The 57,671-nt window shown below is 67.2% G+C and carries 42 protein-coding genes and 3 pseudogenes (2 of these 45 running past the window's edge); 16 read left to right on the forward strand and 29 right to left on the reverse strand.

Annotation, left to right across the window (positions count from 1 at the left end):
* The 3 genes in view from ACQ86G_RS08320 to ACQ86G_RS08330 are tightly spaced (at most 4 nt apart) and all read right to left on the reverse strand, a layout consistent with a single transcriptional unit that may run on beyond the window.
* Window positions 1-450, reverse strand: the start of a protein-coding gene (locus ACQ86G_RS08320) for an ABC transporter ATP-binding protein (protein WP_431260144.1). The gene continues 1,245 nt to the left of window position 1, outside the view; 450 of the gene's 1,695 nt are visible here — the first part of the coding sequence; its start codon is at window positions 448-450; its stop codon lies off the left edge, out of view.
* 4 nt (window positions 451-454) lie between these two features.
* Window positions 455-1,507 carry an ABC transporter permease gene (locus ACQ86G_RS08325; RefSeq protein ID WP_431260145.1) on the reverse strand — a complete coding sequence of 351 codons (1,053 nt, stop codon included), beginning with the start codon at window positions 1,505-1,507 and terminating at the stop codon, window positions 455-457.
* Window positions 1,504-2,442, reverse strand: a complete 939-nt coding sequence (locus ACQ86G_RS08330) for an ABC transporter permease (protein WP_088408590.1) — start codon at window positions 2,440-2,442, stop codon at window positions 1,504-1,506. The genes ACQ86G_RS08325 and ACQ86G_RS08330 overlap by 4 nt, the downstream gene beginning before the upstream one ends.
* 334 nt (window positions 2,443-2,776) lie before the next feature.
* On the opposite strand from ACQ86G_RS08330, the gene ACQ86G_RS08335 reads away from it, so the two are divergent.
* The 4 genes and pseudogenes from ACQ86G_RS08335 to ACQ86G_RS08350 all read left to right on the forward strand — a co-directional run bounded on the left by ACQ86G_RS08335 (window position 2,777) and on the right by ACQ86G_RS08350 (window position 10,754).
* The gene (locus tag ACQ86G_RS08335) at window positions 2,777-4,648 is read left to right on the forward strand and encodes an ABC transporter substrate-binding protein (RefSeq protein ID WP_431260146.1); all 1,872 of its coding nucleotides are present in this window, start codon (window positions 2,777-2,779) and stop codon (window positions 4,646-4,648) included.
* 15 nt (window positions 4,649-4,663) lie between these two features.
* Window positions 4,664-6,574 carry an ABC transporter substrate-binding protein gene (locus ACQ86G_RS08340; protein ID WP_431261363.1) on the forward strand — a complete coding sequence of 637 codons (1,911 nt, stop codon included), beginning with the start codon at window positions 4,664-4,666 and terminating at the stop codon, window positions 6,572-6,574.
* Between the two features lie 29 nt (window positions 6,575-6,603).
* Complete coding sequence (locus tag ACQ86G_RS08345; protein ID WP_431260147.1) at window positions 6,604-8,505, forward strand: ABC transporter substrate-binding protein; 1,902 nt, start codon at window positions 6,604-6,606, stop codon at window positions 8,503-8,505.
* Window positions 8,506-8,665: 160 nt separating this feature from the next.
* A pseudogene (locus ACQ86G_RS08350) lies at window positions 8,666-10,754 on the forward strand (acetoacetate--CoA ligase).
* A 21-nt stretch (window positions 10,755-10,775) separates the two neighbouring features.
* On the opposite strand, the gene ACQ86G_RS08355 reads toward ACQ86G_RS08350, so the two are convergent.
* Window positions 10,776-11,198, reverse strand: a complete 423-nt coding sequence (locus ACQ86G_RS08355) for a hypothetical protein (RefSeq protein ID WP_431260148.1) — start codon at window positions 11,196-11,198, stop codon at window positions 10,776-10,778.
* A gap of 32 nt (window positions 11,199-11,230) precedes the next feature.
* On the reverse strand, window positions 11,231-11,719 hold the full coding sequence (locus ACQ86G_RS08360) for a hypothetical protein (RefSeq protein WP_431260149.1): 489 nt from the start codon (window positions 11,717-11,719) through the stop codon (window positions 11,231-11,233).
* 388 nt (window positions 11,720-12,107) lie between these two features.
* On the opposite strand from ACQ86G_RS08360, the gene ACQ86G_RS08365 reads away from it, so the two are divergent.
* The 3 genes from ACQ86G_RS08365 (at window position 12,108) to ACQ86G_RS08375 (ending at window position 15,992) form a co-directional block, all read left to right on the forward strand.
* Window positions 12,108-12,743, forward strand: coding sequence for a PEP-CTERM sorting domain-containing protein (locus tag ACQ86G_RS08365; protein ID WP_431260150.1), 636 nt, complete (start codon window positions 12,108-12,110; stop codon window positions 12,741-12,743).
* A gap of 10 nt (window positions 12,744-12,753) precedes the next feature.
* Window positions 12,754-14,946 carry a phosphocholine-specific phospholipase C gene (locus ACQ86G_RS08370; RefSeq protein ID WP_431260151.1) on the forward strand — a complete coding sequence of 731 codons (2,193 nt, stop codon included), beginning with the start codon at window positions 12,754-12,756 and terminating at the stop codon, window positions 14,944-14,946.
* 209 nt (window positions 14,947-15,155) lie between these two features.
* Complete coding sequence (locus ACQ86G_RS08375) at window positions 15,156-15,992, forward strand: hypothetical protein (protein WP_431260152.1); 837 nt, start codon at window positions 15,156-15,158, stop codon at window positions 15,990-15,992.
* A gap of 35 nt (window positions 15,993-16,027) precedes the next feature.
* Here the strand turns inward: ACQ86G_RS08375 and ACQ86G_RS08380 are convergent, their stop codons facing one another.
* From ACQ86G_RS08380 to ACQ86G_RS08400, 5 genes and pseudogenes are all read right to left on the reverse strand, one after another.
* Window positions 16,028-17,824, reverse strand: a complete 1,797-nt coding sequence (locus tag ACQ86G_RS08380; RefSeq protein ID WP_431260153.1) for a hypothetical protein — start codon at window positions 17,822-17,824, stop codon at window positions 16,028-16,030.
* On the reverse strand, window positions 17,821-19,407 hold the full coding sequence (locus ACQ86G_RS08385; RefSeq protein WP_431260154.1) for a hypothetical protein: 1,587 nt from the start codon (window positions 19,405-19,407) through the stop codon (window positions 17,821-17,823). The genes ACQ86G_RS08380 and ACQ86G_RS08385 overlap by 4 nt, the downstream gene beginning before the upstream one ends.
* Window positions 19,408-19,589: 182 nt before the next feature.
* Window positions 19,590-21,292 (reverse strand): annotated as a pseudogene (locus tag ACQ86G_RS08390) (Hsp70 family protein).
* Window positions 21,293-21,447: 155 nt separating this feature from the next.
* Window positions 21,448-22,377 carry an SDR family NAD(P)-dependent oxidoreductase gene (locus ACQ86G_RS08395; protein WP_431260155.1) on the reverse strand — a complete coding sequence of 310 codons (930 nt, stop codon included), beginning with the start codon at window positions 22,375-22,377 and terminating at the stop codon, window positions 21,448-21,450.
* A 65-nt stretch (window positions 22,378-22,442) separates the two neighbouring features.
* Window positions 22,443-23,231 (reverse strand): SDR family oxidoreductase, encoded by a 789-nt coding sequence (locus ACQ86G_RS08400; RefSeq protein ID WP_431260156.1) that lies wholly within the window; start codon window positions 23,229-23,231, stop codon window positions 22,443-22,445.
* 146 nt (window positions 23,232-23,377) lie between these two features.
* On the opposite strand from ACQ86G_RS08400, the gene ACQ86G_RS08405 reads away from it, so the two are divergent.
* Window positions 23,378-24,295, forward strand: coding sequence for a LysR family transcriptional regulator (locus ACQ86G_RS08405; RefSeq protein ID WP_431260157.1), 918 nt, complete (start codon window positions 23,378-23,380; stop codon window positions 24,293-24,295).
* Window positions 24,296-24,310: 15 nt separating this feature from the next.
* On the opposite strand, the gene ACQ86G_RS08410 is transcribed toward ACQ86G_RS08405, so the two are convergent.
* Entirely contained in the window at window positions 24,311-24,889 is a 579-nt protein-coding gene (locus tag ACQ86G_RS08410; RefSeq protein WP_431260158.1) for a flavodoxin family protein, read from the reverse strand.
* A gap of 94 nt (window positions 24,890-24,983) precedes the next feature.
* Between ACQ86G_RS08410 and ACQ86G_RS08415 the strand changes: the two genes are divergently transcribed.
* The 4 genes from ACQ86G_RS08415 (at window position 24,984) to ACQ86G_RS08430 (ending at window position 28,822) form a co-directional block, all read left to right on the forward strand.
* Window positions 24,984-25,892 carry a LysR family transcriptional regulator gene (locus ACQ86G_RS08415; RefSeq protein ID WP_431260159.1) on the forward strand — a complete coding sequence of 303 codons (909 nt, stop codon included), beginning with the start codon at window positions 24,984-24,986 and terminating at the stop codon, window positions 25,890-25,892.
* Between the two features lie 91 nt (window positions 25,893-25,983).
* The gene (locus ACQ86G_RS08420; protein ID WP_431260160.1) at window positions 25,984-26,385 is read left to right on the forward strand and encodes a GntR family transcriptional regulator; all 402 of its coding nucleotides are present in this window, start codon (window positions 25,984-25,986) and stop codon (window positions 26,383-26,385) included.
* Window positions 26,382-27,344, forward strand: a complete 963-nt coding sequence (locus tag ACQ86G_RS08425; protein ID WP_431260161.1) for an ABC transporter ATP-binding protein — start codon at window positions 26,382-26,384, stop codon at window positions 27,342-27,344. The genes ACQ86G_RS08420 and ACQ86G_RS08425 overlap by 4 nt, the downstream gene beginning before the upstream one ends.
* Window positions 27,341-28,822 (forward strand): hypothetical protein, encoded by a 1,482-nt coding sequence (locus ACQ86G_RS08430; protein ID WP_431260162.1) that lies wholly within the window; start codon window positions 27,341-27,343, stop codon window positions 28,820-28,822. Before ACQ86G_RS08425 ends, ACQ86G_RS08430 begins: the two co-directional genes overlap by 4 nt.
* Window positions 28,823-28,839: 17 nt before the next feature.
* Here the strand turns inward: ACQ86G_RS08430 and ACQ86G_RS08435 are convergent, their stop codons facing one another.
* Window positions 28,840-29,367 carry a flavin reductase family protein gene (locus tag ACQ86G_RS08435; RefSeq protein ID WP_431260163.1) on the reverse strand — a complete coding sequence of 176 codons (528 nt, stop codon included), beginning with the start codon at window positions 29,365-29,367 and terminating at the stop codon, window positions 28,840-28,842.
* Window positions 29,368-29,402: 35 nt separating this feature from the next.
* Here ACQ86G_RS08435 and ACQ86G_RS08440 point away from each other — a divergent pair, with 35 nt between their 5' ends.
* Both ACQ86G_RS08440 and ACQ86G_RS08445 read left to right on the forward strand, forming a co-directional pair.
* On the forward strand, window positions 29,403-30,356 hold the full coding sequence (locus ACQ86G_RS08440; protein ID WP_431260164.1) for a M48 family metallopeptidase: 954 nt from the start codon (window positions 29,403-29,405) through the stop codon (window positions 30,354-30,356).
* Window positions 30,357-30,528: 172 nt separating this feature from the next.
* Window positions 30,529-32,130 (forward strand): hybrid sensor histidine kinase/response regulator, encoded by a 1,602-nt coding sequence (locus ACQ86G_RS08445; protein WP_431260165.1) that lies wholly within the window; start codon window positions 30,529-30,531, stop codon window positions 32,128-32,130.
* A gap of 66 nt (window positions 32,131-32,196) precedes the next feature.
* On the opposite strand, the gene ACQ86G_RS08450 is transcribed toward ACQ86G_RS08445, so the two are convergent.
* From ACQ86G_RS08450 to ACQ86G_RS08480, 7 genes are all read right to left on the reverse strand, one after another.
* Entirely contained in the window at window positions 32,197-32,844 is a 648-nt protein-coding gene (locus tag ACQ86G_RS08450) for an MBL fold metallo-hydrolase (RefSeq protein ID WP_431260166.1), read from the reverse strand.
* Between the two features lie 340 nt (window positions 32,845-33,184).
* Window positions 33,185-33,523, reverse strand: a complete 339-nt coding sequence (locus ACQ86G_RS08455; protein WP_431260167.1) for a hypothetical protein — start codon at window positions 33,521-33,523, stop codon at window positions 33,185-33,187.
* 20 nt (window positions 33,524-33,543) lie between these two features.
* On the reverse strand, window positions 33,544-38,340 hold the full coding sequence (locus ACQ86G_RS08460; RefSeq protein ID WP_431260168.1) for a hypothetical protein: 4,797 nt from the start codon (window positions 38,338-38,340) through the stop codon (window positions 33,544-33,546).
* Window positions 38,328-39,770, reverse strand: coding sequence for a hypothetical protein (locus ACQ86G_RS08465; protein ID WP_431260169.1), 1,443 nt, complete (start codon window positions 39,768-39,770; stop codon window positions 38,328-38,330). The genes ACQ86G_RS08460 and ACQ86G_RS08465 overlap by 13 nt, the downstream gene beginning before the upstream one ends.
* A 34-nt stretch (window positions 39,771-39,804) precedes the next feature.
* A complete protein-coding gene (locus ACQ86G_RS08470; protein ID WP_431260170.1) occupies window positions 39,805-40,770 on the reverse strand; it encodes a hypothetical protein in 966 nt (321 codons plus the stop codon).
* Window positions 40,713-43,148 carry a hypothetical protein gene (locus ACQ86G_RS08475; RefSeq protein WP_431260171.1) on the reverse strand — a complete coding sequence of 812 codons (2,436 nt, stop codon included), beginning with the start codon at window positions 43,146-43,148 and terminating at the stop codon, window positions 40,713-40,715. The genes ACQ86G_RS08470 and ACQ86G_RS08475 overlap by 58 nt, the downstream gene beginning before the upstream one ends.
* Entirely contained in the window at window positions 43,097-45,169 is a 2,073-nt protein-coding gene (locus tag ACQ86G_RS08480; RefSeq protein ID WP_431260172.1) for an NACHT domain-containing protein, read from the reverse strand. Before ACQ86G_RS08480 ends, ACQ86G_RS08475 begins: the two co-directional genes overlap by 52 nt.
* 724 nt (window positions 45,170-45,893) lie before the next feature.
* On the opposite strand from ACQ86G_RS08480, the gene ACQ86G_RS08485 reads away from it, so the two are divergent.
* On the forward strand, window positions 45,894-46,676 hold the full coding sequence (locus ACQ86G_RS08485) for a TniQ family protein (RefSeq protein ID WP_431260173.1): 783 nt from the start codon (window positions 45,894-45,896) through the stop codon (window positions 46,674-46,676).
* A 285-nt stretch (window positions 46,677-46,961) separates the two neighbouring features.
* Here ACQ86G_RS08485 and ACQ86G_RS08490 read toward each other — a convergent pair.
* The 3 genes and pseudogenes from ACQ86G_RS08490 to msuE form a co-directional block, all read right to left on the reverse strand.
* A pseudogene (locus ACQ86G_RS08490) lies at window positions 46,962-47,986 on the reverse strand (methionine synthase).
* A 101-nt stretch (window positions 47,987-48,087) separates the two neighbouring features.
* The gene (locus ACQ86G_RS08495; protein ID WP_431260174.1) at window positions 48,088-49,083 is read right to left on the reverse strand and encodes a DUF1852 domain-containing protein; all 996 of its coding nucleotides are present in this window, start codon (window positions 49,081-49,083) and stop codon (window positions 48,088-48,090) included.
* 45 nt (window positions 49,084-49,128) lie between these two features.
* Window positions 49,129-49,710, reverse strand: coding sequence for an FMN reductase (gene msuE / locus ACQ86G_RS08500; protein WP_431260175.1), 582 nt, complete (start codon window positions 49,708-49,710; stop codon window positions 49,129-49,131).
* A 78-nt stretch (window positions 49,711-49,788) separates the two neighbouring features.
* Between msuE and ACQ86G_RS08505 the strand changes: the two genes are divergently transcribed.
* Window positions 49,789-50,703 carry a LysR family transcriptional regulator gene (locus ACQ86G_RS08505; RefSeq protein WP_431260176.1) on the forward strand — a complete coding sequence of 305 codons (915 nt, stop codon included), beginning with the start codon at window positions 49,789-49,791 and terminating at the stop codon, window positions 50,701-50,703.
* 72 nt (window positions 50,704-50,775) lie between these two features.
* Here the strand turns inward: ACQ86G_RS08505 and ACQ86G_RS08510 are convergent, their stop codons facing one another.
* The 7 genes from ACQ86G_RS08510 to ACQ86G_RS08540 all read right to left on the reverse strand — a co-directional run.
* Window positions 50,776-51,330: a hypothetical protein gene (locus ACQ86G_RS08510; protein WP_431260177.1), complete on the reverse strand. Its 555-nt coding sequence runs from the start codon at window positions 51,328-51,330 to the stop codon at window positions 50,776-50,778.
* 101 nt (window positions 51,331-51,431) lie between these two features.
* Complete coding sequence (locus tag ACQ86G_RS08515; protein WP_431260178.1) at window positions 51,432-52,085, reverse strand: glutathione S-transferase family protein; 654 nt, start codon at window positions 52,083-52,085, stop codon at window positions 51,432-51,434.
* Between the two features lie 92 nt (window positions 52,086-52,177).
* Complete coding sequence (locus tag ACQ86G_RS08520) at window positions 52,178-52,486, reverse strand: hypothetical protein (RefSeq protein ID WP_431260179.1); 309 nt, start codon at window positions 52,484-52,486, stop codon at window positions 52,178-52,180.
* Window positions 52,487-52,747: 261 nt separating this feature from the next.
* Complete coding sequence (locus ACQ86G_RS08525; protein ID WP_431261364.1) at window positions 52,748-55,792, reverse strand: di-heme oxidoredictase family protein; 3,045 nt, start codon at window positions 55,790-55,792, stop codon at window positions 52,748-52,750.
* A gap of 257 nt (window positions 55,793-56,049) precedes the next feature.
* The gene (gene trhA / locus ACQ86G_RS08530; RefSeq protein ID WP_431260180.1) at window positions 56,050-56,646 is read right to left on the reverse strand and encodes a PAQR family membrane homeostasis protein TrhA; all 597 of its coding nucleotides are present in this window, start codon (window positions 56,644-56,646) and stop codon (window positions 56,050-56,052) included.
* A 262-nt stretch (window positions 56,647-56,908) separates the two neighbouring features.
* Window positions 56,909-57,106 (reverse strand): hypothetical protein, encoded by a 198-nt coding sequence (locus ACQ86G_RS08535; RefSeq protein ID WP_431260181.1) that lies wholly within the window; start codon window positions 57,104-57,106, stop codon window positions 56,909-56,911.
* Between the two features lies 1 nt (window position 57,107).
* On the reverse strand, window positions 57,108-57,671 hold the 3' portion of the coding sequence (locus ACQ86G_RS08540; RefSeq protein ID WP_431260182.1) for a hypothetical protein. 387 nt of this gene lie beyond the right edge of the window; the window shows 564 of its 951 coding nt (coding positions 388-951); the start codon falls outside the window, past its right edge; its stop codon occupies window positions 57,108-57,110.

Below are 57,671 nucleotides of genomic sequence, written 5' to 3' on the forward strand. Positions count from 1 at the left end.
CAGGCGGCGCTTCGGGTCGGGGATGCCGACCTCGTTGAGCAGCTCCTCGGCGCGCACAAGCGCCTGGCGCCGGCTCATGCCCAGGTGCTTGATCAGCGGCTCCATGATCTGGTCCGCGACCGGGAACACCGGGTTCAGCGAGCTCATCGGATCCTGGAACACGCAGGCGATCTCGCGCCCGCGCACCGACTGCAGCTCGCGCAGCGAGGTCTTCAGCAGGTCGCGGCCCTGGAACAGGATCGCACCGGTACGCTCGGCGTTGTCGGGCAGCAGGTTGAGGATGGACATCGCCGTGACGCTCTTGCCCGAGCCGGACTCGCCCACCAGCGCGACCGTGCCGTTCTCGGGGATGTCGAAGCTGACGCCCTTGACGGCCAGCTGGCGCTGCATGACGCCGTCGACCTTGCCCATGCGGAAGGCGACCTTCAGGTCTTGAATGCTCAACAGCATGGCGTTACTCCAGACCGCGCAGTTTGGGATCGAGCGCGTCGCGCAGCGCATCCGTGAAGAGGGCGAAGGCCGTGACGAAGATCGCCATGAAGCCGGTCACCGCGGCCAGCTGCCACCAGTAGCCCAGGATCAGCTCGCTCTGCGCCTCGGCCAGCATCGTGCCCCAGGACACCTGGTCCACGCTGACGCCCAGGCCCAGGTAGGACAGGATGACCTCGCTCTTGATGAAGCCCACCACGTGCAGCGAGAGCTGCACCAGCGCGACGTGCGAGACGTTGGGCAGGATGTGCTTGAACATGCGCGAGCTCTTGCTCGCGCCGATGGCCTCGGCGCTGCGGACGTATTCGCGCACCGAGTGCTTCATGAACTCGGCGCGCACCAGGCGGTAGATGCCGGTCCAGCCCGCCAGGCCCAGGATCATCACCACCGGCAGCACGCCGCGGCCGAAGACGACCGCGAAGGCGAAGATCAGCAGGATGTTGGGCATCGCCGTGAAGACGTTGTAGACCCATTCCAGGAAGTCGCCGACCTTTCCGCCGTAGAAGCCCGAGAGCGCGCCCAGCACGGTGCCGATCAGCGTGGCCACCAGCGCGGCCAGCACGCCGACCATGATGGAGATCTCGGCGCCCTTGATCGCCTTGGCCAGCACGTCGCGGCCCAGGCGGTCGCCGCCGAAGGGCAGCGTCTCGGCGCGCGGCGCCTCGTCGGTCTTGTACTGCTTGGCCTTCTCGGCCCACTCGGCGTACTTGGGCGCGAGCGGGTCGATGTCGCTCAGGTCGACGTTCGGGCCCTTGGGCTGCGCGATGGCGCCGGCGCTTTCGGCCGGCGCGGGACCCATGAAGGACGGCGGCGCGTTGGGCACGCCGGTCTCCTTCTGCCAGTCGCGGGCCACCAGGCCCAGGCCGGCGGCCAGCACCAGCAGCAGCGACAGCGCGACGACGACCATCGCGAACATGCCGAGCTTGTCGGACCTCAGGCGTCGCCAGGAGGCGTACCAGACGCCGCGCGAGCGTTGCGGCTTCGCGGCCGCCGTTTGATTGGACAGCACTGCGCTCATTTGAGGACCACCCGGGGGTCAACCAGCTTGTAGAGGAGGTCGGTGATCAGGTTGACCACCATCGTCAGCGCCGCGATGTAGATCGCGAAGGCCTGGATCACCGGATAGTCGTTGCGGTTGACGGCCAGCAGGATCTCGCGACCCAGGCCCGGGATGGAGAAGAAGACCTCCAGCAGGAAGGAGCCGACGAACACGCCGGGCAGCGCCACGGAGATGTTGGTCATGATCGGGATCATCGCGTTGCGCAGCACGTGCTTGAGCAGGATGGTCTTCTCGGTCAGGCCCTTGGCGCGCGCGGTGCGCACGTACTCATGACCGATCTCGTCGAGGAAGAAGGTGCGGTACAGCCGCGTGTACGGCGACAGCGCGACCGCCACCGCGACCAGCACCGGCAGCGGCGCGTAGGTCGTGAGGTTGGTCCACAGCGAGTCGCTCCAGCCCTGCACCGGGAACCAGCCCAGGCGGAAGGCGAAGAAGTACTGCGCCACGATCACGTAGACCAGCAGCGAGATCGACACCGCCACCGTCGTGAGGATCATCACCGCGCGGTCCGTGAGGCTGCCGCGCATGTAGGCGACGGCCAGCGCGAACGGGATCGCGAGGATCACTTCGAGCACGAGGATGGGCAGCATCACCGTCAGCGTGGCGGGCATGCGCGTGGCGAAGAGGTTGGCCACCGACTCGTTGGTCGCCCAGCTCTTGCCCCAGTCGAAGGTGACGATCTGCTGCAGGAAGATCAGCAGCTGTTCCCACACCGGCTTGTTCAGTCCGAGCTGATCGCGGATGGCCTCGATCTGGTCCTGGCTGGCGTTCAGGCCGCCCAGCACTTCGGCGGGATCGCCGCCGAACCATTTGAAGAGGAAGAACACCAGCAGCACGACGCCCAGCAAGGTGGGGATCATTTGCCACAGGCGCCTGATGAGATAGGCCGCCATACGCGCGGGACTCCAAGCAAGCGCCGCCGTGCCCGATGTCGAACCCGGCGACCGATAAAGACAAACCCCGGACGCTTGTGACGGCCGGGGCCTGAGGGTCGAAAACCACGCGCGAGTCTACGTGAGCGCCTGCAGGCCCCGACCCGGCATTTGCCCTGAATCCATCGGAGAAAACTGATGAAGCATGCTCGTGGAAGCAGGGGCGTTCATCCGCAATGCGCCCCTGTCGCCCGCGCGTTCGCGGTCTCGGGGTTGTTGGCATGGCGGGCGCGGACATCGCCCACTAGACTGGCGCGCTTTCGAATTCAAGGACGGCATCCAGATGCGACGCGGCATGGCCGGGACACGATCCCAGGCGCTCTTACTTTCGGCATCTCTCGCGTCATCGCTGGCGATCCTGGCGACGTTCACGGCGATCCCGTCGAGCGCGCGGGCCGCCGATGACGCCACGCCCGCGGCCACGGCGCCCGCGCCCAAGGTGCTGCGCTACGCGATCCGCGTGGCGGAGACCGGCTTCGATCCCGCCCAGGTCACCGACCTGTACTCGCGCAACATCACCGCCGGCATCTTCGACGCGCCGCTGCGCTACAGCTACCTGGGCCGTCCCTACCGGCTCGAGCCCGCCGTCACCGACGGCATGCCCGAGGTCAGCGACGACGCGCGCCGCTTCGTGTTCAAGCTCAAGCGCGGCGTGCTGTTCAGCGACGATCCGGCGTTCAAGGGCAAGCCGCGCGAACTCACCGCCGACGACCTGATCTACACGATCAAGCGTCACTACGACCCGCGCGTGAAGAGCGGTCACCTGTACCGCTTCGAGGGCGCGAAGATCCTCGGCCTGTCCGAGGTGCGCGCCGAGGCGCTGAAGAACAAGACGCCGTTCGACTACGACCGCCCGGTCGACGGCCTGCGCGCGCTGGACCGCTACACGGTCGAGATGCGCGTGGCCAACAGCGATCCGCGCATGCTGCTGCACTTCGCCGACCCGATGGTGGGCCTCGTGGCGCGCGAGGTCGTCGAGTTCTACGGCGACCGGATCATGGAGCACCCGGTGGGCACCGGCGCGTGGAAGCTCGGCGAGTGGCGCCGGTCCTCGCGCATCGTGCTCGAGAAGAATCCCACCTACCGCGACGAGCGTTATCACGAGGACGTCGCCACCGCGAAGCCCGAGCTGGCCGATGCCGTGCGTCGCCTGCAGGGCCGCAAGCTGCCGCTGATCGACCGCGTCGAGATCGCCGTGATCGAGGAAAGCCAGCCGCGCTGGCTGTCCTTCCTGCGCAAGGAATTCGACCTGCTCGACGACCTGCCGGCGGAGTTCGCGCCGGTCGGCATGCCGCAGAACAAGCTCGCACCCAACCTGGTGAAGGAAGGCGTGAAGGCGGTCCGCTACGAGCGCGCGGACGTCGCGGTCTCCTTCTTCAACATGGAAGATCCGGTCGTCGGCGGCTACACGCCGGAGAAGATCGCGCTGCGCCGCGCGATCGCGCTCGGCGTGGACCTGGACCAGGAGATCCGCCTGCCGCGCCGCGGCCAGGCGATCCCGGCGCAGGGGATCATCTCGCCGGGCGTGACCGGCTACGACAAGGGCTTCAAGTCGGAGATGAGCCAGTTCGACCGGGCGCGCGCCAAGGCGCTGCTCGACCTGTACGGCTACGTCGACAAGGACGGCGACGGCTGGCGCGACCTGCCCGACGGCAGCCCGCTGGTGCTCGAATACGCGACGCAGCCCGACGGCCAGAACCGTCAGCTGGCCGAGCTCTGGCAGAAGAACATGGATGCGATCAACGTGCGCATCCGCTTCAAGATCGCGAAGTGGCCGGAGAACCTGAAGTCCGCCAACGCCGGCAAGCTGCAGATGTGGGGCATGGGCTGGAGCGCCGACGTCCCCGACGGCGAGAACTTCCTCGGCCTGGGTTACGTCGGCAGCAAGGGCCAGTCCAACAAGGCGCGCTTCGACATGCCCGAATACAACGCGCTGTACCGCCAGCAGCACGGCATGCCGGACGGCCCCGAGCGTCTCGCGGTCATGGACCGCGCGCAGAAGCTGCTGATCGCCTACATGCCCTACAAGGTCCATGTGCACCGCATCTTCACCGACATGACGCAACCCTGGGTCATCGGCTACGACAAGAACCTGTACCAGCGCGACTTCTACTCGTACGTCGACATCGACACCGACGCGCTGACCAAGGCCCATCTGAAGAAGTGAACTGACGCCGTGACGATGCCCCGCGCCCGATCCCTCCTGTCGACACTGCGCGGGCCCGTCCTCGCGTCCACCGTCGCCGCCGTCCTCGCGATGGCCGGCCCGAACGCCGGTCACGCGGCGGCCTCGGCCGCGCCAGCCGCCTCCGCGCCCGAGACGCCGTCGCAGGCGGCGACCCCGTCGTCCGCCGGCCCCAAGGTCCTGCGCTACGCCTTCCGCGTCGCGGAGACCGGCTTCGATCCCGCGAAGATCACCGACCTGTACTCGCGGATGATCACGCCCCACATGTTCGAAGGGCTCTACACCTACGACCAGCTGGCGCGACCCGCGAAGATGAAGCCGCTGACCGCGGCGGCGCTGCCGGAGTCCTCCGCCGACTTCAGGACGTGGACGGTGAAACTGCGCCCGGGCATCCGCTTCGCCGACGACCCGGCGTTCAAGGGCAGGGCGCGCGAGCTGACCGCCGAGGACTACGTGTACTCGTTCAAGCGCTTCGCCGATCCGGCGGTGGCGTCGCCGGCCTGGAGCGAGGTCGAGGAACTCGAACTCGTCGGTCTCAACGAGTATCACGAGCAGGTCCGCAAGTCCGGCAAGCCCTTCGACTACGACAGGCCCATCGAAGGCCTGCGCGCGCTGGACCGCTACACGCTGCAGCTCAGGTCGAAGGAGACGCGGCCGCGCATGATGGAAGTCTTCGCGCAGGGCGACCTGTACGGCGCCGTCGCACGCGAGGTCATCGAGGCCTATCCGGGCGACTCGATGGCGCATCCGGTCGGCACGGGGCCGTTCGTGCTCAAGCAGTGGCGGCGCAGCTCGCTGATCGTGCTGGAGCGCAACCCGGTCTACCGCGAACGTTTCTACGACCAGGAAGTGGACCCCGCGCCGGACGATGCCGAAGGCCAGGCGCTGAAGGCGCGCTTCAAGGGGCGCCGCCTGCCGATGATCGACCGCGTCGAGGTCGGCGTCATCGAGGAGAACCAGCCGCGCTGGCTGTCCTTCCTGAACGGCGAATACGACTTCATCGAGCGCACGCCCGAGGACTTCATCAACCAGGCGATGCCCAACGGCAAGATTGCGCCCAACCTCGAGAAGCAGGGCAAGCACGCGTACCGGACCGTCGCGTCGGACGTGCTGTTCACCGTGTTCAACATGGAGGACCCGGTCGTCGGCGGCTACACGCCGGAGAAGATCGCGCTGCGCCGCGCGATCGGCCTGGCCATCGACGCCGGCCGCGAGCTGCGTCTGGTGCGGCGTGGCCAGGCCATGCTGGCGCAGTCGCTGTACATGCCGGGGACGACCGGCTACGACCCGGACTTCAAGAGCGACATGAGCACCTTCGATCCGGCCCGCGCGAAGGCGCTGCTGGATCTCTACGGCTACGTCGACAAGGACGGCGACGGTTGGCGCGACCGGCCGGACGGCAGTCCGCTGCTGCTGGAGAGCCTGACCACGCCTGAACAGTTCCAGCGCCAGATCGACGAGATCGTGCGGAAGAACCTCGACGAGATCGGCGTGCGCATCGTCTTCAAGCCGGCGAAGTGGCCGGAAAACCTGAAGTCGCTGCGCGCCGGCAAGTACCAGATCTGGTCGCTGGCGACCTCGGCGTCCAAGCCGGACGGCCAGGACTCGCTGGCACGCATGTACAGCGGCCAGATCGGCGCGCAGAACTACGCGCGCTTCCGGCTGCCGGCCGTCGACAAGCTCTACGACGAGGCCTCGCACCTGCCCGACGGGCCGCAACGCCTGAAGCTCTTCGAGGAGACCAAGCGCTACGCGGTCGCCTACATGCCCTACAAGTACCGCGGCCACCGCTTCATCACCGACATCGCCCAGCCGCAACTGGTCGGTTATCGCCGTCCGCAGTTCTGGCAGAACTGGTGGGAGTACGTGGACATCGATCCCGACGCCGCCGCGAAGTTCAAGCACTAGCCCCCGACGTTGCAAGGTCCCGACCTCCCATGCGCGCACGCCGTTCCGTTCCGTTCCTCCGCGCGACCGGCGCGTTGATGCAGGGTGCCGCGGCGTTCGCCGTCGCGACAGGCGCGCTGTTCGCCACCGTGGCGATGTCCGCGGTCGCCGCGCCGCCGCCGGTCCCGAAGGCCGCCGAGGCACCGCCCGCGAACCCGGACAAGCCGGAGAAGGTGCTGCGCTACGCCTTCCTCGTGTCCGAGACCGGCTTCGATCCGGCGCAGCTGAGCGACCTGTACTCGCGCATCGTCACGGCCCACATCTTCGAGTCGCTCTACAACTACGACTACCTGGCGCGACCGTTCAAGCTCAAGCCCAACACGGCGGCGGAGATGCCGCAGGTGTCCGAGGACTTCCGCACCTGGACGATCAAGATCCGTCCGGGCATCTACTTCGCCGACGATCCGGCCTTCAAGGGCAAGCGGCGCGAGCTGACCGCCGAGGACTACGTCTACAGCCTCAAGCGCTTCTACGACCCGGCGACCAAGGGACCGCTGTACTCCAGCTTCAAGCAGGAGGGCCTCCTCGGCCTGGAGGAACTGCGGGTCGCGTCGCTGCAGACGAAGAAGCCCTTCGACTACGACAAGCCGGTCGAGGGCGTGCGCGCGCTGGACCGCTACACGCTGCAGTTCAAGCTGGCGGAGCCGCGGCCGCGCTTCATCTACAACCTGGCCGGTGGCGACACCTACGGCGCGGTGGCGCGCGAGGTCATCGAGACCTATGCCGGCAAGACGATGGAACACCCGGTCGGCACGGGGCCGTTCATGCTGGAGCGCTGGCGGCGCGGCTCGCTGATCCGGCTGGTGAAGAACCCCGGCTTCCGCGACGTCGTCTACGACGCCCAGCCCGCACCGGGCGACACCGAGGGCGAGCAGCTGGCGGCGCTCTTCAAGGGCCGCAAGCTGCCGATGGTGGATGCGGTGGAGATCAGCATCATCGAGGCCGGCCAGCCGCGCTGGCTGTCCTACCTGAACCGCGAGTTCGACCTCCTCTACCAGCTGCCGGAGGAGTACGCGGACGTCGCCATCCCGCACGGCAAGCTCGCGCCCAACCTCGACAGGCAGGGGATGAAGCTGTACCGCGTGCTGGCGAGCGACCGCACGATGTATTACTTCAACATGGAAGACCCGACGGTCGGCGGCTACACGCCGGACAAGGTCGCGCTGCGCCGCGCGATCGGCCTGGCCACGGACGTGCCGACCGAGATCGTCACCACCCGCCACTTCCAGGCCGTGCCGGCGCAGTCCGTCGTCGCGCCGGGGACCTGGGGCTACGAGGACGACTACAAGAGCGAGAACAGCGATTACGACCTGGCCCGCGCCAAGGCGCTGCTCGACACCTACGGTTATGTCGACAAAGACGGCGACGGCTGGCGCGACAAGCCCGACGGCAGCCCGCTGCTGCTCGAGGTGGCGTCCTCGCCGGATTCGCGTTCCAAGCCCTATGACGAACTGTGGCAGCGCGACATGGACAAGCTGGGCGTCCGGATGCGCATCCGCATGGCGCAGTGGCCGGAGAACCTGAAGTCGGCGCGCGCGGGACAGCTGATGATCTGGCAGCTGGGCTTCAACAGCTCGACGCCGGATGCGCAGCTGGGACTGGAACTGCTCTACGGGCCGGCGGCCGGCGGACAGAACCTGGGCCGCTTCAAGCTCGAACGCTACGACGAGCTCTACCGGCAGATGATGGTGCTGCCCGACGGTCCCGAACGCGCGGCGCTGCTGCGCGAGGCGCAGAAACTGCTGACGGCGTACATGCCGCAGAAGTTCCGCGTGCACCGCATCGTGACCGACATCGCGCAGCCGTGGCTGGTCGGCTACCGGCGGCCGTTCTTCAACCAGATCTTCTGGCCCTACGTCGACATCGAGACGGACAAGCTGCCGAAGCGCTGAGGCCTTCTTGCCCCCTCTCCCGCTTGCGGGAGAGGGCAGAGGTGAGGGCCTGCAGCCGTCGCAGTACGGCAGAGCGAGCCCGGACGATCGAGCCGGTCACGCGCGCGACGGCGAGCCCGAGAGATCTCGGCTACCGTCAGGACTCGACAAGGAGTCCCGCATGCCCCCGACGCCGCAGATCGACCACTACCGCCGCTTCCTGCACGAGCAGCGAGGCCTGGTCTTCGATGACTACGCGTCGCTGTGGGGCTGGTCGGTGACGGAGCTGGACGCGTTCTGGCGCAGCATCTGGGACCATTTCGACCTGCGCTCGGAGACGCCCTTCGACGCGGCCCTCTGCGAGGAGCGCATGCCCGGCGCGGTCTGGTTCCGCGGTGCGACCTTGAACATCGCGGCGCAGGCGTTGCGGCACGTCGACGCAGCGGAAGCCGCGGGCCATCCGGCGATCGTCCATGCGAACGAGGCGATGCTCGCGCGCGGCGAACTCGGCGAGATGCGCTGGTCCGAGCTGCAGCGTCAGGTCGGCGCACTTGCGGCCTCGATGCATGACCTCGGCGTGCGACGCGGCGATCGCGTCGCTGCCTACCTGCCCAACGTGCCGGCGACGGCGGTGGCCTTCCTCGCCGTCGCGAGCCTGGGCGCGGTGTGGTCGGTGTGCTCGCCGGACATGGGGCCGGTGGCGGTGCTGGACCGCTTCCGCCAGATCGAGCCCAGGCTGCTGATCGCCGCCGACGGCGTGCGTTACGCCGGGCAGGACATCGACCGCATGGCGATGCTCGGGCAACTGCTCGACGAGCTGCCGACGGTGACGGACGTGGTGCTGCTCGGCAACCTGGATCCGCAGGCCGACCCGTCGCCGCTCGCCACGGCGGTGGCCGCTGCGGCCGGCAAAGCGGGCGAGGCGGTGAGCACGAGCGCGGAAGGGGGCGCAGACAAGGCGCCGTGCCCATCGCTGGGACGCGCTGATCGCCAACACGCGCCTGCACGCGCCGGAGGCGGTGCCGTTCGACCATCCGCTGTGGATCGTCTACTCGAGCGGCACCACCGGCCTGCCCAAGCCCATCGTCCACGGGCACGGCGGCGTGCTGCTGGAAATGCTCAAGGGTTCGATCCACAACAACGTCGGCGCGACGGCGGAGACGGGCGACCGCTTCCACTGGTACAGCTCGACGGGCTGGATCATGTGGAACTGCCAGGTCGGCGCGCTGATGGGCGGCACGACGATCTGCCTGTTCGACGGCAGCCCGGCGGGACCGAAGGACGCGCCGGACTGGAGCACCTTGTGGCGCTTCGTGGCGCTGTCGGGCGCGACCTTCTTCGGCGCTGGGGCGGCGTTCTACGCGAGCTGCCTGAAGGCCGGCGTCGAGCCGCTGACGCACGGCGACCTCAGCCGCCTGCGCGCGATCGGCAGCACGGGCAGCCCGCTGGCGGACGAGAGCTACGACTGGATCTGGGCGAACTGTCCCCGGCCCGAGGGCCGGCCGATCTGGATCTGCATCATCAGCGGCGGCACGGACTTCGCCGGCGCCTTCCTCACGGGGCTGATCACGGAGCCGCTGGTGCGTGGCCAGATGCAGGTGCGAAGCCTGGGCGCGTCGGTGCACGCGTTCTCGGAGGTGGATGCGGTCGGACAGGGACGGGCGCTGATCGACGAGGTCGGCGAGCTCGTCTGCACGCGGCCGATGCCGTCGATGCCGCTGTACTTCTGGGGCGACCGGGACCACGAGCGCTACCTGTCGAGCTACTTCGACATGTACCGCGGCCCCAATGGCGAAGGCGTCTGGCGCCATGGCGACTGGCTGCGCGTCACGCCGTCTGGCGGCGGGATCATCTACGGGCGTTCGGACGCGACGATCAACCGTCACGGGATCCGCATGGGCACGTCGGAGCTGTACCGTGCGGTGGAAACGCATGCGGAGGTGCTGGACAGCCTGGTCGTGGACCTGGAGTACCTCGGCCGGCCGAGCTGCCTGCTGCTGTTCGTGCAACTGCGCGACGGACTGACGTTGGATGACGCGCTGCAACTGCGCTTGAAGACCTCGATCAAGAAGGCGCTGTCGGCGCGGCATGTGCCGGACGAGATCCACCAGGTCGAGGCGATCCCGCGCACGCTGTCAGGCAAGAAGATGGAGCTGCCGATCAAGAAGCTGCTGCTCGGCGCCACGGCGGATCAGGTCATGAAGCGCGACGCGATGGCGAATGCGGAGGCGGTGGCGTGGTATCAGCAGTTCGCCAAGGACCGCGCGTAGTCCGCGCTCCAACGCCACCTTTCAACGTGTGACACGTTGGGGGGTGAGAGATGGCGAGGTAACCCCCTCGCAATCGGTCATCAGTTGATGCACCGCTTTCAACTGTTTGTCGACCAGAGCTTTCGAGATGGGGGCATCCAGCTCGTAGTCGGCGATCGCTCGTAGCTCCCGCTGCTGCCTGAGCAACTTGCTGATGGCCACCGATCGCTCCGATTCAACAGTGCTGCAGGCCTGGTCGGGATGCCGAAGTCGCGAGATCAATTGAGCATGGACGCCACTGAATGGATCGCATGAGCCGCGCGCCGGAAGACCACCCTCCCAGGCCAGACATCGGTGGTACGACGCGTAGTACGCGCGGTTGATGGACGCGCGTTGGGACGCCTCATCCGAGCGGCAACCGAGCTCGCGTGCGAGCCTGTGCCAAGCACTGGGTTTGTTGGACATGACGAGCTCCAGGAATCTGCGTGGACAAGCGATCAGCAGGGGCCACCATCGGTCAGACGAAGGTAGAACGAATCGCGATCCAGGCGGTGACTTCGGAGGACGTCGTCGAGTCGTTTGTCCCAGGTGTTGGCATCCTCGTAGTCCAGCGAGGTATGCACGTCATATCGCGCCCAAGATCCTTCGTCAGTCTGGAAGGTGCAGAGCCAAGGCGTGCCTTCAAGGCGAATCCGATGGCGCCTCAGGAACTCTCCGGTCAGGTGCAGCATGGCCAAGGCATCCGACGGTGAAATCCTCTGATGCTTCAGGACTTCCTTCATTGCCCCCGCGGAGGCGTCCCAGTCCTCCATCGCACATCGGGCGATGAGGTCGGCGTCGGCTGCAGCGCCAAAGGCCACATGCGGGTGTCGCAACGCGTGAATCAGCGCGTCGAAATCTGACGCGTTCGCATAGGTTCGTTGAACGGGCGGCGACGTCACCGAAGTCTCGGCATCGGGACGATCGTTCTTGAATTTCACGCTCATGGTTCGCTCGCTTTCGTCGGTGGGTTTGGTGACCCGATGACTGCAGTTTCGGCAGAGGGGGCGATTGCGTCTTTCCTCCAAAGTGCGGACTCGATGGGGGCGCTGATTCAGGGAGGTCAGTCCCCCTGCCGATACTGATCAAGGTCATCGCCCGCCCTGCGTTACATGACGCCTTCGCGTCGCTCCCGCGACGCGCCCCCGCTTCCAGGGACGGCGGCCCCGAGGGCAAGTTCCAGGCCCGTCGCTGACACCGACCGTTCACCGGTCTGTCACCCCGGCCTCTGAACATCCGCCCCGTCCACCCGTGACCGCGCCATCAAGACCTGACCCCCGGGCAGATCGGCGTGCGGCCGCGGCGCTTCCTGTCCGCGACCTCCCTGGAGTCCCCATGCGCAAGCCTTTCGCCCGCTCCCTGTCCGCCCTCGTTACCCACGGCATCACCCGCGCCTGCCTGCCGTTGGTGCTGGCCGTCGCCGCGCCGTTCGCGTCCGCCACCGTCGTGACCTTCGACGACCTGGGCGACGACGGCTTCGTCCCCGCCCACTACGCCGGCCTCGACTGGTCCGCCAGCTCCTGGTTCCAGTACGCCGGCGAGCAGGCCCCGTACACGCCGCATTCCGGCGACCGCCGCGCCACGCTCGGCTTCGACGGCAGCAGCGCCACCAGCGCGATCGGCTTCCTCACGCCCAGCACCTACCAGGGCGCCTGGTTCTCCGGCTTCGACGGCGTCAGCGTCGCCGTCGACCTGTACCTCGGCGGCACGCTCGTCGCGTCGACCTCGCTGCTGAACCTCAGCGACAGCCCCGCGTTCCTGGGCAGCGGCTACGCCGGTCTCGTCGACCGCCTCGTGTTCCGCAGCAACGATCCGGCCTTCTTCGTCATGGACGACCTGACCTTCGCGTCCGCCGTGCCGGAACCCGCCTCCGGCGCGCTCGCGCTGGGCGGCCTGGCCGTCGCCGCGCTGGTGGTCCGCCGCCGCAAGACCTCGCCGCACGCGAGCGCAGCCATCAACGCCACCGTCTGAGGAGTCCGCCATGACGCAGCAGCAACCGCCCCGCCGCCAGTTCCTCCGCGCCGTCGCCGGCGCGGCCGGCGCCACCGCCGCGATGACCAGCTTCCCGCCGGCCATCGCCCGCGCGCTGTCCATCAAGGCGGCGGTGCGCACCGGCACCATCCGGGACGTCGAGCACATCGTCGTCCTGACCCAGGAGAACCGCTCCTTCGACCACTACTTCGGCACGCTGAACGGCGTGCGCGGTTTCGGCGATCCGTTCCCGGCGCCGGTGGCCGACTCGGCCAACGTGACGGGCCGCTCGGTCTGGATCCAGCCCACCGTCAACAACGCCGCGCCCGGCGCGATCGCGCCCTTCCACCTGAACACCGCGCAGAACTTCGCCTTCATGCGCGTCAGCGGCACGCCGCACTCGTGGACCGATGCGCAGGCCGCCTGGGACCACGGCCGCATGAACAACTGGCCCAAGGCCAAGCAGAACCATTCGATGGGCCACTTCAAGGCGCAGGAGCTGCCCTTCCAGTTCGCGCTGGCCAACGCGTTCACGCTGTGCGACGCGTACCACTGCGCGACGCAGACCGGCACCAACACCAACCGCCTGTTCATCTGGACCGGCACCAACGATCCGCTGCGCCTGGGCAACGGCCCGTCCACCGACAACAGCCACGACTGGTTCAACCCGAACCCGCTCGACGACTACACCTGGACCACCTATCCCGAGCGCCTGCAGTCGGCCGGCATCAGCTGGCAGGTCTACCAGAACATGGACGACAACTTCACCGACAACTCGCTGGCCGGGTTCAAGGTGTTCCGCGACGGCTGGTACAACCGGCCGGGCTTCTCGCAGGTGCTGAAGGACCGCGGCATCTCGACGCGCGACCTGGACCTGCTGCGCGACGACGTGCTCAACAACCGGCTGCCGCAGGTGTCGTGGATCGTCGCGACGGCGGAGGGCTCCGAGCATCCCGGCCCGTCCAGCCCCGCGCAGGGCGCCGACTACACCGCCAAGGTGCTGGACGCGCTGACCTCGAATCCCGACGTGTGGTCCAAGACCGTCCTGTTCATCAACTTCGACGAGAACGACGGCTTCTTCGACCACGTGCCGCCGCCGGCCGCGCCCTCGTACGTGAGCTGGAACGCGAACCCGGCGCAGGCGGTGCTCGCCGGCGCGTCGACGGTCGACACGACCGGCGAGTATTGCGAGATCCTCAACGGCGCCTCCGCCACCTACCTGCACCGGCCGTACGGCATGGGCCCGCGCGTGCCGCTGTACATCGTGTCGCCGTGGAGCAAGGGCGGCTGGGTGAATTCGCAGACCTCGGACCACACGTCGGTGCTGCGTTTCATCGAGGCCCGCTTCGGCGTGAAGGAGACCAACATCGGCCCGTGGCGCCGCGCGGTCGCGGGCGACCTGACTTCGTGCTTCAACTTCGCCGATCCGGAGGACAGCGAGTTCTTCTCGAAGCTGCCGGACACCGTCGCGCTGGCCAACCGGGCGCGCGCGCTGCCCGGCACGACGACGCCGACGATCCCCGGCGCGCTGCAGCTGCCGTCGCAGGGGGCCGGCGTGCGTCCGGCCCGCGCGCTGCCTTATGACCTGCAGGCCACCGGCGCCGTGACGCCCGGCGCCGGGCCGAACGCGACGGCGATCGCGGTCACGTTCCAGAACACGGGCAGCGCCGCCGCCGTGTTCCATGTCTACGACCGCACGCGCCTGGGCGAGATCCCGCGCCGCTACACGGTCGAGGCCGGCAAGCAGCTCACCGGCAGCTTCGCGCCGCAGGCCGCCGGCGCGTACGACCTGTGGATCCTCGGCCCCAACGGCTTCCATCGCCACCTCGCCGGCAATGCGCGGCGCGCGGCGGCGGCGGGCCAGCCCAATCCGGATGTCATCGCCCAGTCCGCGCCGGCCACCGGCGAGCTGGTGCTGACGCTGGTCAACACCGGACCGGTCGCCGCGACCTTCACCATCGCGCACAACAAGTACCAGGGCACGGCGCCGCACACGGTGAACGTGCCGGCGCGCAGCCGCAGCGAGGTGCGCGTCCCCGTCGCCGTCGCGGCGCACTGGTATGACGTGTCGGTGCGCGTGAGCGGCCAGACCGACTTCCTGCGCCGCTTCGCCGGCCACATCGAGACCGGCGCGCCGTCGGTCAGCGATCCGGCGATGGAAGGTGTGGCGAAGGCGGATCAGTACCGCGTGCAGGGCGCGTGAAGGCGCGCTGAGCTCGGTGCACGCCCTCTCCCTCTCCCGCTTGCGGGAGAGGGCGGGGGTGAGGGCCAGCAGCCGTCGCAGTACACCCGGCGGGAGCGATGCTTGCCCAACCCGGACCTCCCCATGAAATCACGGAGGTCCTCATGTCCGTCATGCGTCTTCGTCCACAACGACAACCGCGTTCCATTCTCCGATCCACCTTGGCATCGATGGCCGCCGCTGCCGCGCTCGGCGTGACCGCCATCGGCGCGCACGCGCAGGCCGGCGGCGTGCCGCCGGATGCCGCCGGCTTCACCGAGTACGTCGCCGCGCAACTTCGCCAGCAACTGGGCGAAGCCACCGTCGTCGTCCGCGAGCCGCTGACGCTCGGTGTCGCGGATCAGCGCACGAAGCTCGACAAGCTCTATGCGGGCTGCCAGACCAACCGCGGCAACTGCGCCGACGACGTGAACGTCTTCGTGAAGACGACGACGCAGCAGTTCCGCACCTCGACGATTCCCGCGACGCGTGAATCGCTGCGCCTGGCCGTACGCACGGCCGCGTCGGTGCAGCAGGCGCAGCGCGAGGTCGGCGGCGACGCGACGACGTTCCGCCCCCGGCCCTTCATCGGTCCGCTGGTGACGGTGCCGGTCTTCGACACGATGCGCGCGACGCGGCTGATCAGCGAGAAGGACTACAAGACGCTGAACCTCTCGGTCGATCAGGTGCGCGAGACCGCGCGCAAGAACACCTACGACGCGATGCCGCAGGTCCTTCAGCACGCCAAGCCGGTGCCGGCGGGCGAGGTCGGCAAGCTCGACGGACCGGTGCTGCAGCCCAGCCGGTTGATCTTCATCGACGACTGGAAGCCGCTGGCCGACGCGCAGAAGGGCAAGCTGATCGTTGCCGCGCCGGCCAACGACACCGTGCTCTACGTCGGCGACGACGATGCGGCGACGCTCGACGCGCTGCGCGCGCAGGTGCGCGAGCTGATGGGCAAGTCCGCCAATCCGTTGACGGACGTGCTGCTGCGGTGGTCGCCGTCGGGGTGGGTGTCGGTGCAGTGATCCACCCGCAATGACCCACCCGCAATGACCGGCCGTCAGCGTCCGCCGTCTGCGGCGGACGCCGCCGGCGCGCCCCGGAACAGCCGGCGCGCGAGCTGCCAGCCCGCGCGCTGCGCCGCGAGCCACAGGCCCAGCGTCAGATAGAACGTGCCGACCATGAGCGCGGCGCGCGGCAGCAGACCGATGCTGCCCACTGCGCTGCCCGCAGTGAGGGCCAGCGTGACGGCGCCCAGCGTCAAGCGCATGCCGCAGAGGCTGGACAGCCAGGCCATCAGCGTCGGCAGTCCGACCGTCAGCAGCAGCGCGATGGCCTGCCATCCGCCCGCCGGTCGAGTGGGCTGCACCCGGAAGGTCGGGTTGGGCACGTACAGGCGCAGGCGGTAGACCGCGACGCCGGCGGAGATCCACGCGGCCTGCAGCCCCGCGACGAGAGGCATCATCGTCGGCACCACCCAGGCGACCAGCCCCCACAGCGCCACCGCCGTCGTGATCATCGCGGGCGTTCCCTTCAGGCCGAGCAGCAGGCCGATCGCCAGGAATGCCAGGCTCAGCACGGCCATGGCGTCCCCGTACACCGGCGCGAGGTGCAGGACGAGACCGGCCACGGCGAAGCTCGCGGCGCCCACCCACGGCGACGCACGCTCCCAGCGTTCCGACTTGAGCGTTCCGGCCAGCCAATCGGGCACGGCCTCGCGCAGGAAGTCGAGCGCCTGGCCGACGTAACCCATGATCACGCAGAAGATGGCCACCGACGACAGGGCGGAGAAGGCGTGGCCGAGACCCTCTTCCGCGCTGCCCGCCAGCATGCCGCTGAGCACGCCGGCCAGCAGCGCGATCAAGGGCAGTGCCGCGTTGCGCGTCTTCACGCCCAGCTTCTGGACGGCGCCCAGCTCCGCCTCGTCGAGACCCAGCCGGCGCAGCAGCTGCCAGCCGGCCCATTGCAGATGCAGCGGCAAGGTGTGTCCCATGAGCAGGGCGCCGATGAAGGCCTTCAACCTGTTGCCCTCGCTCGCCGAACCGGACAGGTGGGCGATGCGGACCGTCGGGCCGAACTCCTCGAGCGTCGCCGGATCGGTGATCGGCGGCGGATGGCGATCGAGCACCGCCGCGAGCGCCGCCATGCGCTCTCCGCCCAGCATCCGCTCGATGCGGAAATCCCGAGACCAGTCGAAGTGCTCGCGCAGCAGATCGATCAGATGCGTGGGCAGGTGGGCCTCGAGCTGCACCACGAGGTCGGCGAATCGCGCCGAAGCCTCGAGCTGCCGATCCAGTGGGAGTTCGCCGAGCTGGCGTCGAAACGCCGGCAGCGCGGCTTCCAGCTTCGCCGGGCCCAGCTTGAGCAGGTCGACGAGCTCGTGGCAGAGCGCCTCCGGTGATGGCCCCGCGGACGGATCCAGGAACGCGGGCCGCTCGGGGTGGGCGCGTGGCGCGGGCGCCGGGGCAGGCGGTGGCGCCTGAGCGGGCGCCGTCGCGGGCCATTCCGAGTCGATCAGGGCCTCGATCCGTTCCGCCAGGGGCGATGCCGCAACGACCGGCTCGACGACCACTGGCCGGTCGGGTATCGGTTCGTCGGCCCCGGTGGCCGCTTCCTCGCCGGCCTGCGCCGCGATCAGTGCCTGCCGGCGCGCGTGCGCCACGAGCCGGTCATAGGCCTCGCGCAGCGCCTGGTAGGCCGGCGCGTCGTCGTCGGGCCGGGTCTTGCGCAACGTCTTCGCATAGGCGCGCTTGATCTCGCCGAGGTCGGTGGTGGTGTCGGTCAGTCCCACGCGCTCGCAGTCGCGGCGCCAGGCCTCGGTCCAATGACCGCTTCCGTCGTCCGGGTCGTCGCTCATGGCGTCGCCCCAGGCCGTCGGGACATCAACCGGCGTCCGGCTCGCCAACCGATGTGTTGCGCCGCGATCAGCAAGGCCAGCGCGAGGTAGAAGGCGCCGACCCCCGCAATCAGTTGCCACTTGCCCGCCGGCGCCGCCGCAGCCGCCGTAGCCGCCAGCATGAGCGCGCCGATGATCAGCCGATGACCGCCGAAAAATGCCAGCCAGCCGAGTCCGGTCGGCAAGCCGATGGTGCCCATCAGCAGCAGAGCGACGACGCCACCTCGTGGCCACTCCGGCCTCAGCGTGCGTTCCGGTTGCGGCCTGTAGAAATCGTCGGTCAGCACCCTGCCACCCAGCGTGGCCCAAGCGGCGGCGATGCCCAGCCACAACGCCGGCACGGGCGGCATGTCCCGAACGATGGGCACCATCTCTGAAGGCGGCGCCAACAGCATCAGCGGCAGCGCCGCGACCAGCCAGGCGATGCCGTTGGCCAGGAAGACGCTCCAGTGGGAGATCGCCAGCATCACGCTCGTCAGCGCGACGATCTGCGCCGCCATCAGCCGGTCGTGCTGTCCGTCGCCGCCCTCCATGCCGGCCTGTCGGGCCAGCACGCCGGCGGCGACGAAGCCGACGATGGCGAGCCAGCCGCCGTACTTCGGCAACCAGGCATGGACCCAACGCTTCGCCGGGGTGATGTTGATGAGCGCCCAGCAGAAGTTGATCGCGATGTAGGCAACGAACAGGACGAGCGGCAGGATCGCGCCCATGACGGCGATGGCCATCGCCGGGCCGAAGTCGAGCGGCGACTGGCCCTTGGCCGCGTACAGCACGCCGACTATCGAGAGCGTCATGAGCAGCCAGACCACGATGTTCGTGATCTTGAGCATCTCCAGGATCTCCCGCTGCGCGCGGAACGGGACGCCAATCTGGCGCAGCAACGCTTCATCTGCGTCGCGGAGTTGCACGTCAAGGCCGTGGCCCATAGCGACGATCGCGATGCGGGCACGGAGCCGGTCCAGCAATCGCGGGGACGAGATCCATGCGGCCAGCGATCCCAGCGGTCCGTACTCGCGCTGCAAGGCCGGGTCTGCGAGCGGGACCGGATGGTTCGTCAGCTCGCGCTGCAGCAAGTCGCCCAGCGCTGCAGTCCGCTCCAGCCCGAGCAGTCGCTCGGCGCGGAAGTCTCCGGTCCAGGCGAAGTGCCCGTGCAGCAGATGGACCAGTTCGGCGGGCGCGATGTCGGCATGCCGGAGCAGCAGGTCGGCGAATCGCACCGAGGCTTCCGGCATCTCGGGTAGCGGCAACTGCGCGAGGCGTTCGCGGAACTCAGGGAGGGCGGCGGTCAGCGCCTCACGCCTCAACGCGTCCCAGCGCTGAGGCAGCGCAGACGGGACGTCGTCGATCCGGGTCTGCAGCCAGAGGCAAAGCGTCTGCGCCTCGGAACGGTCCGCGGTTCCATGAGACGTCGTCGGCATGGGCACGGCGTCGGACGGCGCGTCTGGGCGCGCTTGGTCCGGCGCGGCGACATCGACGCGCCCAGGCGAGGTCGATCGCTCACCGCCAGCGGCGTCTTGCGCTTCTTGACGCGCCAGGGCGACCACGCGCTCGTAGGCCTCGCGCAGCGCCTGGTAAGCCTGCGCGTCGTCCTCGGGCCGGGTCTTGCGCAGCGTCTTCGCATAGGCGCGCTTGATCTCGCCGAGATCAGTGCTGGTCGCCGCCAGCCCGACCGTCGCGCAGTCCCGGCGCCACGCGTCCTGCCAGTCTTCCATTGCCGCGCTCTCCGTCAGAAGCGGAAACCGCCGTCGATGCTGTCCAGCGCCTCGCGCATCTGCTGGCGGGCCTGGCGGATGACGCGCGGGTCCTGCGTGTCGAGCGCCTGCTCGAACTCGCTGAGCCAGGACTGGAGGGCGATGCGCTGCTCGCCGAGCCGGTCCTCGTAGAGCCGCTTGGCGCGCTCCACGAGGTAGCGGTTCTCTTCCTCGTCGCGCGGATGGCGCTTGAGCGCGCGCAGCTGCTGGAGCGCCTCGTCGATCTGCGCCTCGCTCATCTCGGTGGCGGTGTTGCGGATCAGCGTGCTGACCGTGCGTCCGCCCTTCACGTCGCGGACGTCCACGTCCAGCAGACCGTTGGCGTCGTAGGTGAAGCGCACCTCGATCGCCGACTCGCCTGCGGGCCCGGGCGTCAGCGGGATCGAGAGCTTGCCCAGGTGCAGGTTGTCGCTGCCCACCGGCGACTCGCCCTGGCGGATGTCCAGCTCCACTTCCTTCTGGCCGTCGTGCATGCTGTAGAAGCGGTCCATGCGCGACACGGGCACCGGCGTGTTGCGCTCGATGATGGGGCTGAAGCGGTCGCCGACGGTCTGGTTGCCGACCCGCTGCGACGTGATCACCCCCAGCGAGAACGGCATCACGTCCGTCAGCACCACCTCGTCCAGCGCCGCGTCGCGGGCCTTCAGGCCGGCCTGCACGGCCGCCCCTGCGCGATCGCCTGGTCGGGATCGATGGTGCGCAGCGGCAGCCGCTGGAACAGCCGCGTGATCATCTGGCGGATCATCGGCATGCGCGTCGCGCCGCCGACCAGCACCACCTCGTTCAAGGAGGCGGGCGACAGTTGCGCGTCCTGCAGCGCGCGCTCGATCGGGCGGCGCAACCGCTGCAGCAGCTCGGCGGTCGCGGCCTCGAAATCGGCGCGGGTGATCTCCAGCTCGGCGCGTCGACCGTCCAGCATCAGGCCCATGACGGCGCTCTCGCGTTCGCTGAGGTCGCGCTTGGCCTGCTCGGCGGCGCGCCACCACAGCGCCGGATCCTTCTGCAGCCGCTCGCGCTCGGCCAGCGACAGCGCGCCGCAGCGCTCGATGAACAGCTTGCCCACGGCATGCGCGAAGTCCTCGCCGCCCAGGCGCGTGTCGCCGGCGCTGGCGCGCACCTCGACGACGCCGTCGAAGTACTCCAGCACCGACACGTCGAAGGTGCCGCCGCCCAGGTCGAAGACCAGGAAGGTGCTGTTGTCGGGGCGATCCTGCAGACCGTAGGCCAGGCCCGCGGCGGTGGGCTCGTTGAGCAGCCGCTCGACCTTGAGCCCGGCGAGTTCGCCAGCGGCCCGGGTGGCGCGTCGCTGGGCCTCGTTGAAGTAGGCGGGAACGGTGATGACGGCTTCGGTGACCGGCTCGCCGAGGAAGGCCTCGGCGTCGGCCTTCAGCGATTGCAGCACCAGCGCGGACAGCTCCTCCGCACGCAGGTGGCGGTCGCCGAGGCGCACCGTGCGGTCGGTGCCCATCATCCGCTTGAAGGCCTGAGCGGTCCGGGCCGGATCGGTGGCGGCGCGCTCGCGGGCGGCCAGGCCGGTGATCAGCTTGCCGGCGTCGTCGATGGCCACCGCGGACGGGGTGGCGACATCGCCCAGCGCGTTGGGGATCAGTTGGGGGCGGCCGTCGCGGAAGACCGCGATCAGGCTGTTGGTCGTGCCGAGGTCGATACCGACGATCATGGGAGGCGAGGGGTCGGGTGTTGCGCGGCGTCGCCGCCGCGTGCGCGCGGATGCGCGAGCGGCGGCGAGGATATCAGCGCCCCGCCGCCGCGACCCCCGATCCGCCCGGACTCCCTCTTGCGGAGGAGGCAATCCCTGGCGAATCGCGCCGATCGTCACACCGGTGTGGCGCCGGCGTTGCGCACCGTCAACAGATCGCCGAGCTGGACGCGGCGCAGGAACTCCGAGCGGATCCGGTCGGCCACCGCGCTGACGACGTTGCTGCCGTCCTCCGACGGATCGATGTGGACCCGGAACGGGCGCTGGCCGAAAGGCGTGCCGACCACGTCCACCACGGCGCGGGCCACCTCGGTCGGATCCGCGTCCGCCGGCTCGGCGGCGGCCAGGTTGGTCATGATCTCCTGGGCCAGGCCTTGCGTCGGACCGCTGTCATAGGCGGCCACGCGTTCGACGTCGCCCGGCGAGCCCGAGTGCACGAAGTGGTTGGTGCCCTTGGTGAAGGCGCCGGGGACCACGATCGCCGTCTCGATGCCCCAGCGCGCCAGTTCGCCCGCATAGCTGACGGCGACCGCATCCATCGCCGCCTTCGCCGCGAAGTAGGGCGCCAGGTAGGGCGGCGTGCCGCCGCGCGTGCTGCTGCTGCCGATCCACAGCAGCAGGCCGCGACCCTGCCGGCGCAACTGCGGCAGCGCCGCGCGGTTGACCCGCTGCGCGCCGATCACGTTGACGTCGTAGAGCTGCGCATACTGTTCCGGCAGGAAGGCTTCCGCCGGGCCGAAGGCCATGTGGCCGGCGTTGTGCATGACGACGTCGAGCCGGCCCTGCTCGGCCACGATGCGGGCGATGGCGGCATCGGACGAGTCCTGCGACTGGACGTCGAGTTCCAGCGAATGCAGCTTCACGCCGTGCTCGCGGGCATAGGCGTCGACGGCCGCGACCTGCGGCGCGTTGCGGCCTTGCGTGGCCCGCATGCTGGCGTAGACGGTGTGGCCGGCGTCGGCCAGCGCGCGGGCGCTCATGGCGCCGAAGCCGCTCGAGGCGCCGGTGACCAGGATGACTTGGGAAGACGGGGTCGACGTGTTCATGACAGTGCTCCGGAATGAAGGGACTGAAGACAAGACTGAGGACAAGGGTCGCGGCGCCCGGGCGCTCACGCGAAGCCGCCGTTGGCGCGCAGGACCTGACTGTTGATCCAGCCGCCGTCCTTGCCGACGAGGAAGGACACGGCGTTGGCGATGTCCTCCGGCGTGCCCAGGCGTTCCAGCGGCGCGACCTTGGCGACGCTGTCGATCTGCTCCTGCGACTTGCCCTTGAAGAACAGCTCGGTGCCGACGGGCCCCGGGGCGACCGCGTTGACGGTGATCGAGCGGCCGCGCAGCTCGTTGGCCAGCACATGCACCAGGCCTTCGACGCCGGCCTTGGACGCGATGTACGGACCGTAGTTGGGGAAGGACTTGGCGATCACGCTGGTCGACAGCGCCACGATGCGGCCGCCGGCAGCGACCTTCTCGGCGGCGTGCGCCAGCACCAGGAAGGCGCCACGCAGGTTGGTGTCGATGACCTGGTCGAAGGTCTCCAGGCTGGACGGCTTGATCGCGCCCATCGGCATCACGCCGGCGCTGTGGATGACGGCGTCGAGGCGGCCGTGGCGGCGCAGCGTCTCCTCGAAGAGCGCGGCGACCTGGCCGGCGTCGGAGACGTCGGCCTGCACGGCGGTGGCGCGGCCGCCGGCCGCTTCGATCGCGGCGACGGTCTCCTGCGCCGCGGCGGCGTTGCCGGCGTAGTTGACGACGACGGTGTAGCCGTCCGCGGCCAGCCGCTTGGCGATGGCCTGGCCGATGCCGCGCGAGCCGCCGGTGACGAGGGCGGTGCGCAGGCCGCGGTCGGTGGAGATGGAGGACGAGATCGGGGCAGCGGTCGAAGAGGAAGAGGCGGTCATGGTTCGCTCCAAGGGTTGTCGGAAGAGATGAAGGACTTCCGGGTTGCGATGGAACGAATTCTGGTTGTTGATCGAATCCGGAAAAAGGCGTGACAATTGGCTTGTCAGTTCAACCTGACTCAACAAATGTCTGTGAGGTTGCGGGAATGGACCGATTCGAGACCCTTCAGCTGTTCACCCGGATCGTGGAGCTGCGCAGCTTCACGCAGGCGGCAGCCCACCTGGACATTCCCCGGGCGACGGCCACGCACGCCATCAAGGCGCTGGAAGCGCGGCTGGGCACGCGGCTGCTGGACCGGACCACGCGCGACGTGCGGCCGACGCTGGACGGCCAGGCGTATTACGAGCGTTGCGTGATCGTGCTCAACGAGCTGGACGATGCCGAGGCCTCGCTGAAGCAGGTCGCGTCGAATCCGCGCGGCGTGCTGCGGGTGGACATGCACGGCGTGCATGCGTCGCAGATCGTGCTGCCGCGCATCGACGAGTTCCGTGAGCGCTTCCCGCAGATCGAGCTGGTGGTGAGTGGCGGCGACCGGCTGGTGGACCTGGTGCGCGAGGGCGTCGACTGCGTTTTGCGCGCGGGCACGCCGCGCGACTCGACGCTGGTGGCGCGCAAGCTGGCGTCGATGCCGCAGGCCATCTGCGCGAGCCCCGAGTACCTCGCGCGCGCCGGCACGCCGCGACACCCGGATGACCTGCCGTGGCACCAGACGGTGCGCTTCTTCGCCAGCGGGGGTGGCGTGGACTATCCGATCGAGCTCACCGTCGACGGGCAACTGCGGCGCTACGCGCTGCCGGGCTGGATCTCGGTGAACGATGCCCAGAACTACTACGCCTGCGCACTGCGCGGCTGCGGGCTGATCCAGGTGCCGCGCTACCACCTGGAACCGGACCTCCGCGCCGGGCGGCTCGTCGAGGTGCTGTCGGAGTGGGAGAGCCCACCGATGACGCTGTCCGTGCTCTACCCGCAGCACCGGCGGCTGTCGCCGCGCGTGCGGGTGTTCGTGGACTGGCTGGCGCAGCTGTATGCGGAGCGATTCCCGGAGTCCCCGCCTTCGGCGTGACGCCGGTCTCTCGTGTCATGTCGCCGGGAAGTGTCTCGCGGCGATGTCCGCGACACGGCGACCGTAGATCCGCGCCGTCTCCAGGTCACCCGGGGACATTTCATCCGGAGAGGCATCGGCCGGCGTCTGCGCCATCGAGCCGAGGAACGAGCCCATCCGATTGACATCGTCGCGCTGCGAGGCCTTGGTGTTGGAGGACTTCACCCCCATGCCCACCCAGATGCCGGAGTGCTGCGCAGCCAGCAGGCTGAAGTACTGCAGCGTCGCGAGCTTGTCGCCGTTCACGCTCGCGCTGTTGGTGAAGCCGCCGAAGACCTTGTCCTTCCACAGATCGGCGAACCACGGCTTGGAAGACATGTCCGCGAACTTCTTGAACTGCCAGCTGGGACCGCCCATGTAGGTGGGGGATCCGAGGATGACGAAGTGCGCCTCGTTGATGTCCGACCAGGCCTGATCGGAGAGGTTGCCGTCGCTGTCGATCTGGATCAGCGCGGCACCTGAGCCCGCAGCAATCGCGTCGGCGACCCGCGTGGTGTGGCCGTAGCCGGAATGAAAGATGACGACGCCTTTGGACTTCGTGGAGAGGGTGTTCATGTCGTGATTCCCAGAGTGGAAGCCGACTATGGCGCTCGCTTCTATGGCGATAAAGTACCCCAATGAGAACGCATTGTTCTCCTTGGAAATCACAATGAAGAACCTGGAACCGCTGGAAATCTTCGTCCGCATCGCCGAGATGGGCAGCTTCACGCGGGCCGCCGAGAGCCTCGGCATCCAGAAGGGCCGGGCGTCGATCGTCGTCCGCGAGCTGGAGGCCCGGATGGGCGTCCGTCTGCTGCACCGCTCGACCCGGACGGTGCAGCTGACGGAGGATGGACGACGCTTCCATGCCCGCGCACGCGAAGTCCTGGCCGACGCCGAAGAGTTGGAGGCGATGTTCGCCGGGAGTGAGGCCCCGCTGCGCGGCCGCCTCCGGATCGATCTGCCGACCGAGTTCGCACGCGCCACCATCGTCCGGGCCTTGCCGAGCTTCGTGGACGCCCATCCCGACCTGGTGCTCGAGATCTCGAGCACCGACCGTCGCGTCGATCTGATCCAGGAAGGCATGGATTGCGTGCTCCGGGTCGGCGGGATCGTCGACGAGTCGCTCGTGGCGCGACGGCTGGGCGTCCTGCCGATGATCAATGCGGCGAGTCCCGCCTATCTGAAGCGATTCGGCGTTCCCCGTTCGCTGTCGGACTTGCTGGATCAAGGCCATCGCATGGTGCACTACGCGCCGACGCTGGGGAGCGCGCCCATCGGATGGGAATATCCGGAGGGCGAGGGTTACCGGACGGTGGCGCTGCCCGGTTCGATCAGCTTCAACAACGTGCAGACGTATCACGTCGCGGGTCTTGCCGGGCTGGGGCTCATCCAGGCGGGTCGCGCCAGCCTGACGCCGTTCCTCGCCAGCGGCGAGCTGGTCGAAGTCCTGCCCGCGTTGCGGCCGAAGCCGTTGCCCGTGTCGGTCGTCGTCGCGCATCGGCAGAACCTGTCCCGTCGGGTCCGCGTCTTCATCGATTGGCTGGCACAGACCCTGGCGCCACACCTCGACGCCTGAGTGGGTGGCGCAGGACGCTTGACGTGTCATCGTCTTGTGTATTACTGTACTGATACACGCTGACGATGCCGTCGGCACCCGCACCCCGCCGATGGACGCCGACCTCCTCTTCAGCATCAACCCGGGCTCCCCCGAGCCGATCTACCGCCAGCTGGTGGAGCAGCTGCGCCGCCGCATCGCCAGCGGACAGCTGGTGGCGGGGGAGGAGATCCCGTCGGTGCGCGAGCTGGCGCAGGCGCTCGCGGTGAATCCGATGACGGTCTCCAAGGCCTTCGGGCTGATGGAGGCCGAGGGCTTGGTGGAGCGCCGCCGCGGCCTGCCGATGGTGGTGGCGGCGCAGCATCAGAAGGCGATGAAGACGCGCGGCCGCGTGGAGCTGCTGCGCCCGGCGCTGGAGAAGGCCGCCGCCGAGGCGCGACAGCTGGAGCTGCCGCCGGATCAGGTGCTGGCGCTGTTCAAGGCGCTGCTCGAGGACCAGGGAGAGACGCGATGACGCACACGCTGAAGCAGACACTGCACGAGACACTCGATCACACGATGACCATCAGCCCGGCGCAGAGCCGGGCGCTGGCCGACGACGCCCTGGCCGCGCCGCCGGTGAGTGCCAGCGGCCTGCGTGTCGACTTCAAGGGGCAGCCGGGCGTGCTGGCCGGCCTGGACTGGACGCTCGCGCCGGGGCAGGTCGTCGGGCTGCTGGGCCGCAACGGTGCCGGCAAGACCACGCTGCTGGAAACGCTGCTGGGCCTGCGCGAGCCGCAGGCGGGCGAGGTCCGTCTCTTCGGCCAGCCCGCGCTGACGCCGGACGACGCGCTGCGTGCGCGGCTGGGCTACGTGCCGCAGCAGGCGGCGCTGTTCGAGGACTTCCAGGCCGGGGAGCTGCTGCGCTACTTCCGCAGCTTCTATCCGCGCTGGAACGACGCGAAGGTCGACGGCCTGATGTCGCGCTGGGAGATCCCGCGCGACCGCCGTGTCGCCCAGCTGTCGCAGGGCCAGCAGCAGCGGCTGTCGATCATCCGCGCGCTGGCGCACGAGCCCGATCTGCTGGTGCTCGACGAACCCGTGGCGAGTCTCGATCCCGCGGGCCGGCGCGACTTCCTGCGCGAGCTCGTCGACCAGGTGCTGGACCGCGGCACGACGGTGCTGTTCTCGACGCACATCCTGTCGGACCTGGAGCGCGTGGCCTTCAACGTCGCCTTCCTGAGCCGCGGCCGCATCGCGCTGCATGCGCCGCAGGACGCGCTCGCGGACGAGGTCCGGCTGCTGGCCGGGCCGGTGGGCCGCCTGCAGGCGGCCGTCGACGCGCACGGGGGTCAGGTGTTGAGCCGACGCGACCTCGGTGAGCAGCCGCGCTGGCTGGTGCGCTTCCCCGAGGGCAGGCTGCCCCAGGGAGATGCCGCGCTGCGCTGCGAGGCGCTCAGCCTCGAGGACCTCTTCCTGGAGCTGACGCAATGACCGCGGCGCTCTCGCTGCCCGGTGCCGGCGGGCATCGCGCCGTGCTGGGCGCGACGACGCGGCCCTTGCGCCGGCTGTGGTGGCTGCTGCTGCCGCTGGCGGCGATCACGGGCCTGGCCTCGATGAAGTCCGCGTCCGCGGCGGGCACCGCCTTCTGCATCACGGTCGCGATCGGACTGCAATTCGCGTGGTGGCTGTGCGCGGGCGCCTTGAGCCGGCAGAACCACCCGGTCACCGCACGGCTCGTCCCCGGTCACCTGCGCCAGCTGCGCGAGATCGGCGTCGCGTTGTTCCTCGTGATCGCCATCGCCAGCGGGCTGCTGATGCATGCCGTGTTCGGCCACTTCCTGCTGTTCACGATGCTGGCGGGGGCCATCCTCGTCAGCTTCTCGATGGCGCTGCGCTGGCCGATCACCTGGTTCGTGTTCTGGGTCTTCCCGTGGATCCCGAGCGCGCTGCTCAAGGACACCGTCGTCTGGCGCGAGACCGCGGCGGTGCTGCGCGACTGGCACGAGCAGCAGCCCGTCACGCAGGCGGCGCTGGCGATGCTCGCGTTGAGCGTGATCCTCTGGCATCTGTTCCAGGGCGGCGGGCCCGCGCACCTGCGCTCCTGGCAATCGGCGAAGCAGTTCAGCGACCTGATGTCCATGAAGGCGGGCTGCGCGACGCGGACGGCGCGGCCGCCGATGCACCCGGTCCTGCGCGTCCTCGCCAAGCCGTTCACCTGGGGCCTGCCGGCCTGGACCCGCCATCTGATCCGCACCGCCACCCCGACCGCCGACAGCGTCGCGGCGCGCGCCGAGATCGCCACGCTGCGCAACCTGCACTGGGCCGCGACCGTGAGCGTGGTCGTGGCCATCTTCCTGCCGCTGCTGGCGGCGGAGTTCGCGGTGCTGTACTGGCTGCCCGCGTCGCGCGCGGCGGCGGTGCTGCAGGGGGCCCTGCCGGGCACGTCCTTCGGCGTGATGTGCGCGCTGTTCGGGCCGCTGCTCAGCCTGGCCTCGATGCTGCGGCGGACCCGGACGGAGCAGGCCCTGCTGACGCTCGTGCCGGGCATGCCGCGCGGCGAGGCGATGAACCGCGTGCTCGCGCGCCGGATGCTGACGCAGTTCCTTCTGGTGCTGGGGGTCGGCGCGGCGGTGCTGGCGCTGATGGTGGCGCTCGTGCCCGGTGAATGGCCGCCCGAGCAGCCGCTGATGGGGCTGCATTTCGCCGCCATCGCCCTGCCTGCGGGGCTGCTGCTGTGGCAGGACTGGGCGCGCCGACGTCAACCGGGCGCGATGCAGGCCGTGGTGATCATGCTCGGATGGATGCTGGTGGCCGGACTGAGCGTCGGCGCGAGCCGGTCCTTCCAGATCATGCCCTGGCATGTCGTGGCCGTGACGGCCCCGCTGACCGCCGTGCTCGCGGCGTGGCGCTGGCGCGCGGTGCGGCGCATGGCGCCGTTCTGGCCGGTGGGCCGGCACGCGGAGGACTGAGCCCCGGTGCCGATCGCTCAGATCGGCAGCTCGGTGTAGTAGCGCCCGCCGTGGAAGATCAGCGGCTGCGCCTGGTCGGCGCGGGTGCAGGCCTCGACCTCGCCGACGAAGATGACGTGGTCGCCTTCCTCGTACTGGCTGCGGTTCGCGCATTCGAAGACGGCGGCGCAGCCCTCCAGCACCGGGGCGCCGCCGCAGCCCTCGCGGAAGCGCACGCCGGCGAAGCGGTCGATGTCGCGCGTGGCGAAGCGTTGCGCCAGCTCCTTCTGATCCGCTGCCAGGATGTTGATCGCGTAGTGCGAGCCGCGGCTGAACACCGGCATCGAGCCGGCCCGGCGCGCCAGGCTCCACAGCACCAGCGGCGGGGACAGCGACACCGAGTTGAACGAATTGGCCGTTAGTCCGACCAGGGTGCCGTCCTCCGCGCGGGCGGTCACGATGGTGACGCCGGTGGCGAACATGCCGAGCGCCGCACGGAATTCCTGCGGGTCGAGCGGCGAGGTGGCGCAGGTCGGAGACGGCGTGATCAGTGGCGACTGGGACATGATGACCGGGATTGTCGCCTGCCTAGAATCCCGCCATGGTTGATGCTGACTTCTCCCCCGACGCCGATGTTCACCTGCCTTCGGCGCCCGCCTACGGCTTCGGCCGATGCGATTGCCGCCGATGCGGCGCGGACGGTGCCCCGCGTCAGCCCGCGCGGCGTCTGTTCACTGGACTGATCGCCGCCGGCGGCGCGCTGGCGCTGTCTCCCGCCTGGGCGCAGGACGGGGTCGACGTCGGCAAGCAGAGCCGCTTCACGAAGCTGGTCTCGGCCGAGCAGGTCGAAGCCGCCGCGCAGCAGCAGTACGTGCAGATGATGCGGCAGGCCCAGTCGCAGAAGGCGCTGGCCCCGGCCAACAACGCGCAGCTGATCCGCCTGCGGGCGATCGCGCAGCGGATCATCCCGTTCGCCAGCGCATGGAACACGCGTGCCCAGCAGTGGCGCTGGGAAGTGAACCTGATCGGCAGCAAGGAGCTCAACGCGTTCTGCATGCCGGGCGGCAAGATCGCGTTCTATTACGGGATCCTGCAGCAGCTGCAGCTGAGCGACGACGAGGTCGCGATGATCATGGGCCACGAGATGGCCCATGCGCTGCGGGAACATGCCCGCGAGCGCATGGGCAAGAACATGGCGACCAACGGCGCGATCCAGCTGGGGGCGGCGATCTTCGGCCTGGGCGACTTCGGCCGCGGCGTGGCCAACATGGGCGGGCAGCTGCTGTCCCTGACCTTCAGTCGCGAGGACGAGAGCGAGGCCGACCTGGTCGGCATGGAGCTCGCGGCCCGCGCCGGTTACAACCCGCAGGCCGGCATCACGCTGTGGGAAAAGATGGGACAGGCGAGCAAGGGCGCGCCGCCGCAGTTCCTGTCCACGCACCCGTCCGGCCCGACACGGATCCGCGACATCGAGCGCACGCTCCCCCGCGTGCAGAACCTGTACGCCCGCGCGCCCAAGCCCGAACAGCGCTACCAGCCGCCGGCCAGGTCCTGACGGACGGCACCGGCGGACTGCGGGCAAGCACGGGCAGACACGGCCCCGCTTTCGAGGCCTGATGGCCCGAAAGGCCGATGCCGAGGGGCTTCCCTACGGTTAGGTGTTGGCACAGCGATTGCCGACGCCGGCCACGAGGTCCACACTGGCGCCTCGTCACCTGAGGGTCCACATGCCGGGTCAGGAGTCATCGCACGGGACGGGTGCATCCGCCGCACCCGAGGAAGGCGTCGCGCACGTCGGGGCCGCGCTCGACTACGTCACCGACGCCGTCATCCTGCTCGAGCACGACTGGACGATCGAGTTCGTCAACGTCGCCTTCGAGCGCGCGAGCGGCCGGCAGCGCGAGGCGCTGATCGGCAGGAATTACTGGACGACGCTGTCCGGCGCGATGGGCGAGCGCTTCGATGTCGAGGCGCGATCCGCGATGCAGACGCGCGCCGCGCACATCTACGAGGAATTCAACGCCCGCCTGAGCAAGTGGTTCGAGTGCCGGGCTTTCCCTTGCGAACACGGCCTGGTGGTGCTGTTCATCGACATCACGATGCGCAAGGCCGACGAGCTGACGCGTGTCGACTTCGAGGAGAAGCTGGTGCGCGTCCAGCGGATGGAGTCGCTGGGCACGCTGGCTGGCGGCGTGGCGCACGACTTCAACAACATCCTGGCGGCGATCCTGGGACACGCGGGGATGATGCTCGACGAGCTGCCGGCGACCTCGCCGCTGCGCGGGCACATGCAGCAGATCAAGCGGGCGGGGGACCGCGCGCGCGACATCGTGCAGCGCATCCTGGCCTACGCGCGGGGCAGCGGGCATGAGCTCTCCAAGCACAAGCTGCGGCCGCTGGTCGAGGACAGCATTCAGCTGCTGCGATCGACGCTGCCGGCCTCGGTGGTGCTGACCGTGGACCTGCACGGCGACGACTGCGTGGCGACGGTCGATCCGGCGGAGGTCCAGCAGGTTGTGCTGAACCTGTGCACGAACGCCTGGCAGGCGATGCCGGGCGGACACGGACGTCTGCACGTCGGCCTGCGCGCGGTGCATTTCGACGTGCCGCACGCGTTCGCGATCGGCCGCGTCGCGCCGACGCATTACGCGGAGCTCAGCGTGCGTGACGACGGCCACGGCATGGAAGAGGACGTGGCGAAGCGGCTGTTCGAGCCCTTCTTCACGACCAAGCCGCGGGGTCAGGGCACGGGGCTGGGGCTGCACATCGTGCACGGCATCGTGCATGCGCACGGCGGCGCGATCGACGTGCAGTCGCGGCCCGGGACGGGGACGGTGTTCTCGGTCTATCTGCCGGTGGTGGGCAGCGACACGGCGACGCTGGACACGGCGGCGCTGGCGAAGGTCGCCGATCCGGGCTTGGGCGAGCACGTCCTCTATGTCGACGACGATCCGATCGTGCTGATGATGGTGGAGGCCCTGCTGAAGAAGGCGGGCTACGACGTGCGCACCTATGCCGAGCCGACGGAGTGCCTCGCGGACATCGAGCACGGCCGCGTGCCGGTGCAGCTGCTGATCACCGACTTCAACATGCCGGGCATGAACGGACTGGAATTGGCGGTGGCGGTGCGCGAGACCCTGCCGACGGTGCCGGTGATCGTCACGACGGGCTACATCGGCGACGAACTGACCGACGCGGCCGATCGCATGGGCGGCGTGGCGGTGCTGCAGAAGGAGCGCAGCTTCGAGGAGCTGGTCGAGCTCGCGGCGCTGGCGCTGCGCGGCTTCCCGGAGTCACGGTTCCTGGATACGGGCCTCTCGCCGCTCTGAAGCCGTCTTGCTCCCTCTCCCGCTTGCGGGAGAGGGTGGGGTGAGGGCCAGCGGCCGGCGCAGTCCTCAACCCCAACGACCACCGACGAAGGGATTCGTGCGGCGCTCTTCGCCGAAGCTGCTCTCGGGCCCGTGGCCGGGCACGAAGACGGTGTCGTCGCCCATCGGCCAGAGGCGCTCGTTGATCGAGCGGATCAGCGTGGCGTGGTCGCCGCCGGGGAAGTCGGTGCGGCCGATGCTGCCGGCGAAGAGCACGTCGCCGACGAAGCAGCGTTTCGCGCTCGCGGAATGGAAGACGACGTGGCCGGGCGTGTGGCCGGGGCAGTGGCGCACGGTCAAGGTCTCGTGGCCGATCTGGACGGTGTCGCCATCCTCGAGCCAGCGCGTGGGCGTGAACATCTCGGCCGGCGGGAAGCCGAACATCGCGGACTGCTGCGGCAGCCCGGCGATCCAGAACTGGTCGCCCTGATGCGGTCCGATGATGGGCAGCCCGCGCAGGCGCGCGAGCTCGCCGGTGCCGCCGGCATGGTCGATGTGGGCGTGGGTCAGCCAGATCGCCTTCAACGTCAGGCCCAGGCGGTCGACCTCTGCGAGCAGGCGGGGGATCTCGCCGCCCGGGTCGACGATCGCGGCTTCATCCGTGACGTCGCACCAGACGATCGAGCAGTTCTGGCGGAAGGGGGTGACGGGGACGGTGTGGTCGCGCAGGGGCATGGGGTCGATTGGAATTCGGAATCAAAGGGTCCAATTCGGGATTAAAGGGCGAAACTTGCCCCGGGGCTGAACATTCGGCCAGGGAATCAAAGGACAACTCTCGGCCCGGTTGGAAGTTCGGCACGTCGATCCGTGCTGCACCTACGTGCGGGAGCGGGCCTGCACAGATGCACATCACCAAATGCTCTAGCTATCGTGAGCAGCGACGGCTGCCGGAAAGTCCGAAATTTGCTGTCGGGCAGCCGAACTGTCGTGCCACTGGATCAAAGGATGCCGTCATTGCTGTCGATGGTCTTCTAGCGTCGCGTGCCCTACTGAAGCGTCTGGATCAGGTTGGAAGTTACGGCCTGCCGAGCAATTGCTCATAGAGTAGTTGCAGCTGCTCCGCATCCAAAGGTTGCGGCTCCCGAGACGGCTTCTCTTCATCGGCGAGCCCAGCGATAGCCCGAAAGCGCGGATAGATGTCCCGACCTCGTTCGGCGCCGATTCCCTGAAGTGCCGCCTTGGCTTGGCGGGACAAACGCTGAGGTCGCCAGACTTGGCCCCGGCTGTCGACGATCGCCAGGAGCGAGCGGTGCGTGAACCCGCTGGTATCACCAAGCTGCCCGCTGGAATTGCCCTTGTGGTATTTCTGAAGCGAAAGCGCCACAACGAGGCACCGATCGGACGCCGCAAGCACTTTGATCAGCGTCGCTTTACTTACGAGCAGGCGGTACCCCGTCTCGGACCAAGCGTAGTCGCCCCTCCCCCTTCAGCGCCCCAGGCTTGAGCTAGGAACGCCGGCGCGCCTTGCACCGACCAGCGTCGCGGCGCCTCGTCGTCCGCCGTCAATCCCAGGAGGTCCCTGACCACACCCGAAGGGGCTCGCCGGTCCAAGGCCGTACTGGCCGCATAAGGGTCGTGACGATCAAACTGGCGCTCAGGATGAGATGGCTTGACCAGCCAGGACTGCACCGTGTGATCGTTTCGGCCGAAGTTGCGTTCGATCCCTTCCTCATCGTCGGGCATCCATCTGAAAAACGGTTCCGAGGACAACCACGTCATGGCCAAGGCCTTGGCGTGATTGGCATCAGCCAAGACGCTTTGAAGGGTTGCATCGGTGCCTCGCCCCACTGACCAGCGACCGTTCACTGGAATCCAGTCCGCGAGCCCCTCGCTGCCTTGGATCCCAAGCAGTGGCGCCAAGAGCGCGGCGTCTTCTCGACTGGTCCGCTGCTCGCCCGCGGCAGGCATCGGCAGACTGCTGTCGTCGGGGAGGTCCAGCGGGAATGGATCTGTCAGATCGGACAGCCAGAGCCCGTCGCTGCGCGAGAGCCGATACTCTGCCAAGAAGCCCGCCCAGGCATCGCCATCCCAGTCAGACTCGACGACGGAAAGCGTCTTGAGCATCTGACCGGCGACTAGCATCAACGCATGCCAGGCGAGATAGCCGCCGTAGCGATCCCTTGTTGGGACAAAGCCCGAGGACCACGACTCGTCGTATGTACCCTGGGGGCTACGAGTGCAGTCATACATTCCCTGAACCTGTGCATCCCAGTCTCGCACCCACGCGCCGATGCGGTCCTCCACTTCCCACCCGGGGCATCCAAACACCCGGCACAAGCGTTCGGCTTGATATCTCCTGAAGTCGTAGTCCAGATGGAAATCGCTGCTGGGGCGCTCAGTGCCTTTTGGCCGGGGGGCATACATGAGCTCTCCGACACGCGTCTGCGGAGCATGGGGAAATGGCGATAGATTGGCGCCGTCCAGCCGCTGCGACATTGCTTTGCGCACATCGCTTGGCAACGAGGGTCCTAGCGTTTCAAGCAAATCGATCGCCACCGCGCGCATCACGACGTGCGGGAAGTCCGAAGACAAAGCCATGGCTTCAAAGGTCGCTCGATGGGGAACAAGTACCTGCGGCGAGTCCTTGGCTAGGCGCTCCAGCGCCATCAAGAGCCAGAGCTTGGCATGCATACCAAAGAATGGCAGCTTCCAATCGGCAAAAGGCGAGGCGTCAGCAGATGGTAAACGAGCGATCAGCCGGTCAATCGCATCCGTCCGACCGACCTGCGCCAGGCGTCGGACCGCGTGAGCCGCTCGCCAGCGCATGGCGGCAACCGGGTGGCCGAGACGAGCCCACACTAGGCCAGCGATGAAGTCAGCTTCGCCGGCTGGACACTCAAAGTACGAGTGCCATGGGCCATCGCCGACCTCGCCGGGCAACTTCTCACTGGAGCTCTTGAGGAATCTCTCCAGCCCTTGCGCCATAGCGCTGGCGTCAACTCCCGACGCCAGCTTGGCGGCCAGTGCGAGCCATCCATTGCCGTCCACCCGCTCCATGCCGGGGCGAAGGGACTGGATGATGTACTCCACCAAGTGCGGCGCAGCGACTCCGAACTTCTGCTCAAGATCGCGCCATCCGCCCGAAGCCTCAAACCCCGAGCCTGCGAGTTCGGCCGCGTGGCGTTCTGCGAGCCGCTGCGCCAAGAGGGGCAGCGCGTCCCGCATTGCCGCTGACGTCTTGCTCCACCCTTGGATGCGATCACCCAGGACCTGAAGCTTCTCTGAGAGGGAAGGCACAGCCGCCTCCACCACCGCCCGTACAAATCCTAGTCGCTGCGCAGGAGTCGTGACCTGGGCCGCTAGGTGACCGAGCGTGCGCCCGGCCCAGACTTGGCCGGTCTCGCCGTCCCTGTCGGCGTTGAGCTGGCGATCTATGTCGTCGGAGTCCGTGACATCGATCGCGTAGACGGGTACCGCTTCTGCGGGAGGGCGCTCCCAATGGGATTCGGAGGCACTTGCACGACTGTCGCTCCTCTCCAGCAGCCCCTCAATCCGCCGGCGGGCAAGGGAAGCCGACGGCAGGCTTTGCAGTGCAAGCCCGTGCAGTGCTTGCACGGTCGTGCGGCCAAGGGCCAACTGATCCTTGCGGTCAAGCTCCGTCAGCAAGAGATCGAAGAACCATTCCTTCTGTTCGGCCTTGAGGCGAGGCAATGCCGAAACGGCCAGATCCGAGAGCTTCCACGTCCAGCTCTCACCGGGCGGCGCCAGGCCTGCGATAGCGACTGCGACATCTGCTGAGAGCTTGCGCTCCTGAACCAGCACCGTTAACGCAGGCCCCAGCGAGTACCCGAGTTGAGCCGCATCACGATCGTCCAACCGGGCCAGCAGGGCTAACATCGAGCGACCAGCCACCGAGCTCATGGACTGCGCATACTCGATCCAGGGGAACTTTCGATCCTCATGTTGGTTGAGCTCGAAGATGCGCGCCAGCGTGTGAGTCGCCTGTGGCGACAACTCGGGGCCGCGGTAGTGGCCCGTGAGTTCCAACAAATGGTTCGTGCGATCAAAGTCGTCGGACCCGATCGCCTCGGCAAGATCAATGGCTCGTCGGAAGTAGGCGGCGGCCTCCTCGAGGCTCACCCGCCACACCGCTCGGGCTAGGTCTCCGTAGGCCGATACCCGGCTGCCCACGTCGGTGTCCAGCTGGATCCGGGCCTCGACGTGCACGGCCAATCGAATGGCCGCGTCATGACAGACAGAGTAGCGAGAGAGGCGCTCAACAATGCGTGTGAATTCTGGCGTGTAAAGGCCAGGCGCGGTCACGATCCAATCGACCATGCGCGTTGCCAGCGGCGCGTCCAACAAGCCCAGTACGTCAGCCAGCTCCAAGAGGACGGGGAAGCCGGCTCGCACCAGATGAGCCTTGCCGTCCTTGAACGGATAGTCGGAGGCTCCGTCGACCTGTCGCATGAGCCGATCAAGTGCCTCTGACGCCGCCTGCGCTCGCGCCACGCCCTTCGGAAAGCGGACGATGTCGGCAACATCCTGCGCGTAGGTCAACAGCGGAACGATTCTGTTGGTGAACGTGCGCGAATAGTCCGCCCGCCGATCCTCCTCCAAGCCGTCGCGTCTTTTCCTGCGACGAACCGCGCCACGATGCTCTGAGGGTTTCAGCTTGCGCTCAAGCACTCGGCGAAATGCCGCCGGACCGACAAAGGATGCAGACTGAGGCACCAGCGCGCGCAGCTCGGCAGGCGTAATGTCCATCAGGGCCGCAGACTTTCGGCTCAGCGCTGCACGAACGCCTGCCGCGAGCAGCGTGACGCAAATCGGCGAGTCATCAGGATAGCGGCTTGAGTACACATAAATGGGCGGCGCGACGATCTGTGCGCCTTCCAGGATGGCAGCGGCCTCGCTGTTCAACCCATGTTCCAGCGCTCGCACGGCCCCAAGCACGCATGCCATCTGCAAGGCGCCGCCGCTTCTTTGGCGCGCGGGAGCGGCCGCAAGCGCCTTGATCAGACGCGTGGTTCGCGCGGGATGGAGCGCTAGTGCGTCGAAAGTCGCCGCATCAAGCGCTGCGGCGCAAAGTGCGCGGGACTGCAGGCGACACCTTGCCACCCGCTTGAATACGTCTACGCTGGGCGGATTCAGTGTGTGCATGTGGCGATCCAGAAGCCCAAACAGCCCACGGAACTTCATGAAGGCGGCGCCCTCGTCCCGTTGATCGATGAATCGGGCAATGCCAGCCGTGTTGCCTGCGAGCAGCTCGACGTAGGCAAATCCAAGATCGTCCAGCTCCCGCGACGCCCTGATCTCGCCAAGATCCTTGCCGCCGCCACGTTGCGCGGCCCAGTTGTTCCAGTCGATCGCACGCCTTGCATGCCGGCGCGCCTCGTCCCGGTCGCCGGAGAACTCTGTGGCGAGCGCCAGGGCGGCATGCTTTCCGCCTGGCCACCCTACACGGGTGGCTGACAGGCGCCGGAGTGAGTCGGCGTCTCCGGCAACAGCGCATAGATCCGGAAATTCATAGAGCAGCCGATCCGATCGCTCGTGACCTGCGGCCACGAGAGACGCCTCCAGCAGCAGACGAAAGAGATCGTCCCTGCGCCCGAGGATCGCGGCCAGCGCAATGGCCGCGGTGATTCGCGACAACCGGATGTCGCGCGCGCTGACCTGCGTCGCGCCCGGCGGCACGCGCAGGTCGAAGGCCAGCGCCAGGAGGCGGTCGGCATCGTTCAGGGACACCAGCAGCGCCGGCAGCGAGCGGGCCGCGTAGTTCGATGTGGCCTGACGCTCCAGGAGAACGGCAACAATTCGGTCGCGGCCCGCCTGGCTCTGACCAAAGTTGTCGCGGATCAGGGTTTCAGTAGGCTCGTCGCGGAACATCAAGCCATGCGGCGTTCGCTCAAGCAGCGGCGCCAAGTCGGCCGCGAAGCTCTCCACCTGCGCGGGCAACAAGCCGTGCGCGGCGGCGAGTTCATCGATCGGAACAGGCGGGGCCAGCAAGGCGATTCCGGTCAGGAGCAGTTCCACGTCCGCATCGCTGGCGCCACGGGACTTGGCCGTCTCTCGCGCATCGCTCAGCCGTTTGAGCAGCAGCTGGTCCAGAAGATCTTGGGACGGCTGTGGCGCGCCCGGGAGCGTAACCGGATCAAACGGCCTTCCCGCTGCGAGCAGGTTCTCCAGGCACCGGGGATTGCGCCCCGATCGCGTCATCAGCGCGGCCACTTCCGCTCCCGAAGCGTCCGGAGCGCGCAGCGCAACCAGGGCGCGGACCTCCGCGTCGGTGAAGAGGGGATCACGGTCTGACGATGCGTCGCACCCGCGGTCGCCAGCTCGATCCGCTCCGTGCGACACGAAGCCACGAGACGCACACCTTCGATGGGGTCGACCGACAAGCTTTGGATCAACTGGTGGCCGAAGGAGTCGGTGCCAGTGTCACGCGCCGCAATGCCGGCATGATCGATTGCATCTAGGATCAGCGTGATGCTTGCATCCGACCTCGATTGCCTTGCGGCCTGCACCGACTGCACCAAGCGCCGTCTGAAGGCGCGAAACAAGCTTGTGGTCTCCGACACCGGCAGCAGGATGTCGCACAGGCCCTGCCCCGCCAGCAAGTTGGCAAGGTGCACTATCGTGCGCTGAGGAAGGTGCCGACCATCCGAGGGATCGCGCCAGCGTCCAGCGCCAAAGCCGTCGAACAGCACCACCGGTCCATCAGCGCGCAGCCGATCGCCAAGCCCTTGCATCAAAACGGTCTTGCCCATCCCGCCGGCCGCGTGCACGATCAGTGGAGCGCCGCCCGCCCGAGCCAACTGGACCAATTCCTCTTGCACTTCCCGCGATACGACTGCGCCAATTGCCGGGAACGCTTCTGGCGTGGGGTACAGCTGATCCTCGTGCTCCACCTCGAGTTCCGCCAGCACCGCGATGCGATCGACGCGCTTGTCGGCTTCGCTGCCCGGTCCCGCCTTGGCTCGAATGAGATTGCGTAGCTTGAGCAAACGCTTTTCCGCTTCTGGATCGCTCGCCTCGCTCCAGGCGGCAAGCAGGCTCGCCACGCCCCGCTCCGATTCGACCAGACTTCCCATGCTGCCCACGAGCTCCAGTCGTTTGAGCAGCTCCGCCGCTGGATACTGGTAAAGCTTGAGGGCTTCCGCCAACTGTCCAGCCTGGCGACTCACGTCCCCCGAGATTTGGCCTCCCTCGACGACTGCGGCGATGGCACTGACCAGATTGGGATCGATGGGACGGTTCGTTGCGAATTCGAACCTCACCACGGCAAGCACATGGGCATCTCCGTGCACGGCTCTGAGCTCGACGTCGCTGGCGGCGAACTTTGTCAGCGTGGCGGCAAGATCGGCAGCCCGCACAGCCGTCTGAGCCAAAGCGATCGAGTACTTGAACTGCACCACGGTGACCCGGTGCGACCGGCCTACATCACTGGCCCCGTGATAGCGAACGAGGTCCGCGATCTCGACTGCCCCTTCCCCGAGATGCTCCTCGTCGCGGCTGTCAAAGCCCTCCAGAGTGATCGCGCAAAGGTCAGTGGTCGGCGGCAGCAACTCAAGGGCCGAGCGCGCCGCCCAGGCCTCATGGAACGCGTGCCCGGCCTTGGAAGCCCTGAGCTTGTCGACCTTCTTTGACGCCTTCAGCACGTCGCCGTGGCTCGTTGATGCTCTCGCTCCGGTCTTACGCGGCATCGGCTGCACTTTCTGCCCGGCGCGTGGACCGGAAGATCTCGCTCATCTGCACGGCCGCGGCGCGCCGGTCTCCCAGATCGACCAAGACATCCAGGGCTTTAAGCAGCTCGCTGGCGTGTGTCGGCAGCAGGGGAATGCTCCTCTCGCTAAAGCGCTGGATGAGCCCCGCGAGTTTGGCCACGAGGGGCGTGTCGTTCCACTCAGGGCGCCCGTCCTGTGCGGGGAACACGTGCTTGAGGTGCTCGATGAAGTGCGTGGGTGGGTAGTAATCGAGCGCATCCTCGCAAAGGGACAACCAAGCTCTGGCAACACGGACATCAACACCGCGAGCCCTGAGCACAGGCTCGAAGATGGGAAGCGTCAGGCCCACGTCGCGCCAATCACCGTTGGCAAAGCGCGAGGCAAGATTCGCCTTACGGGGGAACCTGAAGAAGAGGCTCTCGACAATCCTCCCAGGATCGGCTTCGGTACTTCCACTGCGATAGCCGACTCCATCGCTCCAATGGCCGCACTGAAGCAGGCGCTGCCCCACCGCCTGCAACAGCGGAATTGCACCTGCTGGGACTCGGGTCTGATCGGCAATGGCGCACGACAGCATGGAGGAGAAAGTTTCCAGCAGATGGGCGAACGTCGCATCGTCGGCGGCGCAGGCAGGCGCTACAAATCTGCGCTCCGCCTCTTGTGGCGATACGTCCAGGGATACTCTTGCGAGGAGTGTGTACAGTGCCAGACTCCATTCGAAGTCACTCACCTCCGGCTTCTCTACCGCGAGATCCTGCGAACCGTGCTCGCCGTCGAGTGGGCAGGCCCGCCGCACCGTCCAGTACCCCAGTCCTTCGCACCAATCCAAGAACAGCTCGCGAGTCGCCGCGGCGCCGAGCGCTGCGTCGACTGGGATCAGTGGCAACACGTCCTTGAGGAAGTTGATGTGCACCTGCAGGGGTTGGGCAACCATTGCGCAGACCTGGACGTGGTCCGGAGGCTTCGGGGCGAGCGCCTTTGCGGCCCCTGCCCGTTCCGCGTAAGCAACCAATGCACGGGCAGTGCCGGGATCGCGACCAGTGCCTCCGGTGAAGTATGCCGGGCATCGAGGCGATCCATCGCCACTTGGACCAGACGCTCCCGCCTGGCCTGATCCGACTCATCGTGGTCACGGGTGTTCACTCGCCTCATATCGATGAGGGACAGCTCGGTCGCCAAGTGCAAGGCGTTCCAGCCGATATCGGGGTGACGCTCCCAGGCGCCCAACAAACCCTCCAGCGCCTTGAGTCCGACCAGTTCATAAGGATGTGCGACGAAGCTGGTCAATGCGACCTGCACGTGACGGGCATCTTCACCCTCGAGTCTCTTGAGCAATGCACCGACCCCATGCAGCGCGTTCTGGACAGGGTGGTTGGAGAGAATGGAGGTCGCAGCGAAATAGTCTTCCTGGCCTTCGGGCGTGTGTAGTGCACGAAGACAAACTTGCGTCGCCCATTCCAACTCACTCTCGAAATCCTCGGCACATACGACGGCGGCCACGCCCGCAACGACGCCCTGCACATCCTTGTTTCCGTCGCTGTGTGAGTACCCCGACGAGAACAGGTCCGCTCGGTCGAACGCTTTGGCTGCGGCAACGGCCTGTTGGATCGTCATGGAATCGGGGACCGCGCCAGACTTAAAGTACTTGCCTGTCCAGAGTTGCAAAGGTACGGTACTGAGCCTCTGCGTATATCTCGCCTGCTCGGCATCGACGTCCTCGCTTTGCTCGGCCGCTTTCTCGATGCTGACTTCGATGCTTCGTCCGTCGGGCGTTTCCCGAAAGCGGTAGTTCTCCAGGTGGCCGCACTGAGCCCAGTCCTGGGCAGTCCGGCTACGACTGGCAGCAGTACCCGAATCCATGCGTTCCTCGTGCGTATCGAACGCAGGCGAACCCTCAAATGCACGTACCAGCGCGGCCGAACGGTTTGCCAGTTCGCCTCCGCGAAGGTGACACGTGAGCGTGAGCAGGCGTATGTCGCCGAGCGCTGTCTCCCTTTCATTGATCTGCTGAACGGCTTTGGCATGGACTTCTTCGCCGGGTTGGAAGCCGATGAGATTGGAGGCCAGCCCCTGCCTCGCCTGGACCCAGCGGTTGATGTCCCAGTGCCAAATGCGCTGGGAGGTGAACAGCGCGATCGTCGTCGGGGAAATGGTCGTGGTCTTCATCGCCAGGACGCACGCCACATGTAGCGCGCCCACGCACTGATGCCCTTCAAGCACCTGCCGAATGACCTCATCGACCGGATCTCCGCCGTCAACAGCCGCGAAGGCCCACTGCGTGAGGGCCATCAGGCCGCTACCTACCGGTTTGGGTGCCCATTGCCCCACGGCCCACTGATACTCCTGAGGCCCGCCCCAGAAGCGCTGCTCGCCCCAAGGAAATTGCAACGTGAGCGGGATAGGCGTGCCACGGCGCCTGGCGCTCAGGCGATTGAGCTGCCGCCACGATGTGATGGCGTGATTGGCGAGCTCGCGAACAAGGCGACGCCCCGCGTCAGGCGCCAAGCGAAACAGTGCCTTGAAGGGCTCCCTTGTCGGTGCGGCGGAGCCGTACCTTGCCAGCTCCGTGAGGCCAAGGCGATCCCAGTCCCGGTCTTCGATGCCCCTGAACATGTTCCGGTAGGCGCTGCGGCGATGTCGCATCGCATCGACCGGGAGCCGGTCTCTCCAGACGAAGAGACTGTAGTCCACAAGCTCATCGGGAAGAGGGCCGGCAAGAACAGGAGCGTGCAGCAAGACCTCGTCGCCGTCACCCACTCGTGGCCTCTCCGTGTGTTGGCGATTGCAGAGGTAAGCCCGTACCTGATCCGTATCGGTTTCGGCTGCGCGCAGCACAAGCCCTCTGAGCATGGAAGCCAGCTTCCTGCGCTCCCGTGAGCTAAGGCCGCGCCATCGTTGGCGAGCCAGCTCCTCGTCATCTTGCTGATCGCTCTCCAGCGCTTCCAGCTCATGCAAGACGTCCGCAGCGGCGGCAACGATGCGTGTCGAGGTTCGGTTCTTGCGACCCGACCAGAGGTTCTGCCATACGGAGAGGGATTGAAACGCGTCCCAGAACCGCTCGACGGGCAATCGAGGAAGGCTATCCAGGACCCAATTGCAGAACCGGCGCCAGCTCCCCACGTCCGAGGGAATCGCCAGAAGATCGGCCAGGCGTAGACGCTCGCCGAGCTCGAGTTCTTGCCTCAGCAGAGGCAGTGGATAGGGAGAGGTCTTTTCAGCCTGGAACCACACCAGGAGTTTGGCCGTTCGATTCTGGATGTCTACATATACCGCCTGATCGAACTCGGCGCGGTGTGTGTCGAAGTTTGGCAAGGAGAACGGCCCAACCAGCCAGGAGCGACGCCACTGTGATCGCAGGGTGAGATCTGCCTCGAGCCGGGCCAAATGCTCCCCCACCCCTGTCCCTGCCGGGTGAGTTCCAACTGGGACAGCAACTCAACGACGCGCCCGAGCGCTGGGGGCTCTCCGGCGCCGCAGACGGTGCTTGGCCAGTCCTCGGCCTGCGCGACCAGCAGTTGCAAGAAGGCCCACTCAAAGAAAATGTCGTGCGTAAATTGCACCTGGTGTCCCGCGCGCACCTCCCTCACAACGCCATCAGCCACTAGTGCGGCCAGCGCGACTGGGTCGATCTGCCGCATTGAGATCCTTCGCCCCAGATGAACGGCCCCTGCGCTGGCCATCTCAACCAAGGCGTTCTGTCGCTGGTGAGCATGCGCTTGGTCTGACGCATAACCGCCGCGGCGCCACCACAAGTCGGCCAATCCGATCTCAGACACGGGAAAGTCAGAACTCCGGCTCGCCTCCTTTGCCAGGATGGCCGCGAAGAAGGGGCGACGCATCAAGGATTTCAGCGGTTCAGGGCCGAACAGGCCAGCGGAAAGCGCCGGAACGGCGTCGGCCAAGATGGTGGCCTCGTCATCGGATAGCTCTTTGACGGCAACCTCGAACAGGCCGGCGGCCAGCAATCGCGACGGGAGCCACGTGCGGATGTGTTCAAGTCCCGTATCGCGCGCCGTGGCCACCACGGCCCAATTCCTCAGATGCTCAGAGGCGAGGATCCGGTTCAGGACATCAAGCACGACCTTGCGCTGGTTGACCTCAATGCGATCAATGCCGTCGACGAAGAGGATTGGAGTGCCAGTGCTCCCGATCTCAACCAGCATGGCCTCCAAATCGATGCCCACCAACCCCATGAGTTGGGCGTACTGCGCCCAATTGGAGCCGACCAATCGATCGCTCTTGAAGAAGAGCGTCGATCCGCTCGCATGCGCTTGGCTAACCAAGGCTCGCAGCACTGCGGACTTGCCCACGCCAGGTGAACCGGTCAACTGCACGAATTTGCCAGGAGCGGCGGCCGCTCTTACCTTCTGCACGAGCGCGTCCCGTGCGATGGTCACGTCGGCAATCTGGTCAGAGATCTCTTCAAGGGCAAGCTCCGCCTCCTGGCGCAGCAGCGACATTGCGCCGGTCAGGCTCGGTGCGCCGCGAAGGCGGACCGAGCCCTTGAAGCTCGCCACGAGTGTTGCCCGGTCAAGGCCTGCGGCCCGTCCCTGAAACAAGCGCACTGCCGCTGTCAGGCGTCTCCACAGCGTCGACGCGTGAGCCTGCTCTTCATCTGGAAGGCACCTGCCGAGCTGGCTGATCGTTTGGCTCTCTAGGACAGAGCCCTCGGCCAGCATGTCCATCTTGATCAAAACGAAATGCGACAAGAGCCGGTGCGTGGCGTGGTCCAGGTCGGTCGTCGGGACATAGGGCCGAAGGATTGCCTGCACTGCTTCGAAGTGGTCCAGCTTCTGTCCCGCCGTGTGCGGCGCGCGGATCTTCTGGGCAAACATCTGGGCCTGTGCTTCCGCGCGGGCCATCTCGCACAGGTTTTCGAAGTCGTGTTTGCTTGCGCTGGCGATCTGGCCAGTGATGGCCCCCACGCGGTCACGCAGCAACTGGAAGGAGGCATCAGCCACGGTCTGGTGTGCGCGCAGCACCGTCTCGCGAAAATCACGATTGGACTCCGCCGCGCTGATGACAAGCTTGCGCTTTACCTGCGCGTCTAAGCGCATCTGGCTGCCATCAGCGCCTCGGCCGGTCACGACCAGGTCGTCCAACGGATGCCCATGCGGCCCTTGCTGGAAGGCGACCCGCACGATCGTGGACTCGTTCAAGCCGGGCGCCGGGTGCTCACCGAGCAACGCCGCAAGATACAGTGCTCCTACGGCATCCTCGAAAGAGAATCCTTCGCCTCCGGTGAGCTGCGGCGGGGCGTTCTCCACTACAGGAATGGGCACCAGGGAGGGCTCCGCCTTCTGCCCCATTGAGCTGCGCTCGTCCTTGTCCATCATCTTCCTCCCTATTTTTCTGGTAGGTTACATCTCCTTGCCCCCGCAACGGACGCTTCGCCGTCAGGAGATCTCCGGACGGATGATTGAATGCGCCGCCCGATCGCTGACAACGAATGCGACGCCATCGAGGTGAGTGCCCCCCAAGCTCTGCAGTTGTTTGCGGCTGGTCCCTCGGACGGTTGTTAGAGAAACTTGAATAGCGTTATAGAAATTTGATTTCCCCGCGCCTGGCTCCCCCTTCTTGCACGCCGGCTCCATCAAAAGTGCATAGTCATGTTCGCTTTCCGCTGACCAGTGTTTTGGGAAGCGCTGGAAACGTGCGCGTGCTCCGGGTCTTGGCCACGGAACCTTCTGGGCATTCAGCGCCGCACTTGGCTCGCGCTGCGGGGCTCTCCCGCCAAGGAACACGGTTGGTTTTGGAGACTCTTCCAGCTGCAACTGGTGACGGTGCGAGGGAGCGGCCGAATCTGCAAAGCACGATTTCGTCTGCTCGCGCACGACAGCGCCCCCTGTTCGCTCCAGCATCATTCTCAGCGGAGCATGAGCGTTGATTCCCGACGCGCCTTATGACGCCGCGATTCAAGGTGTCTTTCAAGCGTTTGTGCTTCAAAACACGGTGCGACCGACCAGGGATGAAGCGCTGCTGGCGTTCTTCGGCACCTCCGATATCAGATTGAGGTCGCGATAGGTCCCGGAGGCAGAGTACGTCTCAAAGATCGCTTTGCGAGGACGATTGAGCGTCGAAGAGCTATGGCGGCGGCACAGCCTTGTGAACGTGATGGCTGTAGGGCTCGACGCTGACTACGCCGCTCGTCTCAGGTCTGGTCTATACCCGTGGGAGGGCCCAGAGACTCGTCCTCTTGGGTGCACTCTACAGAGTTGTCCGGTATGCATTGACGAGGACGCACGACGCTACGGCTTCGCGTACTGGAGGCTAAGTCACCAGTGGAGCGGGTTCTCCACCTGCATCCATCACGGCGTCGAGTTGCAAGACCGGTTGGACTGCCTTTGTGACAATCAGCGCTACTATTGGAAGCTTAGACCGGACTCGGCCTGCATAACTTGCGGCTGTTCAGTTAGACGCGGTGTGCGCGTGTGTTCCGAACCCGGACCTATCGATCAGGAGTATCGAGCGGCCTTCTTGGATGCTCGGCGGGGTAGCCCAGGGTATTCCTTCTGGGATTTGGATCTCCTTCGGCGATGGACCAACGCTGCAAATTTTTTCTTACGAAAACAGGCCCGAAGGCAGATTCGGGAGCGTCTTGAACCGGCATTTCGCGGCCTCGGCTGTGTGGTCCACGGTGACGATCAAGACTGGCAACTCGCCCGCCGGTCCGCTGAGCACAGATTGAGCGCATTTGCGTTTCATCGGCTATGGCACAAGCTGATCTTTGACCGCCAAGTCGTGGACGAGGTTGGGTGCTCTCGCTTCGCGCGCTTGGCCCTCGCCTTCCATGCAGGCGAGTCGGTCCCCCCATATGAGCGGCGGAGCATCGAGGTCTAGGACGCCGTCGGCTCGTGGCGTTCTCAGCGGAAGTCAGCAGTCAATCCGACCTGGTCAGGCCTCAAGTTCTACCCTTTGATCTGCGCTCCAAGCGGAGGAAGCGGAACAGCAGACAAGAGTTCTACCCTTTGGCGTGTCCAGCAATGTGAAGCCTTACAGCGCTTTTCAGAGGAGATGCATAGGCCAACTATGTTCGACCCTTTGATTTGCCGGCTCACGATACGAAAGCTCGCTCCGATTATCGGGCGCGATGATCGGACGGCCGTCACCGGCGGTCAAGGGGCGTCACGCCTGACCCAGCCGCTCCTTCGCCAGCCTCGTCCCCTCCGCCAGCGCCTGCAGCTTGCGCCATGCCACGTCCCGTCCCATCGGCGCCAGGCCGCAGTTCGTGCACGGGAACAGGCGCTCCTTCGGCACGAACTCCAACGCCCGGCCGATGGTGTCCGCCACTTCCTCCGGGGTCTCGACCACGTCGCTGGCCACGTCGATCACGCCGACCATCACGTCCTTGCCGGCCAGCAGCTTCATCAGGTCGGGCGGCACATGGGAGTGGATGCATTCCAGGCTCACCTGGTCGATGCGGCTGCGGGCCAGCGCGGGGAACACCGCCTCGTACTGGCGCCATTCCTCGCCCAGGGTGCTCTTCCAGTCGGTGTTGGCCTTGATGCCGTAGCCGTAGCAGATGTGGACCGCCGTCGTGCAGGTCAGGCCCTGCGCCGCGCGCTCGAGCGCCTGCACCCCCAGTCGGCCGCGTCCTTCATGTAGACATTGAAGGCGGGCTCGTCGAACTGGATGATGTCCACGCCATCCGCCTGAAGCGCCAGGGCCTCCTGGTTGAGCAGCTCGGCGAACGCGAACGCCAGCTTCACCTTGTCGCCGTAGAAGCGGTCCGCCACCGTGTCGACGATGGTCATCGGGCCGGGCAGGGTGAACTTCAGCTTCTTCTTCGTGTGCGCACGCGCCAGCTGCGCTTCGAAGGCGTGCACGCGGCCCTTCAGACGCAAGGCCGACACCACCTGCGGCACCATCGCGTCATAGCGGTTGTCGCGGATGCCCATCTTCACCTTGTTCTCGAAGTCGATGCCCGCCACCTGCTCGAGGAAGCCGTGCACGAAGTGCTGCCGCGATTGCTCGCCGTCGCACACGATGTCCAGGCCGGCGTCCTCCTGGGCCTTGATCCACAGCAGCGTCGCATCGGCCTTGGCCTGGAGAAGCGCGTCGCCTTCCGCCCGCCATTGAGGCCAGAGCTTGTTCGTTTCAGCGAGCCAGGCCGGCTTCGGCAGACTGCCGGCGATGGAGGTTTCAAACATCAGGGGATTCCTTTCAGGCAAAGACGGGTGCGGCGAGGGATCTCGCCAGGCATTCGGCGGGTGTAGTCGGCGGAGTCAACCGGCGGAGTCAACCGGCGGATTCAATCGGCGGGCTGGAGCTCGACATGGGCCGCCCATTGCTCCAGCAGGTGCCGGTAGGGCTTGATGAACTGCTCCTCCGCGAACTTCCCCTGCTTGACGGCCAGCTGGCTGCGCTCCTCCCGGTCGTAGACGATCTGCGTCAACGAGTAGTCCTGGTGCTTCAGGCTCGGCTGGTAGAACTGCCCCGCCGCGGAATTGGCGTTGTAGATCTCAGGGCGATAGATCTTCTGGAAGGTCTCCATCGTGCTGATGGTCCCGATCAACTCCAGGCTGGAGTAGTCGCCCAGCAGGTCGCCGAAGAAGTAGAACGCCAGCGGCGCCACGCCGTTCGGGGGCATGAAGAACCGGACCTGCATCCCCATCTTCGCGAAGTAGTGGTCGGTCGACGACCGCTCGCTCTGCTGGTACTCGACGCCCAGCACGGGGTGGACATTCCCGGTCCGCCGATAGGTCTTGCTCGTCGACGCGCTGATGCAGATGACCGGCCGCTTGTTGAATCGCGCCCGGTAGGCACTGGAATCCGCGAACTGCCTGAACAGCTTGCCGTGCAGATCGCCGAAGCCTTCCGGCGTTCCGAATTCCGGGCGGTTGGCGTTGTACGCCGGGAGCAGGACGCTGAAGTCGTAGTCGCGCACGTAGGAGGAGAAGTTGTTCCCCACGATGCCGGCTATGCGCTGGCCGGTCTTCCTGTCGAGGATGCTGGGCTTGAGGATTTCGATCAGCGGAAATGCCTCGTCACCGCCTTGGGTGTCGATGCTCATCTCGACGGAGATGATCTCGAGCTCGACCGCGTAGCGGTCACCCGTCGGGTTGTCCCAGGACGCCAGGTCGTTGAAGCGGTTGTCGATCATCCGCAGCGTGTTGCGCAGGTTCTGCTGCCGACTCGCGCCGCGCGCCAGATTGGCGAAGTTGGTCGTGATGCGCGTGCTGTCCGACGGCTGATAGTCCTCGTCGAAGCGGATGCTCTTGAGGCTGAAGGTGAATTCGTCGTTCATGGCGATGGGGTGGGCTGATGTCTGGGAGAGGCGTCGGTCGCGGTGTCAGGCCACGATCACTTCCCTGGCGGCAGGGGCCTTGGCGTGGCGCGTCAGGTCGATCAGCGGCAATGCGCGTTGGACCGCCAGGGCGGCCCGCTGGAGCAGGGCCTCGTCCCGCAGGCGGTAGTCGATGAAATCCTTGTCGGTCGCGTAGACGCCCAGCGGCAAGGTGCGCGCTTGGAAGAAGCTGAACAACGGTCGCAGCTGGTGGTCGATGACCAGCGCATGGCGCTCGCTGCCGCCGGTGGCGGCCAACAGGACCGGCTTGTCGATCAAGGCGTCCTGATCGATGAAGTCGAAGAAGTGCTTGAACAGGCCCGTGTAGGAACCGCGGAACACCGGGGTCGCGACCACCAGGACATCGGCCTGTTCGACCGCGACAAGCTCGCGCTCCACAGCGGCGGGCGCCTGGGAGCGCCAGACCGCGCCGGCGAACTGCGGGGCCAGCGGACCCAGCTCGATCAGGTGCTGTTCGACGGGGACCGCCTCGGCGATCAGATCCAGCAGGTGCTCTGCCAGGGCCGCGGACTTGGAAGGGCGTTGCATCCCGCCGGAAACGGCGACTAGACGGAGGGGACGGGTCATAGGGAGCGGATGCTAGCCAGGGGAGGCCATGACGTAAAATGGTCAATTCTCACGAATCCATGAAAATGGCTCATCTGAATGCTTGAACGCATCCACCTCAGCATCGTTCAGCAGGTCGAGAAGCAGGGGTCGTTGACGGCGGCCGCCGGCGTGCTGAACCTGACCCAGTCGGCCCTGAGCCACAGCATGAAGAAGCTGGAGCAGCAGCTGGGCGCCGACATCTGGCTGCGCGAAGGCCGCAGCCTGCGCCTGACGCAGGCGGGCCAGTACCTGCTGGCGGTGGCGAACCGGGTCCTGCCGCAACTCGATCTGGCCGAAGAGCGCCTGGGCCAGTTCGCGCTCGGCGAGCGCGGCGCGCTGCGCATCGGCATGGAGTGCCACCCGTGCTACCAGTGGCTGCTCAAGGTGGTGTCGCCGTATCTCACCGCCTGGCCCGACGTCGATGTGGACGTGAAGCAGAAGTTCCAGTTCGGCGGGATCGGCGCGCTCTTCGGCTACGAGATCGACCTGCTGGTCACACCTGACCCCCTGTTCAAGCCGGGACTGAGCTTCGTGCCGGTGTTCGACTACGAGCAGGTGCTCGTCGTGGCCAAGGGGCATGCGCTGGCGTCGGCGAGCTATGTGAAGCCGCAGCAGCTGACCCAGGAGGTGCTCATCAGCTACCCCGTGGACATCGAGCGGCTGGACATCTACAGCCAGTTCCTGCTGCCGGCCGGTGTCACGCCCAGACGCCACAAGGCCATCGAGACCACGGACATCATGGTGCAGATGGTGGCCAGCGGCCGTGGCGTGGCTGCGCTGCCGCGCTGGCTGGTCGACGAATACGCGGCCCGGATGGACGTGGTCCCGGTGCGGCTGGGCGCGCGCGGCATCCCCAAGCAGATCTTCCTGGGCGCGCGCGAGGCGGAGACCACCATCGATTACGTGCGGGCCTTCATCGAGCTGGCACGTCAACCGGGCGCTGCGATCGCCGCTGCGAAAGGGGCCGATTGAGGGTCGCCGTCACCGCAGCACCTCTGGTGCTGACGGTGTTCCAGGACGCGCCCGGCTGGAACCTGCGCCGCATCACGTTCGCGCCGCGGTAAGCCGCGCCATCGTCCAGCGCATCGCCGGCCACGCGACCCGGCGCACGAGGAACGAGCTCAGCGCCAGCACCGAGCCGATGAGGATCGGCAGGATCGGGCCGAAGGTCCACGCCATGCCGACGACGAAGCCGAGCAGGTATTCGGCGCGGTACGTCGGCCATGCGATGCCGCTGAGCAGGAGTGCCAGCAGCACCAGCGCGGCGTGATCGGACGTGCCGAGGCTGAAGGCCAGCGACAGGCCGATGCCGGCGCAGGCGGCGCCCAGCGCGGCCGTCACGATGGCGCGCGTCGCCGCGCCGGAGGTCGCGCGACGCAGGAAACGGCCGGCGAGGAACCACGTCAGTGCGGGTAGGGCGACGATGCCCCAGCCGTTGGACACGGATGGCAGGTCCGGATTGGCGAGCAGGTGATGGCTGAGGATGCCGCCATGGGTCCACTGCCAGGCGAGGTGGGCGAGTTCGAGCAGCGCGACCACGATCGTGAGCAGCACGCGCGGACGGCGGGTCTCCGCAACGGTGGCGGGGGAGAGGGACATCGCGCGCTCCTGGCGTGGAAGAAGCCGCGATGGTCGGCGCAGGGGCCAGGCCTTGCGCGGCGAAAGCGACGAGACGTCGAATGCGTCGGATGGGCCGGCGATCAGCCCGACTGTGGTGCTCGGGTGTTCACCGCCAGTTGGTCGGCGAAGGCTCTCCGGTAGGCCGGACGCGCTTCACCGCGCGCGACATAGGCGGCCAGTCGCGGGAATTCGTCGAGCAGTCCCGTGGACCGCAATCGCAGCAGGACGTGCACCATCATCAGATCCCCCGCGCTGAAGGCGCCGTCGAGCCAGTCGGCGTCGCCCAGCCGCTCCGACAGCTGCTGCAATCGCGTCCGGACCCGCGTCTCCAGCAGGGGGAGCCGGGCCTCATGCCAAGGCTTGTCGCGTTCGAACAGGCGGGCCATCGTCAACTCGAGGATGGGCGGTTCCAGCGTGTTCACCGCGGCGAACATCCAGGTGACGGCGCGCGCCCGCGCGTCGGCATCGTCGGGCAGCAGGCCCGGATGCCGTTGTCCGATGTGAAGGACGATCGCGCCCGTCTCGAAAAGCGTCAGCCCCTCCTCCTCATAGGTGGGGATCTGGCCGAAGGGATGGAGCGCCCTGTGCGCCGCTTCCTTCATGGCCTGGAACGAGACGAGGCGGACGTCGTAGGCGAGCCCGGCCTCCTCCAGCGCCCAGCGCACGCGCGTGTCGCGCGCCAGCCCCTTGCCCCCGTCGGGAGAGCGGTCGAAAGCGGTGATGGTGATGGTCATGGTGGTGATCCTTGCACGGGGTGTGCATGGGAACGACGAACGACCCTCACCGCGATCGACACCTGCGCGAAAGAAAGGTGCCCGCGGGACCTTCAGCGACCCGAGCGGAAGCGCCGGGCGGCCAGCCGCGCGAGAACCGCGGCGACCGCCAGCGCCACGCCGTCGAGGACGAACAGCCCGGCGCCGGGACCCGCGCGCTTGGCCATGTCGGTCGATTGGCCGAAGTGATTCGCACCGATGCCGTAGGCCTCGACGAGGGTCATCGCGGTGATCCATGCCGCCGCCGCGACGATCGCGATGGCGAGCACGGTCGCCACGTTCGCCTTGAAGTAGCTCTTCTTCCTGGGGGCCGTGGTCGGCGCGTGGTCCGCGACTGCCGCCACCTCGAGATCTGCCTGCATGTTCATTCCTCCGATTGCTCCAGGAGGCGTTGTATGAGGCGCAGTCGATGGCGTGTCGCGTCGTGTCGTGAACTGCGGGATGAGGCGGTGAATGGGGCCGCGCCGAGGGCGGATGGCGGCGCGACTCGCGAGCGTGGCGCTCGCCAAGGAAATCGGCCTGGCACGCCGTCCCGGATTCGAAGACGCCGTGGGCGTCCTGTCATCCGGAGCTGCGTACCAGGCCGTGATGCCGTGGCAGGGGAGTCGCCTCCCCGTCGAGTCTTAGAGCGAGTTGAGGAACGCCAGCAGCGCCTGCCGGTCCGCCGTGCTCAGCTTGATGAAGCGCTGACGGCTGGCATCGCCTTCGCCGCCGTGCCACAGCACGGCCTCGGTCAGCGTGCGGGCCCGGCCGTCGTGCAGGTAGCCCACCTTCACGCCATCGCCGGCCACGCGCTCGGTGTACCCGATGCCCCACAGGGCCGAGGTGCGCCACTGGCTGCCGGTCGCCTGCGATTCCGCGAAGTTGTCGGCCAGCTCGCTGCCCATGTCATGCAGCAGCAGGTCGGTGTAGGGCTTGATGATCTGGTTGCGCATCTCGGCCAGCTCGGTGCCCGCGCCCGTCTTCATCTCGGCGATGTGGCAGGCCGTGCAGCGGATGGTGGAGAACACCTTGGCGCCCGCCGCGACCTTGACCGGGTCCACGTCCAGGTAGGACAGCGGGGTCACGCCCTTCGGGAAGCCGCTGACGAGGCTGCGCTGCGCCGGCACGCCGAGCTGCGCGACATAGCGCGAGAGCAGGGTCAGCTCGTCCTCGGTGACGCCCTTCTCGACCTTCTTGTTGTTGCACTGGGCCGGACCGGCCAGGCAGTCGCGGTTCGGGTAGACCGGCGAGGTGACCGACATGTCCAGCAGCAGCGCGTTGGCGGTCTGGTGACGCAGGCTCACCTTGGCGGCCTTCCAGCCGTAGCGGCCCACGCGCACGGCGCCCGTCTCCGGGTCGTACACCAGGTTGGCCTGGCCCTTCACGCCGTCCTCGTCCGCGGTCGTGCGCACGCGGGACAGGATGTCCGCGTCAGTGATCGCCTCCAGCAGACCCATGCCGATCACCGGCTGCGCGCTGCGCAGCGAGAACACCGTCGGCGTCGGGCCGTCGAAGCTGACCTTGGGCTTGCTCAAGGTCACCACGGTGCCGTCGGCCAGCGTGACGTTCTTCGTGTCGAAGCCGGCCACGCGCACGCCGTTGCCCCAGTCCTGCGCCGCGCCGGTGGTGGCCGAGCGGGCGTTCATCTGCACGGCCTCGCCGTACACCGGGTGGGGCAGCTGCTTGCCGTTGGCGTCCAGCGCCGCGACGCGCACGGCCATGGTGTCCAGGCGCTGGTTGAGCACCTGCGGCGCCAGGCTGCGGCCGTTGTTGATGTGGCAGCCGAAGCAGTTGGTCTGGTTGAAGCGCGGACCCTGCAGCTTCACCGCGTCCATGTTGCGGTCGTTGCCCTGCTCGTTGTGGTCACCGGTCCACATGTTGGTGTGGAACCAGCGGCGACCCTCGACGAAGCGCTGCATGTTCTGCATGCCGATCTGGAGATTCGGCTGCTGGAACATGAAGGTCGAGTTGTCCGCGTAGTCGTACGAGACCGAGCCGGTGCCGCCCGACAGCGTCTCGACCGGCAGCGCCGCGTTGTTCAGCCGCGGCTGCACGCCGTACTGCGGACGCAGGCCGCTGCCCACCACGTAGGTCACCTCGTTGGTGTAGTAGCGGAAGTTGCCGTTGTCCTGGATCGCGTCCATCGCCGCGCGGCTGGAGAAGAACGACGGGGTGAACTCGATCGCCTCGCCCAGCTTCAGCGGACGCGACGGGATGTTGACGCCGTTGGGCACCATCACGCCGTTGGCGTTGGGGGACAGGTCCTGGTGGCCGGGCATGTTGTCCAGCACCACGGAGCAGCCGTCGTTCGCGCCGATGACGCCGCCGTAGCCCGTGGTGGGCTTGAGCAGGGCGTTCTGGGGCGGCTTGGGGACGATCGGGCAGGAGGTCTTGTCGACGAAGCCGTCGGTGTAGGTGGTGCGGTCCAGCAGATTGCCGGGCGACATCCAGCCGTAGCCGGTGACGTTCGGGTCGTCGATGCGGCGGAAGAACGAGTGGCCGCCGCCGCGCTGCGCCTGCTGGAAGTACTGGTTGACGATGAGGGTCGGCTTGGTGACGCCGGCCACGCGGCTGTTGTCGATGAACTCGACGCCCCAGGTGCGGTTCTTGAAGTAGTTGGCGATGAAGTTGAGGTACGCGCCCGGGCCCTTGTCCTGCGGCTTGCCGTTGGCGTCCACGGTGTCGTTGGGGCCGAATCCGATCTCGTTCCACTCCTCGCCGCGCTCGCGGCCATGGCGCGAGCGGCCGACGAAGCCCATGCGGGTCACCAGGGTGCCGTCGGGCAGGGTGAACTGCGTCGTCTCCAGCGTGGGCGGCGTCGCCGGCGTGACCACCGTGCTGTTGGCGGGCGGCGTCGGGACGGACGAGGCGGTGAGCAGGGGCAGCGTGTTGTCGCTGCCCGGCGCGTTGAAGTTGACCTCGAGCAGCGAGTAGCCGTACTGCGTGCCGCGGGCCACGCCCTGCAGGCGCAGGTAGCGCGCGTTGGCGTTCAGGTTGAAGAACTCTTCCGTGCCGCCCTTGCCGCCGGCGACATAACGCAGCTGGTACCAGGTCTCGCCGTCATCGGAGACCTGCAGCGCGTACTCCTTGCCATAGGCGTTCTGCCACACCAGCTTCATGTAGCCGACCGCGGTCTTGGCGCCGAAGTCGAACTGGATCCAGGCCTTGTCGTCGAAGGCGCTGGCCCAGCGCGTGTTCAGGTCGCCGTCCAGCGTCTTCTGGGCGGTGTCGCCGTTATTCTCCAGCGCGCTGGAGGTGGCCTTGATGCCGGTGATGGCCTTGCCGGGCTGGCTGATGTCCAGGCCGGTGGGCGATTGCAGCGACGGGGGCAGCGAGGGCGTCGCGGTGCCGCCGCCGGAGGGCAGGCTGGGCGGCGCGGGCGCGGGCGGCGGCAGCTCCGGTTCGTCGGTGCCAACGGGCGACGACGCCGGAGGGGACGCGGGGGCGAAGCGGCAGGCGGCGAGGAGGCGGGGGGCGCCGGCGCGCCGGCCACCGGCGGGTTGGCCGTGTCGCCGGAGGAACCGCCACCGCCGCCGCAGCCAGCCAGCGTGCCGGCGGCGCTGAGGGCGACGACCGCGCTGAACACGAGACCCCAGGGGCTCAATGCGCTCACGGGGCTCGGGGGGCGGGGCAGACCGACGTCGGGTCAGCCTCTGAAACGTTGTGGCGCATGGCGCTTCCTGCAGGTCCGATGGAACGAGACACCAGCGGGCCCGCGAATGCGCGGCCCAGGTGGACTTTTGCCTAGTTCAAGCAGAGAACGTGCCGGTTGCGGCTGGTCACAAAGTGCGATCAGCGCCGCGAATCAGAGGGGTTCCGGTCGCCGACGCTATTTCCAAAGAGGTAGTCGGGCGATATGCGGATCGCCGCAGGGTCAGGTTTTGTCAGGCCTGACATCAGATGCGACAAATAGTGTCACTTTCATCCGGGACACGCCCTGCGGTCACACGAGCACGCAGTGCGCGACCGCGCCGAAGTGGCAGCCGCTGCCGACCACGACGAACAGGTGCCAGATGCCATGGGCGTGGCGACTGCAGCCCGGATTGGCGAAGAAGTAGGTTCCGGCGGTGTAGGCACCGGCCCCGGCGACGAACAGCGCCACGCAGGCCACCGGCAGGGCCTGGAGCGCGGGGATGCACACCATCGTGGCCAGCCAGCCGATCGCCAGGTACACCTTGAGCATGGGGCGCTCGACGTCGCCCCACACCGTGCGACGGATCCCCCACAGCGACACGAGCCAGACGCTCGCCAGGGCCACCCACCGCAGCCAGCCGTCGCCGGTCAGGACCGCGAACGGCGTCATCGTGCCGGCGATCAGCAGGAAGATGGCGCCATGGTCCAGGCGGACCCAGAGGCGCTGCCGCCGACCCCGGGTGCTGTGGCAGAGGGTGGAGGCCGCGAACAGCGCGATCAGGGCCGCGCCGAAGATGCAGGCGACGGCGACGCGCCGGCCGCTGCCGGTGCCCGACGCCTGATACGCCAGCCAGGCGGCCGCGGGGATGGCCGCCAGCAGGCCCAGCAGATGGGTGCCCGCGTTCAAGCGTTCGCCTGGATACATCGCCGCCGCCCTGCGCGTCATGAGATGGCCCAGCGTAGCCGGGTCATGTGACGCTCCGTCGGGCAGCAGGTGGCGGGCGTCCAGCCAGCACCACACACACATTCACCACTCAACTTAGTCAACGGCGGCGCATGCACGGCTGCCGGCCACAACGATGCGCAGCATCGCCTGCAACATGAGGCAGTACGGGCCCTTCAATAGGACCGGCAAGGTCTCTAGAGGAGCGCTTCCAAAGAATGTGCCGTCAGTCGGCTGCGGCGGTCGTTCGGTGGGTCGTCAGAAGGCGACGGGCGTCGTCGTAAGAGAGCCCTGCATCCTCTGCCATTCGCTTCACATGCTTCTCATGAAGCATTTCGGCGGCCTTTGCGATGGCGTCACTGTGTCGCGATTTGATCTCCGGCGTTTGACGGTTCACGTCGCTGGTCTTCAGCACCTTTTCCATGTCAGCCCTCCGTTTTGTTGGCTGCGGCTTCGAGGAGCTTCACGTTGAACTCTGCTCTCAACAGATGATGCTCCAGAAGATACTTGTAGCCCAGAATATTTTTTGTCATGTATTCCCGCAGTTCGTTGTCGGACACGAAGAACAGGTGATTCGAAAATTCGATATTCAGGAAGCCGATGATTCGATCGCACCCCATCAGCGGCATTCCGAGATAGTGCTGAATTCGACGATGGCGATCCGTGTTTGACCGGAAGTATTTTTTGCAATCCGACAGCGCTACGGCTTTGCGCGCGCCGGAGTTGATGGCCTTCACGCATTCGTAACCCGCGAACCTTTCGGCGCCCACGTCGATCACATGACTTACGACTTCACCTCCGTCTCGTCTCGGATGATGGCCGGACAGCCGTAGCGTCATAGGGAGCTGCCCCGCAACGGTAAACGGCTCTGCCGCATAGACAGAAATAAACAGGTCGTCCTCTTCACACTTCGGTATCGTGGCGCACAAGTGCTCGGCAAGCCTGCCGATCAGATCCACGATGTGCACGTCGGCCAGATCCTTCCGTCG

The organism is Roseateles chitinivorans (assembly GCF_050632145.1).
Classification (GTDB): Bacteria; Pseudomonadota; Gammaproteobacteria; order Burkholderiales; family Burkholderiaceae_C; genus Roseateles; species Roseateles chitinivorans_B.

Excerpts from the sequence above, each read along its gene's own strand:
- ACQ86G_RS08450 (WP_431260166.1), bottom strand. The coding sequence starts at position 32,844 with ATGCCCCTGCGCGACCACACCGTCCCCGTCACCCCCTTCCGCCAGAAC.
- ACQ86G_RS08405 (WP_431260157.1), top strand. The coding sequence starts at position 23,378 with ATGGACCGATTCGAGACCCTTCAGCTGTTCACCCGGATCGTGGAGCTG.
- ACQ86G_RS08355 (WP_431260148.1), bottom strand. The coding sequence starts at position 11,198 with ATGTCCAACAAACCCAGTGCTTGGCACAGGCTCGCACGCGAGCTCGGT.
- ACQ86G_RS08365 (WP_431260150.1), top strand. The coding sequence starts at position 12,108 with ATGCGCAAGCCTTTCGCCCGCTCCCTGTCCGCCCTCGTTACCCACGGC.
- ACQ86G_RS08535 (WP_431260181.1), bottom strand. The coding sequence starts at position 57,106 with ATGGAAAAGGTGCTGAAGACCAGCGACGTGAACCGTCAAACGCCGGAG.
- ACQ86G_RS08330 (WP_088408590.1), bottom strand. The coding sequence starts at position 2,442 with ATGGCGGCCTATCTCATCAGGCGCCTGTGGCAAATGATCCCCACCTTG.
- ACQ86G_RS08380 (WP_431260153.1), bottom strand. The coding sequence starts at position 17,824 with ATGAGCGACGACCCGGACGACGGAAGCGGTCATTGGACCGAGGCCTGG.
- ACQ86G_RS08440 (WP_431260164.1), top strand. The coding sequence starts at position 29,403 with ATGGTTGATGCTGACTTCTCCCCCGACGCCGATGTTCACCTGCCTTCG.
- ACQ86G_RS08415 (WP_431260159.1), top strand. The coding sequence starts at position 24,984 with ATGAAGAACCTGGAACCGCTGGAAATCTTCGTCCGCATCGCCGAGATG.
- ACQ86G_RS08335 (WP_431260146.1), top strand. The coding sequence starts at position 2,777 with ATGGCCGGGACACGATCCCAGGCGCTCTTACTTTCGGCATCTCTCGCG.
- ACQ86G_RS08345 (WP_431260147.1), top strand. The coding sequence starts at position 6,604 with ATGCGCGCACGCCGTTCCGTTCCGTTCCTCCGCGCGACCGGCGCGTTG.
- ACQ86G_RS08445 (WP_431260165.1), top strand. The coding sequence starts at position 30,529 with ATGCCGGGTCAGGAGTCATCGCACGGGACGGGTGCATCCGCCGCACCC.
- ACQ86G_RS08495 (WP_431260174.1), bottom strand. The coding sequence starts at position 49,083 with ATGAACGACGAATTCACCTTCAGCCTCAAGAGCATCCGCTTCGACGAG.
- ACQ86G_RS08435 (WP_431260163.1), bottom strand. The coding sequence starts at position 29,367 with ATGTCCCAGTCGCCACTGATCACGCCGTCTCCGACCTGCGCCACCTCG.
- ACQ86G_RS08410 (WP_431260158.1), bottom strand. The coding sequence starts at position 24,889 with ATGAACACCCTCTCCACGAAGTCCAAAGGCGTCGTCATCTTTCATTCC.
- ACQ86G_RS08400 (WP_431260156.1), bottom strand. The coding sequence starts at position 23,231 with ATGACCGCCTCTTCCTCTTCGACCGCTGCCCCGATCTCGTCCTCCATC.
- ACQ86G_RS08480 (WP_431260172.1), bottom strand. The coding sequence starts at position 45,169 with ATGGACAAGGACGAGCGCAGCTCAATGGGGCAGAAGGCGGAGCCCTCC.
- ACQ86G_RS08420 (WP_431260160.1), top strand. The coding sequence starts at position 25,984 with ATGGACGCCGACCTCCTCTTCAGCATCAACCCGGGCTCCCCCGAGCCG.
- ACQ86G_RS08520 (WP_431260179.1), bottom strand. The coding sequence starts at position 52,486 with ATGCAGGCAGATCTCGAGGTGGCGGCAGTCGCGGACCACGCGCCGACC.
- ACQ86G_RS08360 (WP_431260149.1), bottom strand. The coding sequence starts at position 11,719 with ATGAGCGTGAAATTCAAGAACGATCGTCCCGATGCCGAGACTTCGGTG.
- ACQ86G_RS08325 (WP_431260145.1), bottom strand. The coding sequence starts at position 1,507 with ATGAGCGCAGTGCTGTCCAATCAAACGGCGGCCGCGAAGCCGCAACGC.
- ACQ86G_RS08515 (WP_431260178.1), bottom strand. The coding sequence starts at position 52,085 with ATGACCATCACCATCACCGCTTTCGACCGCTCTCCCGACGGGGGCAAG.
- msuE (WP_431260175.1), bottom strand. The coding sequence starts at position 49,710 with ATGACCCGTCCCCTCCGTCTAGTCGCCGTTTCCGGCGGGATGCAACGC.
- ACQ86G_RS08470 (WP_431260170.1), bottom strand. The coding sequence starts at position 40,770 with ATGGTTGCCCAACCCCTGCAGGTGCACATCAACTTCCTCAAGGACGTG.
- ACQ86G_RS08340 (WP_431261363.1), top strand. The coding sequence starts at position 4,664 with ATGCCCCGCGCCCGATCCCTCCTGTCGACACTGCGCGGGCCCGTCCTC.
- ACQ86G_RS08505 (WP_431260176.1), top strand. The coding sequence starts at position 49,789 with ATGCTTGAACGCATCCACCTCAGCATCGTTCAGCAGGTCGAGAAGCAG.
- ACQ86G_RS08430 (WP_431260162.1), top strand. The coding sequence starts at position 27,341 with ATGACCGCGGCGCTCTCGCTGCCCGGTGCCGGCGGGCATCGCGCCGTG.
- ACQ86G_RS08510 (WP_431260177.1), bottom strand. The coding sequence starts at position 51,330 with ATGTCCCTCTCCCCCGCCACCGTTGCGGAGACCCGCCGTCCGCGCGTG.
- ACQ86G_RS08375 (WP_431260152.1), top strand. The coding sequence starts at position 15,156 with ATGGCCGCCGCTGCCGCGCTCGGCGTGACCGCCATCGGCGCGCACGCG.
- ACQ86G_RS08395 (WP_431260155.1), bottom strand. The coding sequence starts at position 22,377 with ATGAACACGTCGACCCCGTCTTCCCAAGTCATCCTGGTCACCGGCGCC.
- ACQ86G_RS08370 (WP_431260151.1), top strand. The coding sequence starts at position 12,754 with ATGACGCAGCAGCAACCGCCCCGCCGCCAGTTCCTCCGCGCCGTCGCC.
- ACQ86G_RS08425 (WP_431260161.1), top strand. The coding sequence starts at position 26,382 with ATGACGCACACGCTGAAGCAGACACTGCACGAGACACTCGATCACACG.